Raw genomic sequence first — 57,671 nt, 5'->3', positions numbered from 1 at the left:
CTGATATAGCAACCAACATAGAAATAGGAATAAGTACTTTCTTGGAGACTACACCAGATCCAGTGACAGGAGAGGTGATCTGCCATGCCGAGCGGTTACGCAATGCAGTTGAAGAAATCGTACTAGCCGATCAGGTCGGGCTGGATGTCTATGGCATTGGAGAACACCATCGTGCCGATTACGCAGGCACCTCGCCTGCTGTTGTACTGGCAGCTGCGGCTGCCATGACTAAGCGGATAAGGCTCACGAGCGCTGTAACCGTGCTGTCCTCAGACGACCCGGTTCGCGTGTATCAAGCTTTCTCTACACTTGACGGCATCTCTAACGGCCGAGCCGAAATTATGGCGGGCCGGGGTTCGTTCATTGAATCCTTTCCGCTATTCGGATATAGTCTGGATCATTATGACGAATTGTTTGACGAAAAGCTGGAACTGCTGCTTGCAATCAGATCTTCCGAAAAAGTAACTTGGCGCGGCGGTCATCGTCCCGCCATCCATAACCTCGGTGTCTATCCCCGGTCCGTTCAGAGCCCATTGCCGGTGTGGATCGCAAGCGGCGGGAATGCACAATCCGCTGTTAGGGCAGGAATGCTGGGTCTTCCAATCGTATTCGCTATTATCGGCGGAATGCCCGAGAGCTTTGCTCCCTTAGTCGCACTCTACAAAGAGGCTGCTATGAAAGCTGGGCACGACCCTGACAAGCTGTCAATTGCGACTCACTCGCACGGATTTGTCGGAGAAACTACCGAGCAGGCTGCCGATTTATTCTTCCCTTCAACGCAGTCTCAAATGAACGTTATCGGGCGTGAGCGGGGTTGGGGGCAGAATTACAACCGCGGAACTTTTGATGCCGCACGCAGTATGCGGGGCGCTCTTTATGTCGGCGATCCTGAATACGTCGCAGAAAAGATCATTCTACTGCGCAAAAATTTGGGGATAAGTCGTTTCTTCCTGCATGTAAATGTCGGCACAATGCCACACCGTGAGGTCATGCGGTCCATCGAATTGCTCGGCACTAGGGTAGCGCCAATTGTACGACAGGAGCTTGCCAGAACCGAGGCAGAGGTAAATAAATAAGATGAGCCGTGGAGAGCCCCTCCCTCGCCTATTCCAACAGAGATTATGAGCCTATGTTTGTATCGTTGGACATAAAATAAATACAGCCCTACTTTTTTTTATCATAATCGATTTATCCGAAGTTGTTCTGTTGCTAACGGAAGGATCCGTAAAATTTTCTAGACCTATGGAGGTTATGGGTATGATCGTATCCGAAGAAATTTATCAGTCCTACGGCATGGATAAAGATTCCTTTATTGCGTTTATGAAAGAAAGAAGTCAGAACACCGCTATCCGTACGCTAGGCATTGAAATAGAAGAGCTAACTCCTGATCGCGTTGTGATGACAATGCCAGTCGGACCGGCTACTCACCAACCAGCAGGGATTTTACATGGAGGGGCTTCTGTCCTATTGGCGGAAACAGCAGCCTCTATCGCTTCAGAAATTAATATCGATAAAGAGAAATATGCAGCGGTAGGTCTTGAAATTAATGCCAACCACCTCAAAAGTAAGAGAGATGGTATCGTTACTGCTGTTGCAATCCCTTTGCACAAGGGCAGAAAAACAATGGTTTGGGAAATTAAAATTTCCGATGAGAATAATCAACTTATATGTATTTCTCGCTGTACGGTCGCTATTATTGACAAAAAATGATTTGCTTAATAATAATGAAGAGGCTGTCTCACTTTGACAGCCTCTTGTTTTGTCATAAAGCCTATCTCACAGTCATCTTCGGCGACTTTTTGCACAGCCACTTTTGCTGCAAAGATGTATTTCATCGTTAGATTCAAGTTGAGGCAGCATTGCGATTGCTGCATCGATGTTTTACATCGTTAAAAGATTGATTGAACGATGTTTTTCATTGTTGCAAGGGAGCTAAATCTTCGTTTCTATGCTGTAACGATACTTTTCATCATTGCGTCATAGGTCGGCAAACTCTGCGTGTACTGCCTATCTCTCAGACATCTTCGACTACTTTTTGGATAGCCATTTTCACATCAACATCTACGCACACTATATGCCATGCTCAGAACGACCCTCTAACCAATCTTCAAGAGTTGCAACTAGCTCCGGATATTTATAGCTTCTAGCCAAGAAGCCTGCTCCGTGCGCCACCATTGGATCTTGGTCTGTCGGCTGATAACGCAGATCCACGCTCCACCTTACTTCATCAGATCGGTTCGGTGTTGACATATGGAGACAGCGATCGTTGAATAGAATTGCGCTGCCAGCGGAAACAGGCAAAACAACAGTCTTTGTGTTCCCTAATTGACTTTCCTTCAATACCGTGTAACCAGTTCCAGTATCAGATTCTTGGTGCCATTTCAAAAGAGGTTTTCGGTGTGTTTTCGGTTTAATATGCAAACAGCCATTCACTTCGTTAGCGTCAACTAAAGGGATCCATACTGTAATCACAGGATTGGAATTAGCATCCGGCCAGTATGATTTATCTTGATGCCAAGGCACTGCCCCAGCCGCAACCCTCGGAATCTTCGGCCTTACATTATAAACTGGATTCGAAAAGAGCTCGCCGCCAATCAAAGATTCTACGGCATTAAGAATTTTATCATTGCTCATTAAATGGAAATAACCTGGTATCCGGTCACGCCAACTTCGTCCGTATTTCAAAAATTCATCAGCGGTTAAATGTTCAAAAAGTTCCGCTAGTCGATATTTAAACGGGCGGTCAACCAATTTATCCTCAATTAGTCCGTCACGATACAATTCATCGGCAATCATAGAAACCTTATACGTCATCGCTTCTTTTGCTGGCGCTAATTCCTCATTTGATAATAAACGATCAAGTACGATGTAACCTTCCTCATTATAAAATTCAATTTGCTTTTTAGTTAAATATCCGCTTTTATTTACTTCCTCCATCTCTCTCACCTTCCATTATTAAGTCTCCAAAGATAAAGAACCTTCAAGCCTACTGTAGGTTTGAAAGTTCTTTACTAACTCGTACGATCAGAGGCAACTACTTATTTTTTATACACTTTGTCGTAGGCATCCTGATAGATTTTGATGAATTGATCCATACCGGAATCTTTAAGGCCTTTCACGTAAGCGTCCCAATCTTTGTCGATGCTTTTGGCCCCCATGATGAACTGCAGCATGGACTGTTTGACGTAATCCGTAATAATCGGCTTCAACTGCTTCACTTGATTGGCCTGATCGTTCGTCAAGAAAATATCCGTCGGGAACTCTTCTTTCGGTTGATGTCCTTCGTACAATTCCTTGGTGGCCTTGTACAAGCGAGTTTCCAAGCCATCCATCGTATAGATTTCCTGACTGGCTGCATACGAAGTTTCGCGATATTCGGCCGAACGAAGGTTCGGTCCCATTTGATTCCAATGATCGTTCTGCACTTGACCTACCCCGTAAGACGTTTCCTTAACCTTGAACTTGGCTGCAGTTCCGCGCGTGTTTTTATCGTTCGCTTCCGCCTTCACCCAGTTACGGCCTTCTTCCCCAGAGTTGGACGTTGTCGTCCCCTCTTCGGAGTACAGATAATCAGCTAGACGAATCGCCGCTTCTGGATTTTTATTTTTATTCGTCACCGCAAACACCGAGTTCCCGATGCCGATGTAATGTGCCGTGAACGAGGCTCCATCCGGTCCTGTAAGCGGCGCTATTGGATCATAGTCTTTGTGGCGTGTTGCTGCCGGCGATGCATCCGTGAATTCGCCGAACCAACCTGCCGGAATAGCGCCGGCAATCGCCGTATCCGAGCTATTCCCTTTTTGGGTTAGCGCATCCGATTTTTGCGTAAATGCTTCCTTATCAATCAAGCCATCCGCATACAGTTTGTTCAAAAATTGCAAACCTTTTTTGAAGCCTGGTTGGTCGACCGATGTTGCCAGCTTGCCGCCGCTCATCATGAAATAATTGTTATCCGCATTGTAATAGACGAACGCGTTCATCACGAACGTCTCAACATCCGTATGCCAACCTGTCGGTGAACCCGTTAACGCAATTTCGTCTGCCTTGCCATTGCCATTTGGATCCTTCTCTTTAAACGCTTTGAGCATGTTATAGAAATCGTCAGTTGTCTTCGGCGCGCTAAGACCGAGCTTTTGCAACCATTTCGTGTTCACCCACATTTTAGCTGAAAACTGGCAGTGATAGCATTCATTTACGGAAGGGATCGCATAAATATTGCCATCCGGCGCAGTGATCGCCTTCTCCAAATATGAAATGTCTTTAAATGCTTTCTTAATGTTCGGTGCATATTGATCGATTAACTTGTTTAACGGGATCAAGACGCCTTGTTGACCGTACAGCAGTTGCTCCTCTTTCGTTAGATTCCCTTGCATGAAAATATCGGGATAGTCACCGCTTGCGAGCAGCAGCTGCTTCTTCTCATTCAATGCCGCTGATTCTCCCGGCACAAGCTGCCAGTTCAAATGAATATTTGTCTTTTCTTCCAAATATTTGGTAAACCAGTTCGTATTCAAATCTGCAATATTAGCCGATTGCGGCGCAAAAGCACTCATCGTAATTTTATTTTTGGCGATAGGAAAGCCTGTTGCATTAACGTTCGCTCCCCCGTTTGCGCTTCCACCCCCATCAGGGCTAGCGCTATCCTTCGGCTCATCGCTATTAGATGTACAGCCGATTACAAGCAAAGTGATGAATAAAATGAGGACCACCGATAACCATGTTTTTCTGGTTCCTTTACTTACCATATTCAAAACCCTCCTTGTTTTTTATAGCCAATTATTCCCATGGGGGCAAACCCGATCTGTTCGTGCCTCGCATCCCTCCTCTCCGTATGTTACTAGATTCAACCTTTCAGAGAACCAATCAATAACCCCTTCACAAAATGTCTTTGCACAAATGGATACAGAATAAGAACGGGTGCGCTTGCGACGACGATCAGCGAATATTTAAGCAGCTCCTTCAAGCCTTGTCTTTCCGCAAGTTCTCTGACATCTTTAATCATCGTAGGATCGATCGAATTGAGAATCAGAATGTTCCTTAAAATAAGCTGGAGCGGATACAAATTAGCCGATTTCAAGAATATTAAGGCTTCAAAATAGGAATTCCAATAGCCGATCGCGTACATGAGGACCAGAACGGCAATGATGGGCTTGGAAAGCGGGATAACGATCTGGAATAAAAACTTGAAGTCGCTGCAGCCATCCAAATGTGCGGCCTCCGTTAATTCCGAAGGAATCGATGTCTGGAAAAACGTTCTCGCCAGAATGACTTGCCATACCGAAATCGCGCCTGGAATAATCATCGCCCATCTCGTATCGAGCAAGCCCATCCCTTTCACGGTCAAATAATAGGGAATTAATCCCCCGCTGAACAGCATTGTAAAAACGAATAGTGCAGTAATGACGTTACGTCCATAAAAGTTTTTTCGAGAAAGCGGATATGCAGCTGTTATCGTCAACGAAACGCTGAGCAATGTCCCGAAGAAAAGATAGAACAAAGAGTTTCCGTATCCCGTCAAGATTTGCGGATTTTGAAACACGGCTTGGTAGCCACGAAGGGTAGGCTCAACAGGGAACAGCCAAACCTTGCCTGAAATAACAGCTGATGACGAGCTGAATGATGAACTAATAATGTAGATGAGCGGATAGGCTACAATAATCAAGCATATGATCAAAAACAAATAGACAAAGAACAAATACAATCTGTCCACACTGTTTTCAAGTATGCGGGTAGGTGACTTTCGCACTTTTAACGTCAATGTCTGTTCGGGATTAGCCATAATTTCTACCTCCTACCACAAACTCGTCTCAGAATTTTTTCTGGCCACATAGTTGACCACAATGAGCAGCAGCAAATTAACGATGGAATTAAACAGTCCGACTGCTGCGGAGAAGCTGAAATTCGCTCCTACCAAGCCCATTTTGTAAACATAGGTGGAAATAACCTCAGACGCCCCAACATTAATCGCATTTTGCATCAGGTACACCTTCTCGAATCCAACATTCATGATTTGCCCTGCATTTAGAATAAGCAAGATAACGGCTGTCGGCATAAGGCTTGGCAAATCGATATGAATCATCCGTTGAAACCTGGACGCACCATCCACCTTGGCTGCCTCATACAAATGCGGATCAACCCCTGCCAGAGCGGCAATGTAAATGACCGAGGCATATCCCGTAAACTGCCAAACGTCGGAAAGTACATACACGGTTTTGAAATATTCCGGCTTAGACATGATATTTTCCGCTGGAAATCCGAACTTATCAGCCAAGAGATGGACAAAGCCAAGCTGCGGGGAAAGGAACAGCATAATAATCGAAACCATGATGACTGTTGAAATGAAGTACGGCGCGAACGTGACCAGTTGTACGGTCCGCTTAAAAATCCCGTTTTTCAATTCGTTCAAGGCTAGGGCAAGAATAATCGGTGCTGGAAACCCGATAAGAAGCGAGTAAAGGCTAAGCAGCGACGTGTTTTTGATAACCCTCCAAAAAATGGGCAGATGGAAAAAGTCTACAAAATGCTTAAAACCAATCCAATCACTTCCCCATATCCCTCTGGTAACCATATAATTTTTAAAAGCGATCTGCACGCCTGCCATAGGTACGTATTTAAAAATAATCAAATATACGAGTGACGGCAAGATAATCAGATAGAGTTGCCAGTTTTTCTTTACCATTCTAAGTGCTATACTCATGATACTCCCCCTCACTGCATTTACGTTAAAGTTAATATTAAGCGCTTACAGAATCTATGATAAAGGAGCTAGAATTAAATTTATAGGGATCATTCTTAAGCAGTAGTGTCCGTTTATAAGGTGGTGTGATGAGTCATAACGAAGCCAACGATTAACTTTCAAAACTTGTCGATTGTGAAAAAAATGACGATAGGCTATATCGTCATCATCTTCATTCCGATTATTTCGTTCGGCCTATTTCTGTATAATCAGAATTACAACAGTTTTCTCGAAGAATATGCGCAAGGCAGGCAGAAAATAGTTAATCAGGTGCTTAACAACTTAAATGTTAGCACGGTGCAAATCGAATCCGCTTATCAATTGTTTCAAAATAACTCGAATACCATTGCTTATTTAAGTGGGAACTACCGGACCGATTTCGATCAGGTCTCTAATTTTTTAACCTATATCAGACCCCTATTCTCTTATATTTTGTCATCCAATCGACTAATCGACAGTATGACTATTTACATGGAGCAGCAGAACGGCATGGTTTTTCGGCCCGAAATGGCCAAGATGGACGAGTCCAAGCTGGACGAGAGCATCAAAAAACTCCCGCTTGGTGTTGGGAAATGGATTACGATAAACAACGGGTCGAGTACAGACATTAACCTACATTTTGTCCATAAAATTGGAAACCGGAATTTTGAACAGGATATCGGTCTCCTCGATATCAAAGTCACTTCGAAATTAATTAAACCTTTGTTAGAATCGCTAAATTTGAACAACAGAAGCAATTTATATGTGCTCGATCAGGATCATCAAGTCATCTCACTTGTAGAAAAAATCCCCTTATCTCAGGAATCAGAACAAGCCTTATTTGCCGATGTCTTCCAATCGAACGCAAAATACTCGTATCAACAGGTAAACGGAAATAAAATGCTTATTGAATCGTTTTATGCCGAAAGCCTTAAGCTGCAGTTTGTCATGATTGAGCAAGTCGATGACGTCTTTATTGGCATCAAAAAAAACAAATACGTACTTGTATTAACGGTGTCCATCCTTTTATTACTACTCTCCGGCATCTACTACCTGATCGCCAGTTCAATTACGAAGCGAATTTTGAAGCTTTCCAAACATATGCGTCAAGTTGACGAAAATCATTTTCCACTCTATCACGGGGAAATTAATAAGGATGAGGTCGGACATCTGACCTCCGCCTATAATGCGATGATTAGGCGCATGGATGAGTTGGTAAATACCGTACACCGCTCGGAAATGCTGCGAAAGGAATCAGCCTATCTCATGATGCAGGCGCAAATCAAACCTCATTTCCTGTACAATACCCTCGAATCGATTCGCATGATCGCGGAAGCGAACGATGACCCGGAAGCAGCTGAAATGTCTTATACGCTTGGCAAACTTTTTCGCTACAGCCTGTCGGGAACGAAAAGCGAGACTTCCCTGAGGGAAGAAGTAGAAAATGTAAAAGACTATATCAAAATCCAACAAATTCGACTGGGTGACCGGCTGCAAGTATCTTTCGATATAAACGCAGTTATCGATAACTTTATTTGTCCCCACTATATGCTGCAGCCAATTATTGAAAACAGCATCGTTCACGGGATTGCGAATGTAAGAAAACAAGGCTCACTTTCGATCCGCATTTGGGAAGATTCCGCGTTTATGTTCATTGCCGTTGAGGATTCTGGTGCAGGCATTGACGAAGAAAGACTAGGTCTCATTCAAGCCGTCTTAAACGGTAAAATGGATGTCCATCTTTTGCAGACGGGCGGCGGGGGTCTTGGTATTTTCAATGTAAACGAACGCGTAAAAATGTTTTTTGGCGAACGCTCTGGCATTCAAATGGAGAGTAAGCTTTACGAGGGGACGACATGTATACTCAAGTTAGCTAAGGGGGCAAAACAATGAAGCTGATGGTTGTCGATGATGAGCCTATCATTTTAAACGGGATTATCCGCATGATCCAGAAAGCGAATACATCGTTTATCGAGATCGTCGGCGCTGCCGACGGCGTTGATGCGCTCCAAAAGCTAACCTATTTTCAGCCCGACTTGATCCTTACGGATATTCATATGCCGGAAATGGACGGACTCGCTCTTATTAAAGAAATTCAAAATCTGAACGTTTGCAATCGTTTCGTTATTTTAACTGGTTATGGCGATTTCTCCTATGCAAGACAAGCTCTGCGCTATAAAGTCATCGATTATTTGTTGAAGCCCATTAATAAGGAAGAACTACTCACTGTACTCACGAAAGTTGAGCAATCGATTCGGGAGGAACAGCAGCAAACCATCGAGCATGACCTACTGCTTCTCAAAGAACATATCCTTTATAATACGCCAATTGAGGAAATGCCGCTCAAGCCTGAGCAGCTGCACACCCTACTACCCGATCCATATACGTCGATCATTGTATTTCAGGCATACGAGAGTGTTCCCCTTTTGACTGGCGATCGTCTGGAAGTTATTTGTGCCCTTCTGTCGCACATTTGCAAGAAAACTTACACCGTCCAGTCCCGTTTCTTAAGGCAAACTGTCCTCATTGTGAACGGTGTGCATGAACCGACACACGAAGAGTTTAAGCGTGCATGTGGCGAGTTGTTCGATACGAAGAGGATACAGGGCAGCGGATATTGCATAGGGGTCAGTATGAGGAAGAACGATAACGATAACTTGCGTGATCTGTATATTGAAGCGATGGCTGCGATGTTATTCAATCGGTACTTTTCAAATTGCAGTTTGACGATATATAGACCAGAGTCAGAGAACATACATAGTGACTATGATAATCTTGTTCAATATATTGAACATTCGCTAGCCCAACAGATTACTATCGAGCAGATCGAGAAGGATATCCAGTCCATACTCCCTCATTTCTCAGGCCATGCGGATTGCAATAACAAGCTGCGTGAGCAGTTTCTTGTTTGTGTTGGTGTCTACTTGCAAAGTGTTGGCCTAACGCCTGAGACCATTTGGGGTGAACATGCGGCAACCAAACTATTTTCACCCAGCAGCACCCCGCATGAGAATGCCAGTGTATCGGAGATTATCGCACAGCTAATTCGATATGCACGCAGCACCGATCGCCAACAGCCGCACACACAGGCAATCGATAAAATCATCGCTTTCGTGGAACAAAATTACAAGCGGGATTTATCACTAGATGCCGTTGCAGATCATGTGCAAATGCATCCCAATTACATCAGCATGTTGTTTCGAAAAGAGATGGGACTAACCTTTCTTCACTACTTGCATACGTTTCGACTTACCAAAGCCAAGCAAATCATGCACGAGAATCCGGAATGGCCGATCAATACCATTGCCGAGCTTGTAGGTTATGAAAATCCGCGGCATTTTTTCAAAGTGTTTAAAAAATTCGAAAACATCACTCCCGGACAATACCGGCTTGGACATTCTTCCACATGAATTTCCTAAGGCCTCTTCCATTTCGATATCCGGATTTGGAGACCTTCAGCTTAATGACGCCGCATCGAAAGTAAGTATCGTTTTCCGCTGTACAGCTTTACGGAACAAATAAACGGATAAACTGAGCTCGAACACGACGACGACGGAACTAGTGATCCCAGCGATCAGCCCATTAAGCCCAGGACTGTAGTCCACCAGTAGGAAAAGTAACGTCACTGATAAAATCACATTGCCGAATTTGCTGTAAGCGATCGTCTTATTTACGCCATGATACATAGCAAGTCCGTTCAAATAGTCGATCCAAGGATAGACCGCCGATCTAATGATGAGCACACCCAAGATGAGTGTACAGTTGCGAAGCAGTTCGCCGTGAATGCCGAGCCCTTTCTCGAGTACCATGTGACCCAGTGGCGTCCAGGCTAGAGAAGCGACAAGGGCCGTAGAAATTATCGAGAGCGCTGTTGTCAACACGAGTACATGACGTGGCTGCTGTTCATGGAAATTAAGCACAGCTTGATGTAAAAAGCTGGCGAATCCGGCAATCAGTCCCGCTAGATTGGATGCAACCGCAAAAGCGGCGATCGCCTGAATCGGATCAAGACTTTGGTTCATAGCCGCGTTAGTTGCTGGACCGATGACGATAGAAACGATCGATCCATACAGCAGTGGCATGTAAAACGGGAATATATCCGGCTTCCAGCGCTTGATCGGATGGGAAGGCAGCTTGTCAGGCAACCGTCTGGCAAGGGAATGACCTTCGAAACAAGCAACCGCGCTCTCGATGGCCATCCCTGCCAAGAACAACACCGCTCCGTACCTGCTGTCGTTAGTTAGATTCCAGGAGACCATTGCCCAAGACATGAGGCCCATGACGAATAAGCGTATCAGAATGCCGATAGTCATCCATTTGGTCAACAGATGCTGGATAATAATGCCTTGGTACAAGCTGCGGGCAGCGGAAAACACGTTCACGAACATCAAGATTTGATAAGCATGGACTGTGGCATCCAACAAGCCGTCTTGTGCCCCGAAAACATAGTGGAACAAGAGCCGGCCAAGCGGCGTCCATGCAATCAGAGCGTTAAATAAGGCAATGATGCCAACAATCGTAACGATCATACGCACCATCTCTCGAAACGAGTGTTGATCCTTCACGTATTTGGCACTGGTTTGCCGGAGTGGCGCGATAGCCTGTTCTAGGATAAATGACAAACTAAGCGCAATCGCATAACCGCTTATAGTGAGATCAGGGTGCGGCGAGCGGGCAAGTACCCCGCTGATGATGACGTGAGTAAGTGAGGCAAGCAAAGCAGAGGCTCCCATGGGCAGGTAAAATAAAATCAATCGAAGCAAAAGAGTTCCTCCTGATAGTCGGGTTAATGATTCCTTAAGAGATGTTCATTCGATACTACATAATGTGGTATTATGACGTTTATAGACTTTTATTTTTATTGTTTTGTGGAATCAAACACATTGCCCCCCACAAACCAACATGTGTCAAGGTTTTTAACGGATCGTTTCTCGTTTAGCTGGTTTATGTTTGCATAAAAAATACACCCCTTAGATTCATCGGAATCGATTTTCCAATGTCTATCCTAAGGGGTGCATTTCAAATTAGGAGTGAAACGGTTTTTTTCTTACCTTTTTACCAAGCATATGCCTGCGGAGCTGCTCCTCCTGGACCAGGGAAGATTTCATCTAGTTTCTGCAGCGTAGATTCATCCAGTACAATATCAACAACACGCAGTGTATTTTGAAATTGTTCAAGTGTACGCGGACCTATAATCGGTGCAGTCATAGCGGGGTGAGCTAACGTCCAAGCCAATGCTACATTCGCTTCACTCTCACCAAGTTCCTTACTTAATGCTGAGAAAGCTTCCAGCTGTGAACGAAACTTCTCTACCCTTTCAGGGTTACTCGCTCGTTTAGAGCCTTCAATTGGCTTCAGGGCGTTGCCGCCTAACAGACCGCCATCTAGCGGACTCCATGCTATTACACCAATTCCAAGTTCCTGAGCAGCTGGCAGTACTTCAAGTTCAGGCAGCCTGCAGAGCAGGCTGTATTTGTGCTGCTCGGACACAAGACCAATAAGATGACGAGCTTTGGCTTCATACTGCGCTTTCACCAAATCACGACCTGCAAAGTTACTAGAGCCTACATAGCCGATCTTTCCTTGGTACACGGGAACTTGAAAAGCTTCCCACAGCTCATCCCAAGAAACGTTGCGATCCACATGGTGCATTTGATAAAGCTCAATATGATCCGTTTGTAGGCGGCGTAATGACGCGTCCAAGTGACGACGAAGCTTGTAAGCGGATAGTCCGCCTTCGCGGTTAGGTCCGTCGTTCACATCATGCATGTCTCCATAGAACTTCGTAGCTAGGATCGTTTTTTCTCTACGTCCGCCGCCTTGTGCAAACCAGCGACCTATAATTTCCTCGGTACGCCCAGCGTTCTCTCCCCAACCATAAATATTTGCCGTATCAAAAAAATTGATTCCAGCATCCATTGCCGCATCCATGATTCGAAAAGCTTCTTTTTCCTCTGTATCGACACCAAAGTTCATAGTTCCCAGGCACAATTTACTGACTTTTAAGCCCGAACGTCCTAAGTACGTATATTTCATTATTATCTCCTCCAGTAGTTTTATAGAGCAACGCTCGTATCCATCTTGAAGTGACATTCACTTGTTCATCTCATCATCATTCATTATCATACCTGAATCTGGGTGGCTTCAGAAGTACGCACTTTTCCTTAACATAGTTGGCTTCGGGTGATCTACTTACCTAGAAGTTAGTACTATTTTGATAAGCATACATTTTTGTGAAATTTCAAGATACATCACGCTCGCGAGGCGGTGAAAAAATAAAAAAAAGCCGCGACTAGCGCGACTTTCAAGCTTATACCTTTTTAACAAATTCGGATTTTAATTTCATAGCACCGAAATCATCAATTTTGCAATCAATATCATGATCTCCATCAACCAAACGTATATTTTTAACTTTTGTACCTATTTTTATGACGGATGAACTTCCTTTTACTTTAAGATCCTTGATTACTGTAACCGAATCACCGTCATTTAAGACATTTCCATTGGCATCTTTAACAATTTTGTTATCGGCACGATCTTCCGTTTCCAATTCTAAAGTCCACTCATGTGCGCATTCTGGGCAAATCAATAGATTCCCATCTTCATACGTGTACGCTGAATGACATTTTGGGCAATTTGGCAATTCTAGCATTAATCTCATTTCCCCCATCCGTTATATGTTTATATACTGCCATAGTCTTCTCATATTAACAACCCTTTCCCCCCATCGGGACGCACAAATGTACAAGCACACTTGCAGCTTTTGCATTTACTATATTAATAAAGGAAGGAGAAGTGATAGGATGATTGCCAAGCCAGTTACATTATCAACTGGTATTTTGCGGAGGCCAAATAAAACGAAGTTTGCCCTTGTCGATGTCGTTAACTTTAATAGAGAGCGCTCCCGCAGGGTAACGGTACAAGTATTTGATTGGTCTACTGGTTCGCCGATTCCCTTGAAGGTAAGTCCTTGCAACACAAAACAATGTACGGTAACGGTTGCAGGGGGGAAATCGGTTTTCTTGTTTGCCGACGTGTCAAAGGTAAGGTTTAAATATGAGGTTCGCATTACACAGCATCATGATCGCAAGTTAGTAACGAATGTAACTGGTGTTACGAATGCGCCCTTTACACCTCAAGAAGGAGATACAGTACTTCAAAGCAGCTTAATAAGAATAAAATAGTTTAACCTATTTTAACTGAAATTAATTCTTCAACGAGCAGGCTGCCGCAGCATCTGCTCTTTTTATGTTTTGAGTTGTTTTACTTTTGATTATTGTACAATGTAAGATAAAGGAAACTACTAAGGAAATGGGTTGATTTCGCATGGAAAAAAAATTAAAAGTATTAGCTATTTCGGGAAGTCTTCGCCAAAAGTCTTCTAATACAGCCCTTATGCACGCTATTATAGGACTAGCCCGTGAAAATTTGATCTTTACTTTCTATAACGGTTTAGGTGATCTACCACATTTTAACCCCGATCTTGACGTCGATGACGGGCCTGAATCAGTTCTAGATCTGCGCATACGACTTAACGAAGCGGATGCCGTTCTTATATGCACACCAGAGTATGGGAATGGAGTACCAGGGGTTTTGAAAAATGCACTGGACTGGTTAGTATCTTCAGGTCAGTTTATGAATAAACCAACAGCAGTAGTCACAGCGTCTCCCACTCCAATGGGCGGCGACAAGGCGCATGATTCCATTCTGCTAACGCTGAACATGATCAATGCCAAAATTGTTGAGGGAGGAACCATGATGATCCCCCACATTAATTTAAAACTTAATAAAGAAGGCGTCATTACTGATGCTAAAACCGAGAATGGTTTAAGATCCCTGCTTGAAAATCTTGTAGAGGCTTGTTCATAATTAAGATTTGCCCTCCATCAAGATTGTTCTCATGAAAAATCAAAAGAGCTCCGATTTCTCGAAGCTCCCTGTGGTCACTTGAACCATCCCTTTTCTTTAAAACGCATGATAGCCTCAATACGATTGCTTACATTGAGTTTATCAAGGATTACAGAAATGTAGTTACGGACGGTTCCCGTTGTTATATACATTTGATCGGCGATTTCCTTCGTATTTTTACCGTCGGCGATAAGGATCAGTACTTCCTTCTCCCGCTCGGTCAATGGATTCTCTTCACCATATGCGTCATCTACTAACTCTGAGGCATAGATGCGGCGGCCGGCCATGATACTGCGAATTGAAGTAGCGAGCTCCTCACTGGGGCTATCTTTCAACAAATAACCGTTGGCACCAGCCTTCACAGCCCTTTCAAAATATCCGGAACGGGCAAACGTAGTCAGGATCATAACCTTGCAGCCAAACCCCTTTAGTTCCTCAGCCGCGTCTAATCCGCTTTTTACTGGCATCTCAATATCCATGATACATATATCTGGCTTATGAAGATGAACCAGTCTCACAGCATCCTCGCCATTGCTTGCTGTCCCAACGACCTGCATATCTTCTTCCAAATCCAGCAAGGAAGCAAGTGCGCCAAGCAGCATTCGTTGGTCCTCGGCAATTACAATTCGAATCATATCCCCGCCTCCCTTTCCGGTGGTTTGAAGACATTCGGCACTTTGATAACGATCGTCGTTCCATTGTTCGAAACAATTTCCATGCATCCGTTCACAAACTCAAGCCGCTCTTTCATGCCGCGCAGTCCATTTCCAAGTAAAACAACAGATTCTCTGGCCATGCCGACTCCATTGTCCCCCACCTTGATAACCAAATCGGTCTGTGATGGCTCAATGGCGATCGAACAGGTAGAAGCGCTGCTATGTTTAATAATATTAGTAATGGCTTCTTTTAAGCACATACTTACCACATTCTCATTCATCAGGGAGGTGTTCGTCAACTGAGGGTCCCCTTCCAAAATGAGGTCGATTTCAGCTGCCTTTAAAATCTGCTTAACGCGAAACATCTCATCCTCGAGTCTAGTCCCCCGCATCGAAGTAACCATTTCTCGAACTTCTTTTAATGCACTTCTAGCCGTCTGCCGAACATCATTGATTTCAATTTGTGCTTGAGTCGGGTTTTTGCTAATTAATTTCCCCGCCAAATCACTCTTTAAGCCAATTAATGAGAGCTTCTGACCTAGTGTATCGTGTAAGTCGCGAGCGATTCTTTGGCGTTCTTCCAGCTTTACCAGCTCGGAAATTCGTTTATTTGCGTCCTCTAGCTGTCCCTGCAGTTTATCACTCTTGTTTCGGTTGTAAGTAGTAACCGGAAGGAGAACAACACCAATCACACTAATAATGACGAACGGCAGCTGCGTAATATATACCGGGTTTTGGGATACGAGTCCATAGTTGATCGTTACAATGGTGCTTATTAGATGAATGCTGTATAACGTAATAAACCCGGCTCGATTTTGAATATTGCCAATAAAAAAGGCTAAAAACAGTGAGAAATATACATAGCTAAACAGTAAAGTCATAGTGATTGAAATCAGAATTTGTACACTCGACCAAAAGTACACGAGCCAGCCTTTTGAAATAAATGAAAGAACGTAGCAAATAAAGAATACAACAATCATAATGATGCCTAAGACAATTTGGTAAGTGGCAGAAGAACGAAATATGAAGTAAAAAGGGAGGATGTAAAAGACAACCCATACATACGGACTAAGACCTGTTTTTTTGTGAAAAATTTGATGCCACTTTTGCATGGTCTCTTAACCCTCTTTTTCTTCACCATTGATTTCATTCTATTTTAACATAAACATGAATAGTCAGGATTATTATCCTTAAATGACCGATTTACGGACTTTTATGTTGTTCCCCAAAGAAGTTTGCTTATCTTGATTAGGGAGCACCTGTTTTTTATTATAACCGACAAACGTTTTGTTTTGCTCGTCCCAAAGACGGAAACGTAATGATTGTAGACTCGTGCTGATTGTAATCGTCGTTGCTTTTTGCAGCGGAGGTGTTGCATTATGCGCCTTCTCCAAGTTATAATTTGGCACTTTCGGACTCAAATGATGCACATGATGAAACCCAATATTTCCGGTTATCCATTGCAAAAGCTTGGGCAGCTTGTAATAAGAGCTTCCATCTACCGCGGCTTTCACATAACTCCACTCATCTTCGTTCTCAAAGTAGGAATCCTCAAACTGATGCTGTACATAGAACAACCAAATCCCCAACAAGCCGGCTACGAAAACGAGCGGAGCTTGGATCATAACAAACGACTGCCATCCAATAGCCCAACACATAAATGCATATAGAATAATGATGGAAACATTAGTCAAGTAAGTACTGATTCTTTCCTTACGCTTCGCACCTTTTGTATTAAAACGGTTCGTAAATAGGAATAAAAAGATGGGGCCAAGGCCGAACATAATAAATGGATTCCGATATAATCGATAGGCAACTCGGCGCCATAATGAAGAAGCCGCATATTCCTCGACAGTAAGTACCCACATATCACCTGTGCCGCGTTTCTCAAGGTTACTGCTCGTTGCATGATGAATGGAATGACTGTTCTTCCATTGTTGATACGGAAAGAGCGTAAGGATACCCGTTATCGTACCGATGATTTCGTTAGCTCGGCGGCTTTTGAAGAATGATTGGTGACAACAATCATGGAAAATGATAAATGTCCGTATAACGAACCCGGAAGCAATGAACGTAATCGGTAATGTTATCCAATAAGAGACAGATAGGCTTAGATACGCAGCATACCACAGCAGCAATAAAGGTCCTAAGGTGTTGATTAGCTGCTTAACACTCGCCTTCGTACTTGATTTTTCATAAGGGGCAACCTGTTTTTTTAAATTGGATAGCGTAGATTGGGTCATCGAATAGTTCCTCCTCGGGTATGGTAAGCGAGTCATGTTGTAAACGTAAGTCGCAATATCCTATCTTCATTATAGATATCGCTTTCATTTCGTTGTAGTCATAAACGTCAAGTAGCGGGTATGACAAATGTCATGTCCAATATAAAAAAAGTGCCGCTACTTCGTAAATAACGAAATAGCAGCACCTGATCACAACATTCTAACTTTAGACGCAGTCCCGCGGATAGCTTCTCTACTGCTTTCTTAACACCTCTTCCATTCATTGAACAACCGTTATCGCGATATACTTAGCAAATTGTTATAACACATTAGTCATGGTCCTGATCCTCTAGTTTGCTCATCAAAAGTCTCACTTTCGAATCGGTATCCGAACCAGGAGAAGGTGTATACACACTGCATCTCAAATCGGTACGCCCTTGTACTTGAAGCGTTGTCAAATCGAACAGCATTTTCCCCACTTTAGCATGCCTGAATTCAATGAACACTTCAGGGGCTGAACTCACATCACTTTGGTTCCAAAAAGCTCTAAAATCCTGGCTCTGCTCACTGATCTGCTCGATGAACTCACTATACCAGTTATCTCCCACATATTGCCCATAATAAGATCGAAACATCGCCAAGAATCCCTTTACAAAATCATTCCAGTTTACAGCCAGTGCTTTCAATTCTTTACGTGTAAAAAGCAGCCATATCATATTTCTTTGTTCTACAGGGATAATCGCAAAATCTAGGAATATAGCCGCGGCAGCTTGATTCCATCCAACAATATTACATCGGCGATCTGAAATAATCGTAGGGCAATCGTGAAGTTCTGTCAGGATTCTGCTTAACGCTGGGCTGATCGTAGGTATCTTATCTACAAATGTGGTCGGTGCCGGCTGCTCCAGAGCCAGCATGAATAGATACTGGCGTTCATCCTCATTAAGCTGCAAAGCTAATGCGATACGGTCCAGTACTTGCACGGACATTTTGATATCTCTTCCCTGCTCTAACCAGGTATACCAGGTCGTGCTGACTCCTGCAATTGACGCCACTTCTTCTCTGCGTAAGCCTGGTGTTCGTCTACGACTCCCACCCAGTACTCCAGCTTCACTTGGTTGGATTCTAGCACGATGAGTAGTTAAAAACTCTGACAGCGCCTGCAACCGTTCCTTTGTATCCACGCCTTAATCCTCCTACCATTTATCATAGAAGCTATTATACCAGTATAAACCCTAACTTGTAATAGGATAAATAGTGTGACAATCTAATAGAAAGAAAACCATTAGGAGGAATAACAAATGAAACGTGTAGTTGTGACAGGGATGGGTGTCATTACACCCATTGGGAATCAAGTGGATACGTTTTGGGGGAATCTTACGGATGGTAAATCAGGTATTACCAAAATAGATCATATGGATCTAACGGATTATAAAACCAACTTTGCTGGAGTGGTTCGAAATTTCGATGCTGAAGCAGCTGTTGGTCGGCGAGATGTACGCCGGATGGACCGATACTGCCAATTTGCAGTTGCCGCGGCCAAGCAGGCTCTTGATGATGCAGCTTTAGTTATTGACTCCACGAATGAGGAACGTATAGGCGTCTATATTGGCTCTGGTATTGGCGGCATTCAGACGATTCTGGACAATTATCGTACGTTACTAACCCGCGGACCAAGCCGCGTGAGTCCGACCGTTGTACCCATGATGATCGCCAATATGGCGGCGGCACAGGTCAGTATCTTGTTCGGTGCCAAGGGCCCCTCCCTAGCTCCAGTGACCGCTTGCGCCACGGGAAATAACGCCATTGGCGAAGCTTTCAAGCTTATCCAGCGCGGAGGCGCAGACGCCGTCATTGCCGGTGGCGCCGAAGCGACGGTCACCGACCTCGCGCTGGCTGGCTTCGGCAATGCGACGGCGCTGTCGACGCGCTGTGACGCGCCGGAGCAGGCAAGCCGCCCGTTCGACGCGGAGCGGGACGGCTTCGTCACCGCCGAAGGCGCCGGCGTGCTCGTGCTGGAGTCGCTCGAGCATGCCGAGCGACGAGGGGCGCGGATCCATGCCGAGCTCGTCGGCTATGGATCAACCTCGGACGCCTACCACATCGTGGCGACCGATCCTGAAGGCTTGGGGGCTTACCGAGCCATGCGCGAAGCGATATTCGACGCCGGAATAGCGGCGGCGGAGATCGACACGATCAACGCACACGCGACGAGCACGATCGCTGGCGATCTCTCAGAGACGCTCGCCATCAAGCGGCTGCTTGGTCGCGGTGCGTATAACGTGCCAATCAGCGCAAACAAGTCCATGCTCGGCCATATGCTTGGCGCAGCCGGCGGTGTAGAAGCCGTCGCGCTGATCAAGACCTTGCAGGACGGCCTAATCCCGCCTACGATAAATCTGCATCATCCAGATCCTGGGTGCGATCTTGATTATGTTCCACACGTTGCAAGACGAGCTGAACTACGTTACGGTTTATCCAGCTCATTCGGATTTGGCGGGCATAACGCCGTCCTCATTTTCAAAAAACACGAATAATTAATCTCTTCCTTTTACTCGCTTACAAAATAAACCTAATCCGTTCAGCAAATGCTAAATGGATTAGGTTTATCCCATTAAATTTCTAATTCCAGAACCATCTCTCATAAATATAGTAGCTGCAAAATGAGATGAAAGCGAGGGCTATACTGAGCCACCCTGTAATAAGGGCACCTTTTTTTTCTTTGATCATATTAGCCTTCACATAGATTCGAACATCGAAACATAAAATGAGGATCCCAGAGATTAGTAATAACAAAACCGTGTAATAGTTAAAGGTAATCATTGTCTAACCCCTCCTCACCCGAGCCGCGGTCATAAAACTGATAGCATGAAACCATTCTTTAACGGATTATTTCGTTTTCGTGCCGATTCGTCGAATATTGATACTTAGTTTTACATCAACAGACATTTCACGATACATTTCTTGCCACTTCTGCTTACTTTTAATTGCCTTATTCCAATAGTAAGGATGTAAAGCACGCACGTCTTCCCCGAAACCGAAGATGTCGCAGCCGTCCTTTTGGGTCTGGTGAATTAATTTTAGGAACCCTATTTTCCCCTCCTTTTCTATGTTTTGCTCTAATTTTCGAATTGTTTCCTTCGTTAACGTCAAATTTTCATCTGATTTTTCCCGTAAATCTCCTTCTATTTGACTTACAACTGTGGCATGAATTTTACCGTTTATGATCTCCGTAGTAATTTTCGCTTTACGATGAGTAGATTGAAACATGACAAGGGTTTCTGATCCGGGTATCTGTGAGATGACGCTGTATCCTCCAGGATTGATTTGCTTCATTGCCATAAAGTGACCGATTTGTAGAGGCGTAGTGATTCCCTCCATTTTATCACCTTTAAAATAAGCCAATCCGGCAATTTCAATGTTAGATTCTTTCTTCAAATCCAGATAAGGGAGAGATCCTTCCTGTCCTTTAGCCGAACTAGCACTATAGAAAACGCCTAAGAAATTATTTGGCAGTTTACCCATTTCCTTAGCACGGTCTAGAGTGGCCACTAGATATAAAGTGGGAACACGCTCCAATTGCGGAGTCGCACTCATAATATCAGAAGCTTTCCCTTTGGACACAACCATCCAAACTGTTCTTCTTACCTGGGGCTGACGACGGAAGAAATCTTTCTCATTTTCGATCCCCCTTCTTGCCATTGCTTCTGACACCACGATTACACGTAAATGACCGAAAAACAAGCGATCCGCCAATTGCTGCTGCAGATTCATCAAAGAATCGTTGATGGTACTCCCAACGCTGCTCAGCACCCAGACAGGTTTTTGCCCGGCCGGAACACCTCCTGTACCTCCTGTCCCCAAAGGAATGCGTCCCGGAACGGCAATTTGTACGGTGATACGTATTAATCCTTTATTCGACTTCGGATCTTTAAGTATTTGCGTTGCATTGCTGCTTTCATTCGCATCTTGCGGTTTGGCCTCATCAATGGCAATGGCTAAAATAACGGCTCGATCTTCGATTTCTAAACGATCCCAGCATCCTGTAAGCATAGGTACGAGCAAAAGGAAAACAAAAATCAATTTAATCCGTTTTCGCCACACGCTGATCACCCCGACTCCCCTTCTTTTTCTTGCGAATGAGGGCTACGACCAATAAAACCAATGGATAGACAACCGTGATGACAAGTCCCCAACGACCAACAATTTGGATAATGCCATACATCTGCAGCAGGTTTTGGGGAACCATGGCAATGACATAGATGAAAGGAATGAGAAAAAATGAAAACAGCTTGTGATCACGCAAATGAAATAGTTGGCTTAAAAAGTGAATAGCCAAGTAATAGGTTGACAATAATGTCGTAAATACCGCTGTGACCCATACGGCGAGAAAGGCGCCATCCAACCTCTCCAGGATGTTAGCGGGCAGTGATGTGGTTTTGGCTAATTCCAAGGTAGGCCAAACTAAATTTTTGATTTCCTCTGCTCCAAATACGCCAACAGTAGCAACTACTATGAGCATGTAGAGTCCCCCCGAAATTAGCATGCCGACTAAGCTTGCCAACATCGCTCTATCCGGCTTACGCATAGCAGGAATTACGATGGTCATAACGAAAGATCCTTGAAATAAGGCAGCCATCGTAAGAATTCCTTTGGACATGCCACTCGGTTCATTCCCCCATATTGGCAATAAATTGACCAATTGCGCATTTTTTAGCGATAGAACGACAATCAATACAAGTGGGAATACAATAAGCGGGAAATAAAAATGATGGAAATAGGTAAAGGTCGTCATGTCAGCACGTGAGGAAACCGCAGCTAACAACAGCATCACAATAACAGTCACCTCAAGCGGCGTTTTCATTAAAACGGAAGTCACTACGACTTCACCAAATTCGCGCGATGCCAGTGCTGTAAGTACGGAAAAGAAAACGATGATTAAGACGCTAAATACCCGAGCCGTCCATTTGCCGATCAGAACTTCACTATATTGAATAATCGTTTGAGTTGGAAAGCGCATGCCGAGTACGGTAACGAGCCAAAGCCCCAGAGAGCCGATTAAGATACCTATAAAGGTTACTAGCGGCGCCCCTGAATCGGCAGCTCTCACAGCAAAAAGCGAGAGCGCCAAAACACCTACCCCGATAATCGTACTAATCAGAACGATTGCCGCCTGAATCATCGTTACTTGACGAGGATACTCCATCTTCTATGTCCCTCCTTGTATTCCCTACTTTCAATGGATCTAAGGTATTGCTTGGCGGATGCTTCAATTCCTTCGTTTTCAATCCTAGACGGCTATCATTCGGTGTATGCAAGAGTGCCGGTCTCTTTGGCATGGACCAGAGTGGCAGCCGAGCCAATGTATCCTTCATCCCTTGGAAATTTCCAGGAACAATCGGACTCAAGTAAGGTACCCCGAACGATTTTAATGAGAGCATATGGTTGGCGATCAGGATAAGCCCGATCATCACACCATACAAGCCAAACATACCGGCCAAAATCACAAGCGGAAAGCGCAGCATCCTTAACGCCAATGCCGCGTTGTATGCCGGTGTGGCAAAAGAACCAATCGTTGTTAAAGCGATGATTACGACCGTAATAGGACTGATGAATCCAGCAGCAACCGCTGCTTGTCCAACGACTAGCACACCGACAATCGATAGCGCTCCCCCAACTTGCTGCGGCAGCCGCAGAGTCGCCTCCCTCAGCACCTCCATGGAAACCTCCATGACCAGAACTTCAATTAGTGATGGAAAAGGCACCCCAGCTCTCCCACCGGCAACGGCCACGGCAAACTCTGTGGGTATGAGCTCCGGATTAAAAGAAATCAAGGCCACATATAACGAAGGGAAAATCAAAGAAAAAATAAGAGCTACCAGTCGCGCTAACCGTATAAAGCTAACCAGTAGAAATCGTTCCGAGTAATCTTCGACCGTTTGGTAAAACTGGCTGAACACAGTCGGTAATATGAGAGCAAAGGGGGAACCATCGACCAGCAGGATAACCCTGCCTTCCAGTAGATTGGCGACAGCCTTATCCGGGCGTTCCGTATTTTGAATTTGCGGGAACGGGGATAGATGATTATCTTCAATAAACTGTTCCAAGTAACCAACATCAAGAATGCCATCAATGTCTATCAACGCTAATCGTCTGAACACCTCTTCAACAAGTTGGGGATTGACAATCCCATCCAAGTAACAGATAGCTACTTTGGATTTGGTTACACGCCCTATCCGAAGTGTTTTTACTCGTAAATCCGGTGTCGGAAGGCGATAGCGAAGCAGAGAAAGGTTCGTACCCAACATTTCGATGAATCCTTCTCGTGCTCCGCGGATGACCTGCTCCGTTTCAGGTTGTGTGATCGAGCGCTTGTCCACATTTCGTGTACTGAAAAGCAGCGCTTCCTCCAACCCGTCCACTACAAGAACCGTTTCTCCTTGTACAATGGCTTGGATAACCTCAGATAAATGTCTTTCTTCTCTTCCTTCACAGGCATACAGCGTATCTGCAAATAATACATCCTTTAAAGGCCGGTTTACCTTCGCTTTCCCCTGCCTGTTAGTCGACGATAACATCAGCGGTTTTAAAATGTGCTCATTCAAATACTGCTTCTCAATTAAATCGGAGAAATACAAAAGCACAGCCGGGTACTGATCAAATATACGAAACCGGTGCATAACAAAATCGTCGTTTTCACCAAGTATTTTATCAACGAATGAAATCGTCTCTTCGAGAAGTAGAGGGATTTTCCCTTCTTCATTTTCCTCCAAAACCTGATGAACAGGCGGCTCCTTCGGCGGAATCATACGAGGTTGCTGGCTTTGAGATACTTTTATAGACCTTCGTTTATACCATTGCCACATAGCCACGCTAACACCGCCTCCTGAAAACAGTCCCAAGATGATCTATTCTTCCTGATTCCCTTTCATTTCCTTCTCCGTATTTTTATCCATTTTCCCAATAATATACATGAGAATAGGTAATCAGTCCTGAAGAGCCTTTCTTACCGTAACCCCAAAGAGGAAGTTTCCACAGATACATCGAATAACTGTATGGTAAATTATTTCCGGACTGGCGAGGGGGCCATTATGCTTTATATAAAAGATGTTTTGCTGCAATTACTGTTCGCCCTAACTCCCTTTGTTCTCTATAACATCTACTACCATGATAAAACCGCAAACTATTCAAAACGGTTTATCAATATTACGTGTATGATTTGCCTTTTTATGTCCATGACCTTTCATTCTAGCGTGCAGAACGGAATCATTTTTGATATCCGTTACGTGATCATGTTTTTCGGAATGGTATACGGCGGCATGACTACTGGACTTATTTTGCTTGTTGAGTTTGTATTGTACCGAGTACTAATTGGCGGACAAGGACTTTTTTCAGCGATGATTATTCTTGTGATTTCATTCAACTTATCTGTCCTGTTAGCCATCTTATATCGCAGACGCTCCGAGTACCGAAACCTAATAACTTTCCTAGCTGGGTTAAGCTTTTCCGTTATCCCTATTTGTGTAATGTATGTAACTGAACGTAAATATATAGTCGAGAACTTGACGTTTAATATCCTAGCTATGCCCGTACAAAATTTCTTGGGTATTTGGTTATTGATTTCCCTTTTCAATAAGGCTGTTTCGGATAAGCAGCTTTTCCAGAAATATCTTCAAAACGAAAAAGTTGAAACCATCGCTCACGTTGCCGCCTCCCTTGCCCATGAAGTGCGCAATCCACTTACAGCTGTAATGGGATTCTTGAAATTAATTCGTAATGATTCTATCTCAAAAGAGAAAACTAACTATTATATTGATATTTGTGTTGAAGAGACGAAGCGGACGGAAGTTATTCTTTCCGAATATCTATCCATAGCTAAACCTAGTACTCCTAATTATGAACAAATGGATCTTGTTCCGCAATTGAACTCCGTTATAGATATCATGACACCATACGCTAACATGAATAGCGTCACATTAGAGCTGCACAATGAGGGGCAAGAACTTTATATATCTGCGAATCCAAATGAAATCAAACAACTACTCATTAATTTTATAAAAAATGCCGTTGAGGCTTGCTCTTATATCTCAAGAGGAAAAGTCGTCATTCGTATGACCCCCGAATCCCAACTCTATGCAAAGATAACCATACATGATAACGGGGTCGGCATGAGCAGCGAGCAGCTTGAGCGGCTTGGCACCATTTATTTTTCAACTAAAAGCAAAGGTACAGGAGTAGGACTAACATTTTCTTATCAATTAATCCGTTCGATGAACGGTACTGTAAATGTTCGAAGTATACTAGGAAAAGGAACAGAATTCGTTATCTCTTTACCTTTAACCAACTGACTACTCTCTTTATTCGTCTTAAAGTTCGAGATAAACAAGAAAAAAGACACCCGGGGTGTCTTTTTTTCATTCCACAATATGGCTTCGTCTACTCAATCAATGGACCTGACTTAGGAACTAGTCCTAACCCCACTAGTCAAAAGAACGACGAGCTGGCCAAGACCCCTGCAGTTTGCGAATGAACATGATCTGTCCCGTGTGATAAGCGTCATGCATGATGAGGCTATTCACCCATCGGCCAACGGAGTGAGATCGATTGGGGAAAATGTGTTCGAATTCTTCCTCTTTCCAGCTTGCGATCCGATCACGAATTCCCTGATGAACGGATTGCAAACGGTCCAAGGTTTCTTGCCAATCCTCAGTCGACATTGACAGCACGGCAAAAGTATCGTCATTGGTCAGTTCCTCAGGATAATCGGATTCTTCACCCGTCATTCTTTTCAATAATCGTTCTTTATAAAAAATCAGATGATGGACATTTTCCCAGATCGTGTTGACATGTTCGCCCTTAGGCCGCCAATTGGCTTGCTCTGCGGTCAACTCTTTAAGCGCATCAGCAAGTGGCGGATACCAGTCTTCCTTCTCATAACAGCTATCCCATCCGTGAAGCAAAAGCTCGACTTTATTCATTTCATATCCTCCTTAAATTACGCATATGTAGTCATCTAAAACGGATTAACAAGTTACACTTGTAATTTACCATGGAATATTATGGAGGTCAAGTAACTAGTAAAATTGAGTTTAAGATGTTACAGTATTTCCAAAAAAAGAACGGGGTTTACCTTCTATGCTTTGGACGATTTCCTGAATAGCTTACATCATGATTTGCGAAGCACCAAATCTGATAGAGGCAGCGTCAAATTCCTCCATCTCTCGGGTACATCTTCACATTTATTGACGTAAACGGATTGCAAATACTTAGATACTCTGTTAACTTGGCCTTCAATTAATATCTCTCGTATTTCGGACGCCTTTGCAGGCACTAAGTTATTCAATACGATCTTGAATTCATCTAAAGGCAGAAACATATCCAAGCTCTTCTTGTAGAAACATCGAGTTGGAAATCGCGGCGAGCTCCCTGAATCGTATTTAGATAACTTCACATTGTAATAATGCTCGGATAACAATGCGTACGCGTCAAATTCCAAAACAGCAAACTCTTCATCCGGTTCTCTTCGTACATAGGTGTCCATCATTTTCTTACAATCCCTTAATGTGGGCCAAAAAAACACATGCCTGTCCAAACAAGCCCGGAATTGTTCCAGTGTGGTTGCCGCATCTATCATGCTGTTAGCTATCCTAAGATGAGCATTTAGTGTTATCGAATATTCATGATAACTCACTTTCTCAGGCTTTAATCGGCGGTCACCTGTGGAGATGGGATTTATTTTATTACTGGACAATAGCTGGTCGAGATGAGCAATAACCGGTAAGTTCTTTACTCTTGTAAAATGGAATAAGTGCTTTCTGCTTTTTGCTTTTGTTATTGTATTTACAACAGCATCACTCATCGTCTTGCTCCTCTAAATAGAATCGAGAAAAGCCGCAATTATTTTTGCGGCATCCCGGGTGCTTATTAATATTCGTAATTAGGTAAAGGAAACAATTAAGATAGTTAAGTGTTTTGAGGATTTAACTGAGAAATGGAGTAATAGGCACGCTCAGTTTGAAGCATCAGCCCATTTTCATTTTGAATCCCTTGAATGATACCGATAAATGGTATTTCATAAACATCTTCGGGAAGCTTTTGCATTTGACCCTCCTCCGTCTCAATGCTTCCATTACCACGTAGTACAATCGTCTGTGGCAATATATAGCTGTCAAAGGTTTCAGAGCTTCCCATTAAACCAACGTTATCTAGTGCAAATTCAATCTGATCAATATCTTGCTGTTCCTTCTTTTGAATCGTCAAGCTATTTCCTATTTGGCCTTCCAACCAATTGCAAACTTCTTGTGCTGTTATTTCCTCCATAGTGTTCTCCCCTACTTTTATGATTTAGAAGCCTTAACCGGCAAGCGGTCAAGGCTTCTTGTTATTTTTGCCGAGAATCAAAAGGTTCGTCCGTTATTTTGACCTTCCCTTCTGCAAGCTGGTGTATACCGTCACTCGTCCCCGCTGCATACACATCCGAAAGCTGTTCATGCGTAAGTGAACTGCCTTCTAATTTTTTGTCACGAGAATCCTTATCATTTTTCAATGCACTCACCTCCATTTACCTGCTATATCCAATATAGTTTGTACTTTCAGTCTGTTCTTATTCTCTAATATTTGCATATCTTATTTAAGTATTTCTGCTAAGTATGGAAAATCAATAAACGGATTCCGGTTCCCTTGCAATTCAAGGTTATTCATCATAAGCTCAGTAATTTAGCGACGAATTTGGGATTAAATACTTCGGATAGCTCGTCCATTACATTTAAATAGACAAGCCCATTGCCTTCAAGTTTTGGAGAATTCCCTAAGGGTACGGTTCGCTTTATTAATTGAGCATACAGCTCACGCTCTGTGAGATTTCGCTCGAAGCCTTCATTCACAAGTACTTTGATTAACGCCATTGCTCCGGCGACATGTGGAGTTGCCATAGAAGTTCCGCTTAATGTAGCATAGGCTCCGTTTAAATAGGTTGATAAAATTTTCTCCCCAGGGCCAACTAAATCGACTTCATTGTTCGAATTCGAAAAATTGGAAGAGCGTCTCTCCAAGTCAATTGCACCTACGCTAATGACTTCGTTATAACAACCTGGATAGTCAAACTCGTCTGTTGAATCAACCCCGTCACCTTGATTACCTGCCGCACAAATCACAACAATGTTGGCAGCTACGGCTTTTTGAATGGCTTCGTGTAACGCAGGAAGATTTTCTGGACCGCCTAGAGACATGGAAATAATATCCACTTTATGTTCGATCGCATAGTTAATGCCGTTAATTATCCAATCGTACTGACCAGAACCATTTTTATCAAGAACTTTAATAATAAGCAAATTAGCTTCAGGAGCTACTCCGACAACACCATTATTGTTTTTGGTCGCAGCGATGGTTCCGGCAACATGCGTGCCATGACCATTGTAATCCTTGTATACATCTATCTTGCCTTCATCGTCATTCGTAAAGTTAATTCCGCCGACTATTCGTTCTTTTAAGTCAGGGTGGGTGATATCACACCCGGTATCCAGTATGGCAACCGTTATTCCCTTCCCTCGTGTTTGATCCCAGATCTTTGGAGCCTGAATCATTTCCACTCCGGTTGGAATTTCATTGACCTGTTCAATCTTCTCAAGAACTTGAAACGGAATCACACGCACTTGTCGCTCCATTTTAATTACCTCCTAATTAGGATTAAAATAATAAAGCTTTGATTCATTCAAATTTGATGTTGATCGACGGGTTATCTCTATGCTATTATTTGGGAGAACATTTTTAACATATCGTTGTAATTTGCTAAAAAAAACAAGAGTGCTACCAACACTCCTGTTTTTTAGATACATTGGCTTTTGGGACCTCCTGGGGCTAATGGTTCATACACACCTACCTGATCGTTTTAGCGGCGAAGGGGTAGGTTTTTTAGTGTATTCTAACAATGATTAACGCTATAAAAGTTAACAATGCCAAGAGGAAACTCCCAAATTGTAGAATCAACTTTATCATTTCATCTGGTTTCACCTTTACCCTCCTCCTTCCTGACGAAAGGGAGATCCGGGTGGCCTAGTATCTAACAAAAGTTCTACAAAAAGAAAAGTGAGAAGATCGAAACCATCCTGCTAACAGTACCCAAGGATGTTTTTGGGACAGAAAAAGCCTACCCTCATGTGATAGCTGGCTGGCATAGTTTCCCTTAGCCCCTCTAGCTTTGCGTCACCGCCTTTAAACGGTTTTGCCATTATCGTGGGTAGACTTCTATATACTGTAAATCTATTATATGCCTAATTATTATATAAGAATATAGGGAGTTAGACACATTATAGATTGTAAGTGCATACAACAAATTTGTCGAACTTAATCAGGAAATACACCGGATCATAGAAAATCGTCATTCAACTAGTTCGAAAGCAATGTATTCTACTTCTCCGCCCTTAAATTCTCAGTAACCTGCTGTCTTGTGAACTCATAGAAAGTAAAGGCTTCCTCCCAGGTCTGGAACCCCGCCTGCGCGATGATATCGCTACCTCCGCCTTTCCCATTGTATTTCCCTACATATTCTTTGAAGAAAGCACCGCACGAAAGTGGAGAACTACTGTTGTTAGCAAGAATAACTTTGTTCTCCGCAACTGTAGCGAGCAATACGGGAGTATCACTTTCTGAAGCTAGCTTCACCGCCAGACTTTGCAAATCTTTAAGTGTCTTGTCCTCAAACACACTTGCTATCAAGTTGCCTTCGCGGCTTGATAACAGCTCCTGCGCTACATAAGCATTGTTTCTTTCTTTGAGAGCAACCAGTTCAGCCTGAAGCTGCTTCTGTTCAATTTCCCACTTCTCAATCCGGTCGATAATCTCGTCTTTACCGGTGTTGAATTTGGATGACAAGACACCCAAAATCCGCTGGCTTTCATTAAACTCTTTCAAGGCGCGGTATCCGCACAAGAAGTAAATCCGAGTGTTTCCCTTTTGTTTTTCTGCTTTCAGCAGCTTAATCATGCCAATTTCGCCCGTTGATGAGACATGTGTCCCACCGCAAGCGTTGTATTCTACGCCTTTTATCTCGACAATTCGAATATGATCCGTCACTTTGGGCTGTTTAACTAACTGCAGTTGAGCTACTTCTTCTTCGGTTATAAAATAACTAACAATGCTGTTGTTCAGGTAAATTTGCCGGTTTACTTCATTCTCAATTGAAGCAAGCTGGTTCAACGTCAGTTCTGGCTGCTCCACATCGATCGTGGCATAATCGTTACCCAAATGAAAGCTTACCGTCATGGCCTGATAGAGTTCGCGGCACACCGCAGAGAGCAGGTGCTGGCCACTATGCTGCTGCATATGGTCAAATCTTCTTTCCCAATCGATCTGGCAAGTCACCTTGCTCTCATCGGGCAGTCGTGCCAGCTTGTGCAGCACTTCATCGTCTTCATTGATCACATCAAGCACAGGAATCCCGTTAATATGCCCAACATCGCAGGGCTGTCCGCCCCCATGTGGGTAGAAAGCTGTCTCCTTCAGGATGACATAATACCCATTTTCTCTTTCAAGCGTTTGGTGTATCTCTGTTTGCCATTCGGTTACATAAGCAGAATTGTAATATAGTTTTATAGACATGACGATTTCCTTTCTACTTGCTTGCCATTACGAAAAGGCATTTATCATTTAGTACTAGCACTTAACCAACGTGCGCTGTTGAGCACTAGACGCCTGTAAGCTTCCGGTTTAAATGAAGGGGCATGATGTCCGGGTTGTAAATAGATCACTTTCCCAAGACCGTAGGCTTGTTCCCAGGCTGCTGGATACCTGTTCCCATCAAATTCGTACTCTAGAAAAACGGTTTTCTTGGTGAAAGGGTCAAAATCGAACATATACGGCTCTTCCTCCATGCTGAAGTCCTCTACACCCTCGAGTAATGGATGATTCTCCACAGATCCGTAATAATCCAGAGTCTGGTAGGGGGGATGGCCAGTAAATTTTGCGCCGATCATCTGGATCAGCTCGTAGCTTCGTTGAACCGAAATGCCATTATGGATGACAAGCAAGCCGCCTCCACCTGCCACAAATTGAATTATACCTGAAGTTCGTTCCGGTGACAGATCTCGGTTCCAGCAATCCGTATAGGATATGCAAAGCGAAAATTGTTTCCGATCCAATTTCGTGAAACTGTTGTAGTCCTCCGTACTCGTAATCAGAAAATCTTCGCCAAGAATCCTGGTAAGCTCCTGCTTCGCAGGTTCCAATGGATGCCATGGGGCATCTGTATGGTCACCAACCAAAAGTACATTCGTTTTGTCACTCATGCGATCTTCTCCCCCACCTTTCGTTTTACCAAGGCAATTCTTTTCCGGTGTCTGCTTCAAGATAAACCGGCATTTCGCGCAGCGTATCTTTATATTCCTTCATACGTTTCAAAATATTGGCTGCCGCTTGTTCCGCTGTATAAGTACCCGCATCGTTCCATGTACCGCTCATATACGTTTTGACCCAACCAGGATGTAGAATAAGGATACGTCCGCCTTCTTTTCGAATCTGGTTATGGATGATCGTGGCGCGTTGTTGATTAGGATATCCAGTTTAGAGGTTTTGCTCTTAATGAGACTAGCAGCATTCATCACGCTTTCATCTGATCCCACATCCAAAACAAATGCTTGCAGCTGATTAGGGAATTGCTCAGCCAATAGGTCCATTTCTGCGTTGTGCTCCAAGATACCCCCTGCATAAACCATATACCCTTCTCGCAACAATGACTTCGTAATTGCTAGACCTATCCCTCTATCCGTTCCGGTTACACAAGCCGTTTTATTATTCGACATTTGATCGTCCTCCTGTGTATGGGTTGATCGCGATTTACTAAACCTCTCCCCAATATATCTCGGTTTCATAGTCGAAGAACACTTTTCCATCCTGCTCATGCCGTTCAAATATATGCTGCAGTTCCGTCATCATCGGCTTAAAATTGGGGTGCTCAGGTACGGGAATATAGGAAGATGACATCAACCTCCCCTTTAAACCTTCAAAATCGAGAACCTGAGTAATAGCGAATCGTTCTAGCTGCATACTATCGTTCTTGAAGAAAGACGCCAGCGTTTCCTGCGAAATATTTTTATGAGTAACTTTTTCATAATCGCTTCCAAATGTACGAAGCAATAAGTCGTACTCTTCTCTGAATGCATTGCCATGTTCTAGACGCGAATTCCAGATCAATAGTACCTTCCCGCCAGGCTTCAGAATCCGATGGAATTCGGCTTGTGCGGCCGTGCGATCAAACCAGTGAAACGCTTGGGCACAAACGATAAAGTCAACAGACTCATTCGGTAGACCAGTCGCTTCAGCAGAGCCCGGTACGGTACGAAAATTCACATCTCCGCTCAACATTTGCTCAGCGGCTTCCCGCATCGCTTGATTCGGTTCAACAGCGATTACTTGACTTCCTCTTTGTAAGAGCAGCTTTGAAAAGATACCTGTCCCTGCGCCGATGTCTGCAATGATGGCATTTGCGCGCAAACCAACGACGTCGTACAAGTAATCAATAGCCTCTTTCGGATAACTCGGGCGGAATTTCACATAGGTATCAACGCGATTTGAAAAACGTTCTTTATGATTATTCATCTCATACCTCTCCCATCTGAAAAAATATCCTTCTACAAACAAAGCGGCCAACTGTTATTGAGTGAAACGACTACTCTTGTTTCACTGAATGAAACAACGTTTCACAATATACATCTCTATCATATTCAATTATTTGGCAAAAGTCCATAACAAATACATAGCTTTAAAAAGCAAAAAACGGCCGCAAAATTCGCGACCTTTCAACCCTTTTTTCAACTTCAACCCTTCTCGAATTCGGTAGGATAGCTAGCTCCAATTGGCGCATCCGGTCTTGTAAATTGTCCCATTAAATAACGTCGTGTAGCTGTTGTGCGCTCTAAGAATTCTTGATTATTTTCGAAACGATCTGAGCATCGAACCCATGGCGGACTATAAATATAGTGCATCGTATATCGGTCATAATCACCATCATGAGCGAAAGTCCGATGCCAGACGGCATTATGAAAAAATAATACCGATCCCGCCGGTGCAAGATGACATGACCGATCGGAACATCATCCTTGGCTGTTCTAATCGCACCCGGAAGCTGATCTTGGCTTCTATGGCTTCCTGGGATCATCTCCATATTCCCCTTTCTAGGCATGGATTGGTCCGTCAATAAGAAAGAAGCTCGAAGCTGAATCAGCGGAATCGGATAGCCGAGTTTATTAAATTCGTAAGCACCTGACCCATCCTGATGCCACCCCCCGACTCCGCCGAAAGCAGGCTGTTTGGTACACCATGCGGACTGTTAAATGAAGCGATCTCCGTAAAGCGCCCTGACTTTAGGCAATACAGCGGGATGATCAATCAATCGCTCCAAGGCGGATTCCGTTTCATAGCCTTTTCCCACCTGTGCCCAACCTTTTGCGTCGGCTGACTCGTGTAAGCGGATGGATGCTTCCAGGCATTCCTTCACTTCATCTCCGGAGAGTACATTAGAAATAATCAGATAGCCCCATGCTTCAAACATGAACCGATCGAGCTCCGTAAATTCTCCTGGATTAGAAATAGGATTCATAGTAAAGCTCCTCCTTTTATAAACAAATGATTATTTCTTAACCAATAGTTCTCCAGTGGATTCTCCTAACACCAAGGCCGATTTTACGATCACTTTAGTGGGCCCTCTCACACTCTCCTGGTTATTCAGCAGTTTAAGCAGAAGTTCAGCCGATTTAGCGCCGATTTCCTGCTCATGCTGGTCTATATGCGTGAATGTAGGGTTTCCGTCTAGTTCTGATGAAGGATTATCGTACGTTATAATTGAGAGGTCGCGAGGTACATGCATTCCCAATTTTTTAACGATACTGGCTACAGTCAAGCCCAGCTTCAAATTTAATGTAAGGTATGCGGTTGCTTTGCGATTTTTGAGATCATGATATAACGGGTGATTTTCTGATGGGATCGTATCCGTCACTTGAAAATCTGTCACAATTAAAGCCGGGTTAATCATCGAGCCTTTTTGTTTCAGTGCTTCCATATACCCGCGAATCCGTTCGTCGACGGTCACTGTACTGATCGGAATATCAGAGCAAATAGCGATGTCCCGATGTCCTATCTCCCACAGATGGTTAACCGCCAGTTGCGCGCTCATCCAATTATCCGAACAGACACAATGGGTATCAAAGCCTGGCAAGTAGCGATCAATGAGCACGAAAGGAAATTTCCGCAGTTTCAATACCAGGATTTCTTCGTTGTATGTTTCCGCATCAATTGGAAAAATAATAAGTCCGACAGCCCCATTCTTAATCAGCTCCTGAATGGCTTCCTTCTCCCGCTCCTTGCTATTGTGAGTAAGCACAATCGACACATAATAATCGGTGTTCTCGAGAACGGAGTTGATTCCCTTTAATAGTCGAATAGCAAAGAAATCCTCAAGTAAGGGTAGAACGAAGCCGATCATTTTGCGGTAGGAAGCACGCTCATCTTGCTCCTTCACATCCATAGTGTCAAGTTGCTTATTCTCCACGCTCTTATTTACTTGTGTGCGGGATTCTGGACTAACGAAGCTTCCTCTCCCCGGAATCCGGTAAATCCATCCGTCTTTCGCCAGCTGTGTAAGCGCATTGGAAACCGTCATTCGACTGACACCGAATTGTTCCATCAGCTGCTTTTCCGTTGGAAATTTGTCATTTTCCTCCAAAGCGCCTAATTGGATCAACTGTTTAAAATGCTCTTGAATCTGCAAGTATAGCGGTTGTCGTTCATCCGTCCTGGCTGATACCCGCATTCTGTTCATATATCTCCCCCTCAGAAGGGCTCAGTGTGACACATCGCCATGCTTCTTCCATATCCCGGATTAAATCATCCGGATCTTCGGAACCTATATAGAGTCGAACAAGCGAACCTTTTTGCTGATCATTATTATTTAAGGCATTGACATTGATTAAACTTTCGAAACCACCCCAGCTGGCTCCAATCCGAAAATAGTGCAGATGGTCCGCCCAAGCTCTTAATTTGACAACCGGCTCATTGGATTCGAACGAAAACAAACTGCTGTACCCCGACATTTGCGTACGGGCCAGCTCATGCAGAGGGGAATTTGTTAACCCCGGATGGTTAACGTTCCGGACATAATGTTGCCTGCCTAAATATTCCGCAACCTTTAACCCGCTCGTTTCATGCCGTTGCATCCGCATTGGGAGCGTACGCAGCCCCCGCGTAACCAAACCCGCTGTCTGTGGCGTCATGATGCCGCCGAACAACATATACTCCGTCGACATCAGCGAGTCCATCAATCGATGGGAGCCGACCACAACACCTCCCACGCAATCGCTATGACCGGAAATGTACTTCGTGATCGAATGGACGACGAGGCTAACCCCCATTGTTAGCGGATTTTGATGACAAGGCGTCGCCCACGAGTTATCGAGGATCGTTTCCGCTCCTATACTTTGAGCCAATGCCGCACAACTTCGTATATCTTGCAGCTGGAACATCATGCTAGTCGGGCTCTCCAAATAAAGCAGTTTGGTATTCGGCCGAACTGCACATTTCCAGTTGTCCAGTGAGCTGCCATCGACAAAGGTCGTTTCGACCCCAAACTTTCGCAGGTAGACGCCTAGAAATTCTCGTGTCGGTCCGTACGCCTGATGTGTGCAAATGACGTGGTCATCCTGCTTGACTATGGACATAATTGCTGCCGAAATCGCCGCCATTCCGGATGCAAAGCACTTGGCTCTTTCCCCTTGCTCCAATTGAGCGAGTTTGTCCTCTAGGTACCTCACCGTAGGATTATTGCCTCTGGAATACACGAAGTTTTCTTGCTCATCGAGTCTTGCCAAGTTGAATTGCTCGTACGTATCAAACGAAAATAAACTCGTCTGATAAATGGGTACACTGATGGCGCCATGATGACGATCATCGTGTGCATCATGCGCCACGATGGAATAAAGCTTCTCCTTTGCGTTCACTACCCTTTCACCGCCCCTTGGGTTAATCCTTCTACAATAAATCGCTGTGCTAGGGCAAACAAAAGTATCGTTGGGAGGATGGACAGCACAGTTCCGGCGGACATAGAACCCCAATCCACATTAAATTTGAGGATAAAAGAATTCATCGCTACCGGCAGTGTTTTTAACGATTCGTTATCGATAAACATAACGGCCAAGAAAAGCTCATTCCAGTTCTGGACGAAAGCAAAGATGAACATCGAGGAAATGCCCGGCATCATGATCGGGATAATGACTCGAATGAGGGCAGACAGCTGGGAACAGCCGTCGATCATCGCTGCTTCCTCCAAGTTGGCAGGAATTCGCTGGAAAAAGCCTCGCAGCATAATCGTTGAGAACGGGATCAAGATGACCGTATACATGAGGATCAATGAAATTCGCTGATTAAGCAGATGCAAGTTTGACATCATCATGTAAAGCGGAGCCAGAGCAATGAAGCCTGGGAGCATCTGCGTTACGAAGAAGGCAAGCATAATTTGCTTGTGGCCTCGAAACCGAAATCGTGCGAGCACATAAGCGCTGCATATGGCGATCACGATTACGATCAGAGCAGAAGAAATCGACACGAAAAGGCTGTTGGCCATATATACGTTAAACTTAGATACTTTGAAAATGTTCACGTAATTTTGCAGTGTGAACTGCTCGGGCCAGTAATGGACGGGATAACTGAATATTTCCTTTTGCGGCTTTAACGAGGTGATGACGATCCAGTATAACGGAAACACCATAATAACTAAGTACACGGAAAGAAAAGCAACTTTGATGAACCGATACCCGTAATTTCGTTTCATTTAGAAGTCACCTACTTTCTCCGACTTAGTTACCATCAAATAAAACAAAGTGTACAAAAACAACATGACGATCATAATGACCCCGACTGCCGATGCAGCCCCATAGTCTCCGTCATAAATAATTTTATTGAGCATCAAAGAGGACAAGATGTGGGTTGCCCCTCCCGGTCCGCCATTCGTCATGCCGTAAATGAGCGTAGGATCATTGAAGATCCAAATAACCCGCAGCAGCGTTGTGGCGATGATGGTCGGCATAATGTACGGAATCGTCACATAAAGCAGCTTTCGATAACCGTTCGCTCCATCGATACTCGCTGCTTCGTACAGCTCCGAAGGTATGGATTGCAGAGCAGCCAGCAGCATGATGGTAAAAAAGGCTATCCCGTACCACACGTTGGCGACAATAACGGAAGACATGGCCCAGTTCGGATCCGACAAGAACCCGATCCGATCTTCAATAATACCAAGACGCAACAAGAGATCATTGATGACACCAATTTGAGAGTTAAACAGCCATTTCCAAATAAGGCCAATCAGAAATCCCGATAAAGCCCATGGATAAAAAATAAAGGCTTGGTACACCCCTCGTCCCCAAAATTTCTTATTCAGAAACAGCGCCAGGATAAACCCTAATAGAAATTGCAAAATTAAGGAGAAAAACACCCAGTAGGCACTGTTTTTCATTGCTGCAAGAAATTGCTGATCTCGAAACGCTTCGACGAAGTTTTGTATGCCGACAAAATGCACCTGCTTCAGATTGAACAACTTGTAATTTTGAAAAGCCATCACCACACCCTTGAAGAAGGGATAGTATGTAAAAATCATTACAAGCAGCAGTGCGGGCAGCAAGCTGGAAAGAATGAATTTTTGCCGAGAACTCACATGAACACCCCCCGGTAAGAAAAAGCGGCAGGCAATGACCGCCGCCGCTTCCAACTACTTCCTTTATTTTTTCATTCCCGCTTTCTGATCTAACCAAAATTTATCCCATTCCTTCAGAGTATCGTCCGTCGACTTCTTGTCGAGCAAATACGATTGCTGCCCCTTCATGCTCAGCTCACCCCAGCTCCCGTTGCCAGGATATTTGAACGGCGGTGTAAAGTTGACGAAAATATCTGCTTTTGAAGTCATATCGAGCAGTGTCTTGTAAGGGCCCGTTTGGAAGAACGTATCGGCTGTCGCCGATGTATGAATCGGTATTGTGCCAATTTGCTTAGAAAACTCCGTATTTTCTTTCGGGCTCGAGAGATAAGATATCAATTTCCAAGCTTCGTTCTTACTTTTGGAATTCGCTGTAACGCCCCATCCAGCAGCTCCTGTACTAACTAGTGATTTACCGTTAGGTCCGAGGGGCATCGCTGCCGTTTCTAATGTTTTGGGGTCCATTTTATCCTGTAGCACCTTAATTACGTCTGGATCCTGGAGTAAAATGCCGGTTACCCCAGATGTAAAAGCTTGAACCTGATCTTGGAATCCCCAGTTGATCGAATCCGGCGGCGACGCCTCTTTATAAAGCTTCTTGTACAGCTCTAATGCCTGCTTAGCTTCAGGTGTGCTGTACACCGTCTTGCCGTCCTTCGTAAACGGCGCATCGTCGATATTCATCACTTTGTCGTTATAATCGTAAATCATATGGTCGAAGTTGCCGTTAGCTCCCGGACCTCCGCGGAATGAGAAACCGTACCGATTTTGCTTCGGATCAGTCAGCTTCTTGGCAGAATCGACCAGCTCTTCCCATGTCTTCGGTGCAGCAAGACCCTTGGCGTCGAACCAATCTTTCCGGTAAAACATTTGTCTTTGATAAAGAGCGTTCGCGATAAAGTAAAGTTTGCCGTTATTCGAGCCTACAACTTTGGATGTACCAGAGAGCGTTTTACTATCCGCCCAACTCGATGCGTAGGTATCCAATGGTTCCAAATAACCATTATTGACGTACTCAGCAATGTTCAGATCCCGTACCTCGAGAATGTCGAGTTCTTGCTTGGCGGCAAGCATGGTTCTGATTTTATTGTCCGCTTGATCGAATGGCGGTGATATGAGCTCCACTTTGATGTTTGGATTGTCCTTTTGAAACCGAGCAATGGCATCTTGAAGCAATTTAGTGCGTTCCGGACTCGTTAAACTTTCAATCATTTGAAGCGTTATTTGTTTGGCTGGTGGCTCAGTACTCTTCACGTTCTCATTGGGCGCTGCCGTATTTCCGCTTGGAGTTGCCGTAATCTCGGAGCTTCCACTCCCACTACATCCTGCTAAGGTACCCAATAACATAACGCCGGCAAACAAAGTTGTCCATCCTTTGACCACAGCTGCCCCCATATCTTACGCCCCCCTCAATTTAGTCATATTCAACTATATTGTCTTAATTAAATAGATATGTCTTATTGCTGCTCTGTTTATTAAATGAAAAAAACGCTAATGACACGTCAATGTCATCAGCGTTTTATTTTCTTTTATATCCCTTCATTAACAACATGGTTTTGTTTATGCTCAACAACTAAAGCTGCTCGCATGAGCTCTCTCATGACATCGGATTGCAGTTGTGGATTTAAATAGAGGGTTTTGATATACAGCTGGCCTTTTTCACTCGACGTATATTTGGGAGGTATACGATTTAAAACTAAAGCAAGAATATCCTCTTTGCAATGCTGACAACCGCATTTGACATCATAGCTTTTCTGAAACTCTTCATACAAATTACTAACGATTGCTTCTACTGCATTAACTACTCCCATACTTCTTCAAACTCCTCTATACCAGCATTTATCTCTCTACTATTCAATCATGAATATGTTTAGTAAGTGTTAGGCTATAGCTTATTCAATTTTCCAATCATACTGATAGACGAAATGAGTGATTATTGATCATTGTTTACTTTTTGGTTACTTAGAAGACATGCCATAATACGGCTCTCTCTGTTTATTCTTATCCTCAAGAACTTGATCCCATTAAACAGAAAAAAACCGCGGTTTCAGCGGCTGCCCCTTTTGTGCGCAGATTCAAAGCTTATTACTTTTTTGATGTTATACGGTTTCCGTGCTGTTTATGAATGCTTTCAAACGCTCTAACTGAAGAAGATGATGCCGATAATGCATCTCAATGAGTGCAAACCATTCTTTCGCGTTTAGCGCGCCTAATCTTGGATGCAAAGAGGTACATTTCGTAGATATGTCCTCAAGCAAAGGCTCGATTTCTTTCATTCGTTGGAGCACCGTATGCATGCCATCGATGATCTGCTGCTTACTAACTGGCTGCTCGGGCGTATATTGAGGAGAAGCTGGAACCCTAATACGTTCAGGTGGAAAACCGCCTAGCTTAAAGACTGCTTCTCCCGCTTCCGTTTTTTCTCCTACAGCATCGACTGCATCTGAGCTCTGACTTCGGCATTTCTCAATATTGCCAATCTGCATGAAGAGTGCTGTTTTGATAAGATGAAGGTACAGCTGTCCAAGCGACCATTCATTCTCATTTGACTGAATTTTCAGTTGCTCTATGCTCAGAGGATGTAATTCATCTAGGTATTGGTGCGTGAGTTCCTCAATTCGTTTCAAAGTTTCGGCTGTTTGTATCATATTATTAGCTCCTCTCGAATCTTGTACCTTAAGTATACAAAACACTACTGACAGCTGTATGTCAGTAGTGTTTTTGCGTTTTATGACTTTCGTATCATATAAATTCCTTGAGGAATGACTAGCCAGAAGCCCGATATCGGCATTATTATAGCCCCTACAACAGAGAGTATGAGGATATGCCAGCCCACAAAGCGAGGAATTGCAAGACCTTTCTCTTTGGTCATCCAGCGCATCATTCGTCCAATAATCCACAACAAAATACCAAAAAATAAAAACCAGAAAGCTGCCGACCTGTCGAAGGATTGATCAACGGAATTCCATATCCCCGATTTCACCATCTCGCTGAGCGGTTTCCAAAATAGGATCAAACCGACGACATTATGAATATAAGAAGTCCACTCCATCATCCATCCGCTGTGCTTCTGAATGGCCATGCCGCACCTCCTTAGAGTTCCGTTGTATTAAAATATCTAACGTAAACAGAGCTTTAATCCTCAACAGGAATCTGTTTCAAATTGTTTCTGTCGTTCACTGGTTTCTCAGAATCATTCTCTTCCAACCGGACAATAGCCGCATCAAGTAGAGACTTGACTCCTAATAATGTTTCTTTTTCTGCTTGACGAAAATGAGCTCTTGCTGCCTCTGGAACGAGTCTTGCCACAGCGATGTTTTTAATATCCTCGAAGAGGAGCGCAATATTTTCTAAATCCTGCATGTTTGTGCGGATGCTCATGAACCATCTCTTCCTTCCTATTTACGATTCTTCGTTCGGACCGAAATGTATGGTTAGTATGCCGTCTGCAAGACGTGCAGCCTCCACCTGTCGGCCCAGCAAGACCCTCGGCAGTGCAACAATCCGTCTGTAGCTGCCCACCTGCAGTGTCAATTCATCGCCTTTTTGATTTAATTGGAGCTGCTTCTTTTCGGTAAAAGGTAGTGAGATGCGGAGTTCATATCCTCCTTCTGTTTTCTTCACTTCCTCTATGATGCCTTTGTGTAGAATCGCTCCGCATTCCCGTTCGTGGAAAGCTGCTGCTGCAACGCGCTCAAGCATCTCTTTCCCAACAACCTCAAGAGGCATTAGAGGTACTTTCAAGATCGGCAGAGGACTAAAGCATTGGACAATTTCTTCTTCGTACTTGTTCTGAATTTGTTTCCACTGTGCAAAATAACCTTCGGATGCTTCTTCGGAAAGCACTTTATTAACAATGACGGCATCGGTGTGAAACCCGTATAAATTGAGGTTAGTGAAAGCTCTCCGCGCTTCGGAAATAACCATTTTCTCCGGATTAACAACAAGGCGTATGCTAGTAATTTCGGGATCGGCGATCACCTGCTGCAGCTTTTCCAATTGATCGACTACTTGGCTGAAGCTGTCCATAACATCGTCGTTGGGCAGTTCCAAGCCCTTGGTCACTTTCAGGATCGGGCGTGCCAGCTTGAGAATTTTACGCTCGTAAGGAAATATATTCCGCACCCACCATCGAAGTAGCTGAGGATAGCTCAGCAATCGAAGTGTTTCTCACCGGTCGGTGCGCAATCCACAATGATTGCATCATACAGTCCACTTTCGGCATGCTCTTTAATTCTCAAGAGGCTAAATAATTCTTCAAACCCTGGAAACACCATTAGCTCTTCAGATCCGATATCATCCAAGTTGGCCCACTGCATAAAGTTCGAGAACCAATTGCGAACACTCCCCCAATACCGCTGTGTTTCCTTTAAGCTATCGATTTCTTGCGCCCATAAACGCTCATGAATTAATAGGGGTTCGTGCTGCAGCGGAATACCAAGCGAATCCGATAAGCTATGGGCAGCATCCGTACTTATAACAATCGTTCGCTTTCCTTCGGCAGCCATTCGGTAAGCCGTTGCTGCGGCGATACTGGTTTTTCCCACTCCGCCTTTACCTGTGTAAATAATAATCCGCATGCTTAGCACCTCCAATAGTACGATTTCGTAGTAATAGCATAAAAAAATTAATCGATTTCAATCGTTCTCGTCTGCGTCGATTTCGAAGGTCCGGCAGGATCTGCATTTTGCTGCAAAGCTTTGGCCACTTTCAACGAGAGATGAATGAATTGCTGAAGCTCCTCGGCAGTTAGAGCACGTTCAATACGCCCAAACATGACATTCATCGTACCTAGCGCCTCTTCAGCTATCAGTTCTCCGTCTTCCGTCAATCGATTAACAATGATTCGCTGGTCTTGCTGCGATTTCTCTCTATAGATATAGCCTTTTCGCACAAGCCGCTTGGCAATACTGGTCGCCGTACTAAGAGGCGCACCCAAGTGTTCAGCCATTTGGGACATCGTCAGCTGCCCATGAAATTTCAGCAACAGCAATGTGGAAAAATCAGAATTCGTGAGCTGCAATTCCAGGTAGGTAGTATCAGGAAACATACTGAGTGGTCGAAGACCATTTTTGAAAATAAGCTCAAACAGCTGCTGCATGAACATTCCTTTCTTCTTTCCATAAACTACGATATCGTAATTAATTCCTACTCTTAAATTACTACGTAATCGTAGCAATGTCAACTGTGTAATTCATCATTTAATCGGAATTGAATTCAGGAAAATAAGGATAAATACGATTGGAATCATCTCATTACTTTTCCAACAAAGTTTTTTCTTATGTTTGACATACTCGGCATAATACATACTAAAAAAAACCACTTAATTCCTGTTAAAGAAATTAAGCGGTTCCTGATTTTATTTATATCTTCTCTTATCTGTTTTCCTAGCTTTCCTAAGAAAGTTAATTAACAGTTATTATAACTGCACGATTCCAAAAATCAATGCATTATTCAATCACAGCTATTGCATCAATCTGAACCATAAAACCCATATTTGCTGGCCCTATTGTTCGAGCTGGATATGGTTTTGAGAAGTACTCTTTGTAAATCAAATTAAATTCATCGAAGCCTACTCCTTCTCCAAGGAAGACAGTTACTTTTACCACATCTTTCAATGCAGCACCTGATTCTTCTAAAATTGCTTTAAGGTTTTCTAATGCCCTTCTCGCTTGTTCTTCTAAAGTATTTCCTACTAATCTACCTGTTTCGGGATCAAAAGGTCCTTGTCCAGCAACGTAAACCGTATTACCTACTTTAATTGCTTGAGAATATGGCATTCCCTCTGGGTTTTGTGCTTTCGATGTAAAAATAACTTCTTTCATGGTATACCTCCAGTTTCGTATTTCAGAACAAGGATCTTATGTGATTCGCCGCGGAGCACAAGTGTTATAGGATTTTAGGATGCAGCTGCCATCTTCTTATTTAACTCATCAGTTATGGTTTGATAGCTTTCCATATATATTTGTCTTCTCTAACACCTATATTGCCATTAATTATATGTTCTTTGACCTTTTGTTGAAGCTCGTTGCTCATTGTTGGAGTTGTATAATCCGGGTTACCTGGTGTGTCTGTTAAAAACTTAGCGAATTCCCTCTCGTTGGGAAAATAATAGATGGCGTCCTGAAATTCTTCAATCTCAATATTTATAAATCCATTAGCGAGTAATCGCTCTTTTACTTTCTCTAGCGCACCGGAATGGATACCGAATATGGTGCCTTTGCTTGTTAAGATTCTGCTATGATTTAGTATTGAAGTTGGGCCTCTTCTATTGTAAATCAGATTAAATTGATCATTATTAAAAGGCAGTTCCCCCTTGGTTGAACAATAAACAAATTTAACGTTATCGCAATTAGCCTCCTCTAAACTAGATTTAGCAATGTTTATCATTTCTAATGAGTTGTCAAAGCCAGTAATATCAGTTCCCATTCTCCCCATCTTCTTAGTAAATTCCCCGTGACCGCATCCTGCATCTAAGACGGACATAAACTCTGGCAACATGCTAGTTAATCTCTGTTCAAAAATCTCTTCGGCTGAAACTCCTTCAACTGTATATATGGCAGTGCTTTTATACCCACCATTTTTCCTGGCGATTATGTCATACCACTCAATTCCCATGCATGTACCTCCATCCTCAAGACCGAATAATTGCTTTATCTTTCAGCCACCTTTAGACAAATTCAATAAATCCCAAAAAACCCCTGCATTTCTCATAACTTGTGCTCATGCCGCTTTCTATCTTCAAAAAATTGAAGGAGCCAGCATGAACGCTACAAAATAGCAGCTCATGCCGGCTTATCTAATATTGATAATATTATAAAGGCGTTTGGTCCGAATCAAAGTAACTATTGATTCTCATAATACTTGACTAATTCAATAACCATAGCCCCCATCCGTTCGTTTTCAGGAACGATGACGTGGTCCAATCCTTCTTCTCTCAATGCCTCTTCCGTTACTTTGCCGACCGCTACTGCATTCACTCGAGTCTTGAACGATTCTCGAACGATCTCATCGATGCCTTGACGTTTCGCATATTCAAACAGATATCGCACCTGCACCGCGGTAGTAAAACAAACAGCGTCTATCGAATTCGTTGAGAGCTCATGACACAATGTATCCAAAGTGGATGATTCCGGTTCTACATGCCGATAAGGCAGCAGTTGAATAACATTCGCCCCCCGATTCTCTAAGAATTGGATCAAATTGGGCTGAGGTTCACCATGTAACTGGACAACTACTGTTTTGCCCGCGAAATCGCAAAGGTCCATACTTCGAATTAATCCTAGTGTCGTTCCATCTTCATCGACAATTTCAGGTTTTATATCCAATTTCTTAAGATGTGCATACGTCTTATATCCACGTGCCGCTACCTTCGCTTCTTTCATTTTTTGAATCAAAGTTGAATGAATTCCTAACCGTTCTGCAGCACCCAGCAGTCTATCTGTTCCAGTGCCTGTCGTAAGAACAAACCAATCCATCTTATTATTCACGCAAAATAATAATTCTTGTTCAATTGCCGACTCATCAAAATATAAAAGGCCTTGCAAAGGACGAATGACAGGTATACCTCCCTGCTTCTCAATTAATAGACTCATTTCCTCTGTTTTTCTAGAACCCGCAATGACGATTTTCTTGTTGTTCAGCTTTTTCATTTTCTATAAATCCCCCTCTGAATGCCGTCCCTTTAATAGTACTTGTTTTCAAGTAATTTTAAAATGACCACGCTTCGCATTGTGTAGCGAAGGCGTGGTCATTTTTATTCGATCGAATAACGAATATACGCTAGCAAGGCTAACAATCCTGCAGCAATTGAAATCACATAGAAAGATGTAAGCCGAACCCATTTTACTTCTGTTTTTTGGAAATAGGATTGATCGCCTTCACGATTCTTACGAGAAAAACCAATCATAAAGGTAACGACTAGACCAAATAATAATATGATTGAAAATATCCCATAATAGATATACATATTCATATAATAACCACCTTTTCTTTGTAAAATTGGTCCTTCGGTGAAATTATATAGGAAGTTGTTCTGAAATTCATCAACCACTTTCGCGCTATTTATACCATCCAATTAGAAGTTCAACCATCCGTTTTCAATCAAAAAGAACTCCTTCCGGAGTTCTTTTCAGCGGTGAATTAATGAATGCTACATAACTTATTTTAATCCTTTTTCTTTAAGAAACGCTTGCCATTGTTTCGTAGTTTCAACTTCAATCTTATCTTGGCCAGCAGCTTTTAACTTGTCAATGTATTTAGGCAGTATGTCGTTGGGATCCACCGCCCCTGTTTCAAGAGCGACTTGGAACTCGTTGTTCACAGCAGTAGTATTCGCTTCCTCTGATTTAATTGAATCCTTATTAATGCCAAATCCGTACGAAGCAGGTACCATCGCGCTATCATTTAGTTTGATTGTTTTCTCCCATACGTCAGGGGTTTGTTTCCCTTTTAAGTAAGCATTGAATTGATTGCCAAATACCCAGTCAACATTCGGAGCATAGCCGGAATCTTTAATGGGTTCAATATATTTGTCATCCTTTTTGATGTAGTGCTTACCTTCAATCCCGTTTGCAATCAGATTATATAACATTTTGTCTGTATTGAGAAGATTGATTAACATAAGCGCTCGTTCCGGATTTTTGGATGTTTTACTTATTACTTGCATAGCGCGGCGCTAGCAATTCCGGTAAAGTACGAATCCGAAATTGGCACGTAGACAACCTCGTTCCCTCCGTTGTTGTTCATTTCATCGGCTTCACCGCCGGGTTTCGTTGTAAACTCAATACCAACCGCAACTTTGCCTTTCTTCTTCAGATCCGTAATATTTTTGAGAAGAGGAGCATCCTCGTTGATATAACCTGCCTGGTACCATTTGTGCATAGTAGTGTAGTATTCTTTCTTATTCTGAAGTTGTTCGATTTTAGTCAAGCTTTTATAGTCTTTATCATCCTTTTTGAAAACCACAGCAAGACCGTCCGCCCCTACTAAACCTGGGTCCGTATAAAGTCCCCATGAGTTCTGTGCCATTCCAAAAGGTATGACGTCCTGCTCGTTTTCCTTCAAGGTTTTTAAGAACGGCTCTATGTCCTTATAGGTTTTGATCGAGTTGATATCCAATTTGTATTTGTCGACGTACTGTTTTTGAATCACAAGACTTTTCGTCTTGGCTGCGATTTGGTAAACCGGGAACCCGTATACTTTGCCGTCGGCCGCTTTCATATCCGGCCAGAATTTATCTGGTATGTTTTTACGAGCTTCAGGCGCAAATTTTTTGATCATATCATCCGTTATTTCCAGAAGGGCACCTTTATCGATGTTCGGCTGATAACCTAATAGCCAATATTTCGAACCCCATGCGAGGTCGAATGCTTCCCCGGAAGCCATGATCGTATTCAATTTAGGATCGTATTCATCAAATGAGAGCGGCTTTAAATCTACCGTTGCATTTATTTTGCTTTTTAAATATTTATTGATTTCATCATTAACCAGCTGTTGATCTTTTCCCGGAGGATTGCTTGGGTAATAAAAAGTCAGCTTTACATCGGGTAGTTTGCTTGTTGTTGGAGTTACAGCCGGTGCTGCAGATTCGGTTGGTGAAGCGTTTGGTGTCGTAGATTCAATTACCGTATTGGTCTTTGTACAACCGATGACAAGACTGAAACAAAGGAGGAAAAAAGCAAGCAGTGTTTGTTTTGATTTTCTACCATTTTTCAAAATAGACACCTCCATTTTTGTGTACCCCAGGAAAGTAACAGGCGGCGAACCTTACTTACCTTTCACCTCCTCTCCTAACTCTTTAAAGATCCCACCGTGATCCCTTTCACAAAATACTTTTGGAAGAACGGAAAGATGATCAGCATGGGACCGCCCGCCAGAATAGCCATTGCCATCCTCACCGATAAAGTCGGGAAGTTCGTGAATTGTAACTTGCTTGCCGCCTCAGCTAACGGAGAGTTTGCTAAAAACTCAATTTGAGATAAGATTCTTACCAGCAGCAGCTGAAGAGGGACATACTTTTCATTGTCGATGAACAACAAGGCATTAAACCAATCATTCCAATAAGCAAAAGAAATGAATAATCCGAGTGTCGCGAGCGCTGGCGTTGAAAGAGGCAAGACGATGCGAAAGAAAATACGGAGCTCACCAGAACCGTCAATTTTAGCGGACTCAATGATTTCAATCGAAATTTTATCCAAATAGCCTTTCATGATCATGATGTTAAAAGGATTCAGCATCAAGGGAATAATTAATGCCATTAAGGTATTTTTCAAATGTAGATATTGGGTCATCAAGATATAAAAAGGGATAATTCCCCCATTAAAAAGCATTGTAAAAAAAATATAAAAAGTTAGAGGCCGATTATAGCGGAAATCCCTACGTGAGATAGGGTACGCCGACATTGCCGTCAATAGGAGTGAAAGGATCGTACCGATCACAGTGATCACAATCGTCACGCCATAACCCTTAAGTAGAAGTTCAGGCGTTTTCAATACAATCCGAAAGGCTTCCAAGCTCAGTTCTTTCGGAATAAAGCGATAGCCATTATGAAGTAAGCTGTTTTCCGAAGTCACGGATACGGCAATCACCAGGAAGAAAGGCACCGCCATCAATAGACAAACGATGATGAAAAATCCGTTAATCACCCAATTCGATTGTTGATTTCTATTCGCTTTTTCCATAGTGCTCCTCCATCTAAAATAACGCGTTATCTTTATCAACTCGGCGTACGATGAAATTTGCAGTTAGTATGGTTATTAAACCAACTACGGATTGAAGGAATCCCACTGCTGCTCCGGAATTAATGTCACCCAGCTTTGAAAGTGCTCGATACACATAAGTGTCAATGATATCTGTCGTAGCCAAATTCGCGCCTACATTATTAGGTACAAAATAGTGCAGGCCGAAATCGCCTCTGAAGATATTACCAAGCCCTAATATAAACACAATGATAATTAAAGGTTTCAACAGCGGCAGCGTAATACGAGCCATCATCTGTATCCGTGAAGCTCCATCCAATTTTGCAGCTTCATAGTAATCGCTATGGATACCTATTATCCCGGCGTAATAAATTAAAGTCGAGAATCCGACCCCCTTCCATAAAGCAACCAGTGGTAAAATAAACATCCATGGTGTCGTCTCGAAGTACCATTTATGCGGCTCAAAGCCAAACCATTTAAATAAAACATTGAGATACCCGTTCTTATGATCCAAGAAGGCATACGTAATGTAACCAACAAGTACGAGCGATATGAAGTAAGGGAGAAACATGGTTGTCTGGTAAATCTTGACCAGTCGGCCGCTCACCTCGTTAAGTAGAAGCGCGAAGAGCAGAGCTACAATCGTTCCAAGTAGGATATAGGTGATGTTATATAATAACGTGTTTCGTATGATTCTCCAGGCATCTTGCGATTTAAATATAAATTCGAAATTTTTGAATCCTACCCATTGGCTGCCAAAAATGCCCTTATCATACCTGAAATATTTGAATGCTAAAATTAAACCAACCATAGGCACATAGGCAATGATGAGTTCGAACAAAATACCAGGTGTCGCAAGCAGCAGCAGCTCCAGATTTTTACGTAGATGTAGAAATTCTTGGATGAACCATCGTTTCTTGACCTTGTGTGTTTTATTCATCGCGATCCTCCCTCCTAAGGCTTATCATGGCAGATTTACTTGTGAACATATAGAATACGATGTTCGAAAAGTTGTACGATTCATGTGTAAAATGTTTGAATTCATGAACTTTTTACTTGGGAAGATGAAAAAACCGCCATCCGTTCACCTATTGGTGTAAGAAGTGGCGGTTCTGCATAATCATGAAATAGATTTTTTCATACGATATTCCTTCGGTGTGCTGCCAAATTTGGCCTTGAACAAACGGAAAAAGTAACTTGGATTTGAATAACCGCATTCTTCCATAATTTCTAGAACGGTATGATTGCCGCTTTCCAACAGAAGCTGTGCATGCCTCAAACGGACCTCATTGATATACTCCGTGATGGTCATCTTGAAGCTTTCCTTGAACAGTTTGCCAATATAGGCGGAGGATAGTTTGACAGTCAATGCGATCGATTGCTGGCCAAGGTTCACGTCCGAATACTTTTGATGGATCAATTCTTTTATTGTGTCAAGAATAAGGTCATTACGCTCCGTAGCCCCCGGTCTCTGGCTTTCACATATTTTCGCACATAAAGACAATAAGGTGAGATACATTTCCTCCAATGTTTCTTTTTCCTGCGTAATGTGGTGTATGTAATCCATGTTCATTGCAAATTTGGAGACACGATTGTCCATTATTTCTAATGCTGTATTTTTGATCACCCAAGCTAAATTAGTTACTGCCCGATGTATATCGTCATAATTGAATTTAGTAACGAGTGAGAAGGCTTTTTCCAACTCGATTCCCGCTTCCGTCATTTGCCCTTTTTTCAATGCTTCTGACAACTTTCTCTCGATGGTATCGGGTATGGATACGAGCGAATTAGTTACATTTTCTTTAATGTCCTCAGTTGTAATGATCGACCTGTAACCAAAAATAATTTTGTACAAACTGTTAGTCAAAGCCTGTGTGTAGCCTGCCGACAAATGAGGCAGCTGTGAGATCCTGTCACTTATGCCGCAGGAGAGAGATAAACCGTAAAAATGATGTATAGTTAACTGAATTTCCCTAATAAGGTGAACGATTTGCTCGCAAACCGCATCGGTTGAGCTGCCACACATAGATACAATGAGGACAACGTGATCCCCCCAAACTTCCACTGCCTCGCTAGGATAAACCTTTGACATGATTTCTTGTGCGATATTCACGATGGCGAAACTATACATTTTCTTGGAGGAAGCTGTTGTGTTTCTGTCATAAGTCAGAAAATGATCGATGCGAAACACACACACCTGAATTTCGTACTTAACTGAAATGTATAGATCATGTTTCTTAATCAGGTTCAAGATATCGTTATGGGAGAACATCTGACTATCCGTTAAAAACTTACGAATATAATATTTTTTGACGATTTGCTCCGAGCTGATTTCATGAAGCTTCTCAGATAATTTCAAATAACGTTCGCTCATGACATCGAACTCGTCGCCTTCGAGTAACCCGGGCAGCCTATCCCCTGCTCCATGAACTCGTATTCGTTTGAGCATATCTTCAATTGGGTGATACAGCTTATACGACAACCAGATGGATAACCCTATCGCTATGAGGAGAAACACACCTGAAAAACCTAACGATTTCACTCGCGTCTGCGTGACGTCCTCCATCAATTTCTCATAGGACTGGATATAAAGGATTGTCCAATCAGGAATAGGATCCTCCATATAGGTGATCATGCTTTTTTCACCTGAAATGTCACCGATAACAAACCCCGATGGACTCTTCGATTCTCTCTTGCTGCTTGTAATCATTTGTTGAATACTCAATCTGTTATATTCGTTGGAATAGATATTATTCGTATTCGATGAGTATAGTCGTCCTTCTCTATCCGCTATCAGAAGATCGCCCTGATCACGATTACTCCTGACATTCATCTTCTTCAAGCTATCAAATACCCAGTCTGATTTTATATAGAAAATAATAGCTGATTCATTGCTAGAGAAAGGTTTGAACGAATCGGTGACGATGAAGGCAAACGTATCGATCTGACCATCATCTTTCTCTAAGCTGACAGGAATGAGCCTTGATGTTAGATGCGGATGCGATGGATCGAGCAGCCAATCCCGGATCTTTTTTTTCGTAACGCCTCCATCCAGCAAAAAATGGCTTGTTGTTCCGTAAATTTCATTCTGGGTGTGATTATAGATGGCCATGGAATGCAAAAAGGATGAGCTTTCCATTATGTTCGTCATTCTTTGGTAACCGCGAATCAAATCCATTTTGGGCAGCATATCATCAAACATAAGCGGAATTAGAAGATTGTCCTTAATGACGAAATACGATAAATGGGTAATGACTTCGTTCATATAGGAAAAGTTGTATTGAAATTGCGTGAGCACTTTTAGATTCGATTCTTCCTGTATGCTTTTAACCGATTTCTCTAAGATATACGTATTGGCAAGCGTCGAGGCCATCAGCACAATAACCATTGACAGCATGATAGAGATCAGAACTCGCTGCAAATATTTTTTGGATTTGTAAAACCCAAATATTTTCAAACGCACCAAGCCCCCTATGATGCTGCGATTTTACTGTGGTCCTATTTTCCCGTAGTCAATGTTCACCCAACCTAACCTATACGCAGGCGAATTCGGTTGGAGCCTATAATCACCTTCAGCAGCATGGATGAATAGTGGATCCGTGATTAACGTGTGCCCGTCAAATTTACCATTCAATAACGATCGCCAAGCCTCCCAATCATATTCACTTCTACCGAGGCGATCTTGTCCGCATGGATCTAACGGCAATTTACCAGCAACCTTGCATGGCCCCTCATCTTTCCAATACAAATTACGGTCAGCAGCAGCAAACTTATCCTTACGCCAATTTACGAAATAATACAAGTACCCGGAGTTATAAACGATGTTTCCATCAACCACGATCTCCTTATTTTCTTCCCCCGCCATCTCCTGAGTCCCAATGGCAGCAATTGCATGCGGGTTAGAGACAAGCAAGTTACCTTGAATCCGGTTACCGATTCCTTTTGAGAAAATCAGCATCCAGAGTTTTCCTTCTCCTGTGCTATACAGATGACTGAGTACATTATTGGTTACTGTAAAATAGTCAGACGCATCGTCCAAGTAAATACCAAATCCGTAGGAAAAATGAATGCCACTATGATGTAAGTGATTGCTGTGAATGACATTCCCTGTGCCCACGCCCCAAGATTCAAGTAATCCGCCATCCTGGCTATCTGTCATCACATTGGATATATCATTATAGGCAATGTGATTATTTCTTGTATGAAGAAAATCCCAGTGATTCTCCCATGTGACCGGAATCCCATAGAGGGTAGCGGTCATGACTTTGTGTCTTAATCCTTTAAGAGAAATCCCGTAGCGCGGCATATGAGCAATGGTGTTATGGGAGATATCATTATCCCCGCTTTGGTATAACAAGATCCCACAGCCATGCCCCACCAACTCGCCTCCATGTTTGATATAGTTATTGGTAATCCTATGTCCTTTGTTCGTATAAGAGGCTTCTGCTGTTGTAAAAGATCCTTGAATAGGGGAAAAGCCAGAAGCACAAATCCCGATATAACCAAGATGCTCGATATGATTGCCAGCCATGGTGATGTTTTGTGCGTAGTGATCCATAAAAATTCCACAGCTTCCCGAATTCCCTATCTGGCAATGGGAAATTTCGATATCCGCAGCGTAATTGATATAGATTAAGCCTTCTCTGTGCTCATCTCTTTCAACATTGTTTAATCCAGGCTCTTCTTGAATCATTTTATATTCACCGAAAAAGTCCGTACATGATAAATTCAAGCCCGAAAACGTGAGATGCTGTACCTGGCATTCATGATCGCTTCCTTTCAGCTCTATAAGCCTTGTGACGGTCGGTGCAATAATCTTTTGATGTAAAGGCTTTCCACTCTTGGGACGGTAATAGAGCCATCCCTCCGTTTCATCCAGATGAAATTGCCCAGGTGACTGTAGGAAATGGAGTGAGCCCTGTATGTAATAGCGTGAACCAACACCAATATCCCAGATAGAAGGATATTTGAATCTCACAAAACGCTGATCATAGTCAATCGAATCAATCTCTCTCATCTCCGAGAACCAATTCCATTCTCCTCTTCCTGGCCAAATAAATACCTGCGAATTCGTGAGATCGCTTCCAAAAGGAATTTCGTTTGAATGGAACTTGAACCCTTCAAGGTAGGATTCACCCGATTGTCCTTCTACTTGAAAATAACCGTTGGCTGGAAGTCTAGCTTTTGGGATACGATCTCCATCTGCATAAAGCGTATGAAAGCTCCAACCTTGTCCGACCTTTGTTTTCCAAATGCTATCCTTATAAGGCTCCCAATGGGAAATCTGTTTTCCCCCAACTAATCGCGGTACTTCACCTGGGAAATTTCGATAAGAAACACGAAATCCATCTCTACCGGAATCGCGGTCGTCAAATTGCAAGGTTGCGTCTACAAAGTATGTTCCACCACGAAGATAAACAGTTACATCCTGAGACATGCCGTCTTTAATACGTTCACGCACCACATTCTGAGCTTTATTAATGGTTAAGAATGGAGCCTCCTTACTGCCAGAATGATTGTCATCACCATTCGGAGCTACAACTAATATCGCTGTATGGAACATAGGAATCTCCTTTATACACATGATAACCTTATTTATGACTGCCCCCCCCTATTTATGCCACCCTGAAGTCATGTTTTTTGCCCAATAATCGCAAAAAGCCGCAGTCAATAAAAGACTGCGGCTTAATTGCCTAGTTTAGGCTCGTTTTATGACTTTAATCCGCTCACAAGAACTTCAACCGCCTCGCTTAGTGGTGTAACCGGGCGACCAAGAAGTGTCTGAAGATCGTTGCTCTCTATGTCTAGAACGCCATCTCTAATCGCACTTTGGATGGCAACAAGAATGGGAACAACTTGTTCAGGAACCCCTGCACCGGCCATGATTTTACCATAAGTCTCATCGTCAACTTGCTGAATAGGAACTTCGCGGTCAAGGACCTCAGCCAGAACCGCTGCGAGATCCTCATGCGTGATCGGTGTGCCTGAGAGCTCATAAACGGTATTCTCATGTCCGTTACCTGCAAGCACAGCTGCTGCCGCTTGTGCATAATCGCCGCGAGAAGCCCACCCTACTTTGCCAGCCCCTGCCGAGGTCACGAGCGGTGCACCCGCCAATACGCCTTGTATCGTTCCAATCTCGTTTTCGATGTACCAGTTATTACGTAGAATTGAGTACGGGATTCCCGTTTTGCGAATCGCTTCCTCTGTCGCACGATGCACGGGCACGAGAAAGAGAGAGCTTTCCTCTGCGTTTGTAGCACTAGTGTACGCGATGAAACCAACTCCAGCGCGTTCAGCCGCAGATACAGCAGCTAAATGTTGACGAATTCGAGTTTCGTTATCCCCTTGCGTCGAAACGATAAGCAGGCGGTCAACGCCAGCGAAAGCTTTATCAAGAGATGCTGGATCATCAAAATCACCATGGCGCACTTCAACTCCCCGAGAACGTAAATCGCTTGCCTTCTCCGTGTCTCTTACGCTGACAGCTAATCTTTCAGCTGGTACGGATGCAAGTAAAGCCTCCACCACTTTTGATCCCAATTGTCCTGTTGCACCTGTTACTAGAATTTTCATTTGTAAATACCTCCATCAGATTATTTAATAATGAGTTAGAATCACCGAAGTTATAACCACATCGGTTACAACTAAGTTATAAAAATTAGCTCACTTAAGAGCTATTTTTATTTAAAATTAGATATGAGTTGTTGCAAGGAAACGTTAGACAATCTTTGTTCCATCGCGGATTGAGCGTCCCGCATTTCTGCACGGAGGGCAGATTCAATATTTCTTCCTACCGTACAGTTGGGGTTGGGATGGTTATGGAAATTGAACAACTCCCCATTCTCGATCACTTCCACTGCCCGGTATACATCAAGTAATGTAATTTGGTCTGTATCCTTACACAGCGAAGTTCCGCCAACTCCAGCACGTACTTCAACGAGTCCTGCCTTCTTCAACATCCCAATAATTTTGCGAATAATGACAGGATTCGTATTCACGCTGCCAGCAATGAAATCACCTGTACACTCCGTTGGAATAGTCGCAATTAACGACAGGATATGAACAGCTATCGAAAAGCGACTGCTAATCTGTTTCATTCATCATCACCCACTCGTTGTAACCAGTATAGTTCTAACAGATATCTGAGTCAAGCTGATCTTTCAGCTAAATCGTTTTTTTCGTTAAATGTTCCAAAATACGTTCTTTGATTTCCAATGGATTCTCAGTTTGAAAAACAACTTTTCCAAATTTATGATTCTTTAATTCAAGTATGATGACATCCTTATGATTCTCATAGGAAATGAAACACCATCTATCTCCGATCAGGAAACGTCCTTCTCTAATGTCAGCTATTGAAGTACCAACTCTAAATTGAAACATGGATAACTTAAAGTCATCTATTGAAACATTCCCTATATCCGAATACGGAATTTCAACATGTTGTTTTAACGCAGCAGCTCTAGTCAATCCCGATAGATGAAGAATAAGCGCATCCTTCGTAAATTCAATTGTTCTAGCCATTTTAACTACCTCCGCTTTGTATAGTTTGGATTTTCTTGTGGAAACACCTATAGTACGACTGAGTATGAGAAATCGTTCAACCATTTTAAATAATTCACTAAAAAAAGCTGCCCCTAAGGTCATTGACCTTGGGAGACAGCCCTAAACTTAATCTTCATTGCATGTTTACTCATTAATCTTTGAATCCTTAATAAGATCTTTCTTCCAAAAATCGATGACAATATGGTCTGCTAAACGCAATTAGTAAGAATCGTTGTTACGTAACAGCAGTAAGGTCCAATCTCCAATCGTTGCACCGCATGAAGCTCCCCGGAGGGTATTCGAAGCTGCACTCGGCGATGAATTTGAAACCGAGTTTCCGGCAAATGGCATTCGATGCGGGGTTATCGACTGACGGGAATGCGTGAATGTACCTGATCTTCGGTTCCGTCCTGGCGCTGGCAACAGCCGCCGCGGTTGCGGCGCTTGCAATGCCTCTGCCTTGGAAAGTCGGCAGAACGCCCCAACCGATCTCGTACACGGTCTCTTCCTTCCAGACACGTTCCCAGTACCCGATGTTGCCGACCGCTTCTAGTTCTGGAAGCAGAACGATGCTGAACATACGGCCATTCCCCTTGCCGCCAATCTCGACGTAGCGTTTGTGGCGCGCCAGGATCTGCTCCTCCGTTTCCGGACCACCCAAGTGTTCCAGCATCTCTGGTGCATTCATGCGATACAACAGTGCAAGATTAGCCTCTGCCCATGGCTCGATCCTTACCTGCTGCTCGTTCGTTTGAGTTAGCATCTTTCACACTCCTACTAAGGAATTCATGTCATAATAAGTACAATTTCATTTTACTTCTGAACCATTACCATCATCAAGTTCAAGCCTCCCCTCTTGTGCTTACAATTCTTGAAAAGTCGACCGAAAGACAGGAAAAAAGCCGGAGTCCTCTAATGGAGGCCCTACGGCTATCAAACTAACCAATTACGTATTCACGAAATCAGAAGTAGCTCGCCCCAAAGATTTCACAGCTGATTTGTTTAATTTATTTGCCCAAATGCAATAGCCCATCCCCACATAAGTCAATCCCCAGAAGAACGCGAACCATTTATTATCTGCGACTGGAATGACGATGGAGAGAATCATAAGCAAGAACAGTCCGGGAACCCAGCGCGGAAATACTTTAGCACGGAAGGTCAAGATCACGAATATCAAAGTGCCTCCCATGA

Annotated in this window: 63 protein-coding genes, 1 pseudogene and 1 riboswitch (1 of these 65 running past the window's edge); of the genes and pseudogenes, 8 read left to right on the top strand and 56 right to left on the bottom strand. The window is 43.3% G+C overall.

Annotated features, from left to right (window positions below):
• Window positions 1-17 precede the first annotated feature (17 nt).
• Window positions 18-1,076 (top strand): LLM class flavin-dependent oxidoreductase, encoded by a 1,059-nt coding sequence (locus QFZ78_RS03500; RefSeq protein ID WP_307555460.1) that lies wholly within the window; start codon window positions 18-20, stop codon window positions 1,074-1,076.
• Between the two features lie 244 nt (window positions 1,077-1,320).
• A complete protein-coding gene (locus tag QFZ78_RS03495; RefSeq protein WP_307555458.1) occupies window positions 1,321-1,710 on the top strand; it encodes a PaaI family thioesterase in 390 nt (129 codons plus the stop codon).
• A 360-nt stretch (window positions 1,711-2,070) separates the two neighbouring features.
• Here QFZ78_RS03495 and QFZ78_RS03490 read toward each other — a convergent pair whose 3' ends face one another.
• The 4 genes from QFZ78_RS03490 to QFZ78_RS03475 all read right to left on the bottom strand — a co-directional run bounded on the left by QFZ78_RS03490 (window position 2,071) and on the right by QFZ78_RS03475 (window position 6,697).
• Window positions 2,071-2,937, bottom strand: coding sequence for a phytanoyl-CoA dioxygenase family protein (locus QFZ78_RS03490; protein WP_307545399.1), 867 nt, complete (start codon window positions 2,935-2,937; stop codon window positions 2,071-2,073).
• A gap of 101 nt (window positions 2,938-3,038) precedes the next feature.
• Window positions 3,039-4,745 (bottom strand): ABC transporter substrate-binding protein, encoded by a 1,707-nt coding sequence (locus tag QFZ78_RS03485; RefSeq protein ID WP_307545397.1) that lies wholly within the window; start codon window positions 4,743-4,745, stop codon window positions 3,039-3,041.
• A 98-nt stretch (window positions 4,746-4,843) separates the two neighbouring features.
• On the bottom strand, window positions 4,844-5,779 hold the full coding sequence (locus tag QFZ78_RS03480) for a carbohydrate ABC transporter permease (RefSeq protein WP_307545396.1): 936 nt from the start codon (window positions 5,777-5,779) through the stop codon (window positions 4,844-4,846).
• Window positions 5,780-5,791: 12 nt separating this feature from the next.
• A complete protein-coding gene (locus QFZ78_RS03475; RefSeq protein WP_307545394.1) occupies window positions 5,792-6,697 on the bottom strand; it encodes an ABC transporter permease in 906 nt (301 codons plus the stop codon).
• 183 nt (window positions 6,698-6,880) lie between these two features.
• On the opposite strand from QFZ78_RS03475, the gene QFZ78_RS03470 reads away from it, so the two are divergent.
• Together QFZ78_RS03470 and QFZ78_RS03465 are read left to right on the top strand one after the other, a co-directional pair.
• Window positions 6,881-8,608 carry a sensor histidine kinase gene (locus QFZ78_RS03470; RefSeq protein WP_307545391.1) on the top strand — a complete coding sequence of 576 codons (1,728 nt, stop codon included), beginning with the start codon at window positions 6,881-6,883 and terminating at the stop codon, window positions 8,606-8,608.
• On the top strand, window positions 8,605-10,125 hold the full coding sequence (locus tag QFZ78_RS03465) for a response regulator (protein ID WP_307545389.1): 1,521 nt from the start codon (window positions 8,605-8,607) through the stop codon (window positions 10,123-10,125). Before QFZ78_RS03470 ends, QFZ78_RS03465 begins: the two co-directional genes overlap by 4 nt.
• A gap of 45 nt (window positions 10,126-10,170) precedes the next feature.
• Here QFZ78_RS03465 and QFZ78_RS03460 read toward each other — a convergent pair whose 3' ends face one another.
• The 3 genes from QFZ78_RS03460 to QFZ78_RS03450 form a co-directional block, all read right to left on the bottom strand.
• Entirely contained in the window at window positions 10,171-11,478 is a 1,308-nt protein-coding gene (locus tag QFZ78_RS03460; RefSeq protein ID WP_307545387.1) for a hypothetical protein, read from the bottom strand.
• A gap of 292 nt (window positions 11,479-11,770) precedes the next feature.
• The gene (locus tag QFZ78_RS03455) at window positions 11,771-12,751 is read right to left on the bottom strand and encodes an aldo/keto reductase (protein ID WP_307545385.1); all 981 of its coding nucleotides are present in this window, start codon (window positions 12,749-12,751) and stop codon (window positions 11,771-11,773) included.
• A gap of 274 nt (window positions 12,752-13,025) precedes the next feature.
• Entirely contained in the window at window positions 13,026-13,367 is a 342-nt protein-coding gene (locus QFZ78_RS03450; protein ID WP_307555456.1) for a zinc ribbon domain-containing protein YjdM, read from the bottom strand.
• Between the two features lie 151 nt (window positions 13,368-13,518).
• Between QFZ78_RS03450 and QFZ78_RS03445 the strand changes: the two genes are divergently transcribed.
• A complete protein-coding gene (locus QFZ78_RS03445) occupies window positions 13,519-13,899 on the top strand; it encodes a hypothetical protein (RefSeq protein ID WP_307545382.1) in 381 nt (126 codons plus the stop codon).
• A 142-nt stretch (window positions 13,900-14,041) separates the two neighbouring features.
• Window positions 14,042-14,584, top strand: coding sequence for an NADPH-dependent FMN reductase (locus QFZ78_RS03440; protein ID WP_307545380.1), 543 nt, complete (start codon window positions 14,042-14,044; stop codon window positions 14,582-14,584).
• 74 nt (window positions 14,585-14,658) lie between these two features.
• Here QFZ78_RS03440 and QFZ78_RS03435 read toward each other — a convergent pair whose 3' ends face one another.
• The 4 genes from QFZ78_RS03435 to QFZ78_RS03420 form a co-directional block, all read right to left on the bottom strand.
• Complete coding sequence (locus QFZ78_RS03435) at window positions 14,659-15,258, bottom strand: response regulator transcription factor (protein WP_029197103.1); 600 nt, start codon at window positions 15,256-15,258, stop codon at window positions 14,659-14,661.
• Entirely contained in the window at window positions 15,255-16,391 is a 1,137-nt protein-coding gene (locus QFZ78_RS03430) for a sensor histidine kinase (protein ID WP_307545378.1), read from the bottom strand. Before QFZ78_RS03430 ends, QFZ78_RS03435 begins: the two co-directional genes overlap by 4 nt.
• 78 nt (window positions 16,392-16,469) lie before the next feature.
• A complete protein-coding gene (gene desA, locus QFZ78_RS03425) occupies window positions 16,470-17,522 on the bottom strand; it encodes a Delta(5) desaturase DesA (protein WP_307545376.1) in 1,053 nt (350 codons plus the stop codon).
• Between the two features lie 308 nt (window positions 17,523-17,830).
• Window positions 17,831-18,685, bottom strand: a complete 855-nt coding sequence (locus tag QFZ78_RS03420; protein WP_307545374.1) for a helix-turn-helix transcriptional regulator — start codon at window positions 18,683-18,685, stop codon at window positions 17,831-17,833.
• Window positions 18,686-18,802: 117 nt separating this feature from the next.
• Here QFZ78_RS03420 and fabF point away from each other — a divergent pair, with 117 nt between their 5' ends.
• Window positions 18,803-20,038, top strand: a complete 1,236-nt coding sequence (gene fabF / locus QFZ78_RS03415; RefSeq protein ID WP_307545372.1) for a beta-ketoacyl-ACP synthase II — start codon at window positions 18,803-18,805, stop codon at window positions 20,036-20,038.
• Window positions 20,039-20,123: 85 nt separating this feature from the next.
• On the opposite strand, the gene QFZ78_RS03410 is transcribed toward fabF, so the two are convergent.
• The 4 genes from QFZ78_RS03410 to QFZ78_RS03395 all read right to left on the bottom strand — a co-directional run bounded on the left by QFZ78_RS03410 (window position 20,124) and on the right by QFZ78_RS03395 (window position 24,367).
• The gene (locus QFZ78_RS03410) at window positions 20,124-20,324 is read right to left on the bottom strand and encodes a CLC_0170 family protein (protein WP_307545370.1); all 201 of its coding nucleotides are present in this window, start codon (window positions 20,322-20,324) and stop codon (window positions 20,124-20,126) included.
• A 66-nt stretch (window positions 20,325-20,390) separates the two neighbouring features.
• Window positions 20,391-21,614 (bottom strand): Ger(x)C family spore germination protein, encoded by a 1,224-nt coding sequence (locus QFZ78_RS03405; protein WP_307545368.1) that lies wholly within the window; start codon window positions 21,612-21,614, stop codon window positions 20,391-20,393.
• Window positions 21,586-22,707, bottom strand: coding sequence for a GerAB/ArcD/ProY family transporter (locus QFZ78_RS03400; RefSeq protein WP_307545366.1), 1,122 nt, complete (start codon window positions 22,705-22,707; stop codon window positions 21,586-21,588). Before QFZ78_RS03400 ends, QFZ78_RS03405 begins: the two co-directional genes overlap by 29 nt.
• A complete protein-coding gene (locus tag QFZ78_RS03395; protein WP_307555454.1) occupies window positions 22,655-24,367 on the bottom strand; it encodes a spore germination protein in 1,713 nt (570 codons plus the stop codon). The genes QFZ78_RS03400 and QFZ78_RS03395 overlap by 53 nt, the downstream gene beginning before the upstream one ends.
• A gap of 225 nt (window positions 24,368-24,592) precedes the next feature.
• On the opposite strand from QFZ78_RS03395, the gene QFZ78_RS03390 reads away from it, so the two are divergent.
• Window positions 24,593-25,849, top strand: a complete 1,257-nt coding sequence (locus QFZ78_RS03390) for a sensor histidine kinase (RefSeq protein WP_307545364.1) — start codon at window positions 24,593-24,595, stop codon at window positions 25,847-25,849.
• A gap of 132 nt (window positions 25,850-25,981) precedes the next feature.
• Here QFZ78_RS03390 and QFZ78_RS03385 read toward each other — a convergent pair whose 3' ends face one another.
• From QFZ78_RS03385 to QFZ78_RS03190, 41 genes and pseudogenes are all read right to left on the bottom strand, one after another.
• Window positions 25,982-26,479 carry a DinB family protein gene (locus QFZ78_RS03385; protein WP_307545362.1) on the bottom strand — a complete coding sequence of 166 codons (498 nt, stop codon included), beginning with the start codon at window positions 26,477-26,479 and terminating at the stop codon, window positions 25,982-25,984.
• Between the two features lie 188 nt (window positions 26,480-26,667).
• Window positions 26,668-27,360: a DUF7002 family protein gene (locus tag QFZ78_RS03380; protein ID WP_307545360.1), complete on the bottom strand. Its 693-nt coding sequence runs from the start codon at window positions 27,358-27,360 to the stop codon at window positions 26,668-26,670.
• Between the two features lie 104 nt (window positions 27,361-27,464).
• Window positions 27,465-27,821, bottom strand: a complete 357-nt coding sequence (ymzB, locus tag QFZ78_RS03375; RefSeq protein WP_307545358.1) for a protein YmzB — start codon at window positions 27,819-27,821, stop codon at window positions 27,465-27,467.
• A 61-nt stretch (window positions 27,822-27,882) separates the two neighbouring features.
• On the bottom strand, window positions 27,883-28,047 hold the full coding sequence (locus tag QFZ78_RS03370) for a YozQ family protein (RefSeq protein WP_307545356.1): 165 nt from the start codon (window positions 28,045-28,047) through the stop codon (window positions 27,883-27,885).
• Window positions 28,048-28,201: 154 nt separating this feature from the next.
• Entirely contained in the window at window positions 28,202-29,164 is a 963-nt protein-coding gene (locus QFZ78_RS03365; RefSeq protein WP_307545353.1) for a S8 family peptidase, read from the bottom strand.
• Between the two features lie 247 nt (window positions 29,165-29,411).
• Window positions 29,412-29,495, bottom strand: coding sequence for a putative holin-like toxin (locus tag QFZ78_RS38350; RefSeq protein ID WP_367618672.1), 84 nt, complete (start codon window positions 29,493-29,495; stop codon window positions 29,412-29,414).
• A gap of 160 nt (window positions 29,496-29,655) precedes the next feature.
• A riboswitch (cyclic di-GMP riboswitch) is annotated at window positions 29,656-29,736 on the bottom strand.
• Between the two features lie 170 nt (window positions 29,737-29,906).
• The gene (locus tag QFZ78_RS03360) at window positions 29,907-31,097 is read right to left on the bottom strand and encodes an alanyl-tRNA editing protein (RefSeq protein ID WP_307545351.1); all 1,191 of its coding nucleotides are present in this window, start codon (window positions 31,095-31,097) and stop codon (window positions 29,907-29,909) included.
• Between the two features lie 44 nt (window positions 31,098-31,141).
• Window positions 31,142-31,783: a ThuA domain-containing protein gene (locus tag QFZ78_RS03355; protein WP_307545349.1), complete on the bottom strand. Its 642-nt coding sequence runs from the start codon at window positions 31,781-31,783 to the stop codon at window positions 31,142-31,144.
• A gap of 25 nt (window positions 31,784-31,808) precedes the next feature.
• Window positions 31,809-31,955, bottom strand: a complete 147-nt coding sequence (locus QFZ78_RS03350; protein WP_307545347.1) for a hypothetical protein — start codon at window positions 31,953-31,955, stop codon at window positions 31,809-31,811.
• On the bottom strand, window positions 31,952-32,296 hold the full coding sequence (locus QFZ78_RS03345) for an SDR family NAD(P)-dependent oxidoreductase (protein ID WP_307545345.1): 345 nt from the start codon (window positions 32,294-32,296) through the stop codon (window positions 31,952-31,954). The genes QFZ78_RS03350 and QFZ78_RS03345 overlap by 4 nt, the downstream gene beginning before the upstream one ends.
• 37 nt (window positions 32,297-32,333) lie before the next feature.
• On the bottom strand, window positions 32,334-33,092 hold the full coding sequence (locus QFZ78_RS03340) for a class I SAM-dependent methyltransferase (protein WP_307545343.1): 759 nt from the start codon (window positions 33,090-33,092) through the stop codon (window positions 32,334-32,336).
• A gap of 316 nt (window positions 33,093-33,408) precedes the next feature.
• Entirely contained in the window at window positions 33,409-33,651 is a 243-nt protein-coding gene (locus QFZ78_RS03335) for a hypothetical protein (protein WP_307545341.1), read from the bottom strand.
• Between the two features lie 27 nt (window positions 33,652-33,678).
• A pseudogene (locus QFZ78_RS03330) lies at window positions 33,679-33,759 on the bottom strand (phytanoyl-CoA dioxygenase family protein); the annotation flags it as partial.
• Between the two features lie 63 nt (window positions 33,760-33,822).
• Entirely contained in the window at window positions 33,823-34,092 is a 270-nt protein-coding gene (locus QFZ78_RS03325; RefSeq protein WP_307545339.1) for a phytanoyl-CoA dioxygenase family protein, read from the bottom strand.
• A 30-nt stretch (window positions 34,093-34,122) separates the two neighbouring features.
• Window positions 34,123-35,310 carry a GntR family transcriptional regulator gene (locus QFZ78_RS03320; protein ID WP_307545336.1) on the bottom strand — a complete coding sequence of 396 codons (1,188 nt, stop codon included), beginning with the start codon at window positions 35,308-35,310 and terminating at the stop codon, window positions 34,123-34,125.
• On the bottom strand, window positions 35,276-36,484 hold the full coding sequence (locus tag QFZ78_RS03315; protein WP_307545334.1) for a trans-sulfuration enzyme family protein: 1,209 nt from the start codon (window positions 36,482-36,484) through the stop codon (window positions 35,276-35,278). Before QFZ78_RS03315 ends, QFZ78_RS03320 begins: the two co-directional genes overlap by 35 nt.
• Window positions 36,484-37,314 (bottom strand): carbohydrate ABC transporter permease, encoded by an 831-nt coding sequence (locus tag QFZ78_RS03310; protein ID WP_307545332.1) that lies wholly within the window; start codon window positions 37,312-37,314, stop codon window positions 36,484-36,486. The genes QFZ78_RS03315 and QFZ78_RS03310 overlap by 1 nt, the downstream gene beginning before the upstream one ends.
• The gene (locus tag QFZ78_RS03305; protein ID WP_307545330.1) at window positions 37,315-38,196 is read right to left on the bottom strand and encodes a carbohydrate ABC transporter permease; all 882 of its coding nucleotides are present in this window, start codon (window positions 38,194-38,196) and stop codon (window positions 37,315-37,317) included.
• A 63-nt stretch (window positions 38,197-38,259) separates the two neighbouring features.
• Window positions 38,260-39,630, bottom strand: coding sequence for an ABC transporter substrate-binding protein (locus tag QFZ78_RS03300; RefSeq protein ID WP_307545328.1), 1,371 nt, complete (start codon window positions 39,628-39,630; stop codon window positions 38,260-38,262).
• Window positions 39,631-39,764: 134 nt separating this feature from the next.
• Window positions 39,765-40,046, bottom strand: a complete 282-nt coding sequence (locus QFZ78_RS03295; protein ID WP_307545326.1) for a late competence development ComFB family protein — start codon at window positions 40,044-40,046, stop codon at window positions 39,765-39,767.
• A gap of 288 nt (window positions 40,047-40,334) precedes the next feature.
• Entirely contained in the window at window positions 40,335-40,880 is a 546-nt protein-coding gene (locus tag QFZ78_RS03290) for a DinB family protein (RefSeq protein ID WP_307555452.1), read from the bottom strand.
• A gap of 83 nt (window positions 40,881-40,963) precedes the next feature.
• Window positions 40,964-41,317 (bottom strand): DUF6463 family protein, encoded by a 354-nt coding sequence (locus QFZ78_RS03285; RefSeq protein ID WP_307545324.1) that lies wholly within the window; start codon window positions 41,315-41,317, stop codon window positions 40,964-40,966.
• Between the two features lie 53 nt (window positions 41,318-41,370).
• Window positions 41,371-41,616, bottom strand: coding sequence for a hypothetical protein (locus QFZ78_RS03280; RefSeq protein ID WP_307545321.1), 246 nt, complete (start codon window positions 41,614-41,616; stop codon window positions 41,371-41,373).
• A gap of 21 nt (window positions 41,617-41,637) precedes the next feature.
• Complete coding sequence (locus QFZ78_RS03275; RefSeq protein ID WP_307545319.1) at window positions 41,638-42,393, bottom strand: ArsA family ATPase; 756 nt, start codon at window positions 42,391-42,393, stop codon at window positions 41,638-41,640.
• Window positions 42,387-42,815 (bottom strand): ArsA family ATPase, encoded by a 429-nt coding sequence (locus tag QFZ78_RS03270; RefSeq protein WP_307545317.1) that lies wholly within the window; start codon window positions 42,813-42,815, stop codon window positions 42,387-42,389. Before QFZ78_RS03270 ends, QFZ78_RS03275 begins: the two co-directional genes overlap by 7 nt.
• A gap of 47 nt (window positions 42,816-42,862) precedes the next feature.
• Window positions 42,863-43,336, bottom strand: a complete 474-nt coding sequence (locus tag QFZ78_RS03265; protein ID WP_307545315.1) for a MarR family winged helix-turn-helix transcriptional regulator — start codon at window positions 43,334-43,336, stop codon at window positions 42,863-42,865.
• Between the two features lie 349 nt (window positions 43,337-43,685).
• On the bottom strand, window positions 43,686-44,060 hold the full coding sequence (locus tag QFZ78_RS03260; protein WP_307545313.1) for a Rid family detoxifying hydrolase: 375 nt from the start codon (window positions 44,058-44,060) through the stop codon (window positions 43,686-43,688).
• A 112-nt stretch (window positions 44,061-44,172) separates the two neighbouring features.
• The gene (locus QFZ78_RS03255) at window positions 44,173-44,853 is read right to left on the bottom strand and encodes a class I SAM-dependent methyltransferase (protein ID WP_307545311.1); all 681 of its coding nucleotides are present in this window, start codon (window positions 44,851-44,853) and stop codon (window positions 44,173-44,175) included.
• 227 nt (window positions 44,854-45,080) lie between these two features.
• On the bottom strand, window positions 45,081-45,887 hold the full coding sequence (locus QFZ78_RS03250; RefSeq protein WP_307545309.1) for a uroporphyrinogen-III synthase: 807 nt from the start codon (window positions 45,885-45,887) through the stop codon (window positions 45,081-45,083).
• A 104-nt stretch (window positions 45,888-45,991) separates the two neighbouring features.
• Window positions 45,992-46,210 (bottom strand): hypothetical protein, encoded by a 219-nt coding sequence (locus tag QFZ78_RS03245; protein ID WP_307545306.1) that lies wholly within the window; start codon window positions 46,208-46,210, stop codon window positions 45,992-45,994.
• A gap of 186 nt (window positions 46,211-46,396) precedes the next feature.
• Window positions 46,397-46,858: a DUF3502 domain-containing protein gene (locus QFZ78_RS03240; RefSeq protein WP_307545304.1), complete on the bottom strand. Its 462-nt coding sequence runs from the start codon at window positions 46,856-46,858 to the stop codon at window positions 46,397-46,399.
• A 35-nt stretch (window positions 46,859-46,893) separates the two neighbouring features.
• On the bottom strand, window positions 46,894-47,952 hold the full coding sequence (locus QFZ78_RS03235; RefSeq protein WP_307545302.1) for an ABC transporter substrate-binding protein: 1,059 nt from the start codon (window positions 47,950-47,952) through the stop codon (window positions 46,894-46,896).
• 74 nt (window positions 47,953-48,026) lie between these two features.
• Complete coding sequence (locus QFZ78_RS03230) at window positions 48,027-48,917, bottom strand: carbohydrate ABC transporter permease (RefSeq protein WP_307545300.1); 891 nt, start codon at window positions 48,915-48,917, stop codon at window positions 48,027-48,029.
• A gap of 13 nt (window positions 48,918-48,930) precedes the next feature.
• Window positions 48,931-49,875 (bottom strand): ABC transporter permease, encoded by a 945-nt coding sequence (locus QFZ78_RS03225; RefSeq protein ID WP_307545298.1) that lies wholly within the window; start codon window positions 49,873-49,875, stop codon window positions 48,931-48,933.
• A 180-nt stretch (window positions 49,876-50,055) separates the two neighbouring features.
• Window positions 50,056-52,392 carry a helix-turn-helix domain-containing protein gene (locus tag QFZ78_RS03220; protein ID WP_307545296.1) on the bottom strand — a complete coding sequence of 779 codons (2,337 nt, stop codon included), beginning with the start codon at window positions 52,390-52,392 and terminating at the stop codon, window positions 50,056-50,058.
• 30 nt (window positions 52,393-52,422) lie between these two features.
• A complete protein-coding gene (locus QFZ78_RS03215; RefSeq protein ID WP_307545294.1) occupies window positions 52,423-54,498 on the bottom strand; it encodes a right-handed parallel beta-helix repeat-containing protein in 2,076 nt (691 codons plus the stop codon).
• A gap of 146 nt (window positions 54,499-54,644) precedes the next feature.
• Entirely contained in the window at window positions 54,645-55,511 is an 867-nt protein-coding gene (locus QFZ78_RS03210) for an SDR family oxidoreductase (protein WP_307545292.1), read from the bottom strand.
• Between the two features lie 107 nt (window positions 55,512-55,618).
• The gene (locus QFZ78_RS03205; RefSeq protein ID WP_307545289.1) at window positions 55,619-56,035 is read right to left on the bottom strand and encodes an Rrf2 family transcriptional regulator; all 417 of its coding nucleotides are present in this window, start codon (window positions 56,033-56,035) and stop codon (window positions 55,619-55,621) included.
• Window positions 56,036-56,102: 67 nt separating this feature from the next.
• Window positions 56,103-56,459, bottom strand: a complete 357-nt coding sequence (locus QFZ78_RS03200) for a hypothetical protein (RefSeq protein WP_307545287.1) — start codon at window positions 56,457-56,459, stop codon at window positions 56,103-56,105.
• Between the two features lie 256 nt (window positions 56,460-56,715).
• On the bottom strand, window positions 56,716-57,243 hold the full coding sequence (locus QFZ78_RS03195; RefSeq protein ID WP_307545285.1) for a GNAT family N-acetyltransferase: 528 nt from the start codon (window positions 57,241-57,243) through the stop codon (window positions 56,716-56,718).
• A gap of 183 nt (window positions 57,244-57,426) precedes the next feature.
• Window positions 57,427-57,671, bottom strand: partial view of a hypothetical protein gene (locus tag QFZ78_RS03190; protein WP_307545283.1) — the end only. 346 nt of this gene lie beyond the right edge of the window; 245 of the gene's 591 nt are visible here — the last part of the coding sequence; its start codon lies beyond the right edge, outside the window — the gene reads right to left on this strand; it ends in the stop codon at window positions 57,427-57,429.

Source organism: Paenibacillus sp. V4I5, assembly GCF_030817255.1.
Taxonomy (GTDB): Bacteria; Bacillota; Bacilli; order Paenibacillales; family NBRC-103111; genus Paenibacillus_E.
This window is presented reverse-complemented; position numbering and strand designations above follow the sequence as displayed.

Bases quoted from the DNA above. Each gene is read 5' to 3' on its own strand.
- QFZ78_RS03495 (WP_307555458.1), top strand. From the start codon at position 1,321: ATGAAAGAAAGAAGTCAGAACACCGCTATCCGTACGCTAGGCATTGAA.
- QFZ78_RS03490 (WP_307545399.1), bottom strand. From the start codon at position 2,937: ATGGAGGAAGTAAATAAAAGCGGATATTTAACTAAAAAGCAAATTGAA.
- QFZ78_RS03485 (WP_307545397.1), bottom strand. From the start codon at position 4,745: ATGGTAAGTAAAGGAACCAGAAAAACATGGTTATCGGTGGTCCTCATT.
- QFZ78_RS03480 (WP_307545396.1), bottom strand. From the start codon at position 5,779: ATGGCTAATCCCGAACAGACATTGACGTTAAAAGTGCGAAAGTCACCT.
- QFZ78_RS03475 (WP_307545394.1), bottom strand. From the start codon at position 6,697: ATGAGTATAGCACTTAGAATGGTAAAGAAAAACTGGCAACTCTATCTG.
- QFZ78_RS03470 (WP_307545391.1), top strand. From the start codon at position 6,881: ATGACGATAGGCTATATCGTCATCATCTTCATTCCGATTATTTCGTTC.
- QFZ78_RS03465 (WP_307545389.1), top strand. From the start codon at position 8,605: ATGAAGCTGATGGTTGTCGATGATGAGCCTATCATTTTAAACGGGATT.
- QFZ78_RS03455 (WP_307545385.1), bottom strand. From the start codon at position 12,751: ATGAAATATACGTACTTAGGACGTTCGGGCTTAAAAGTCAGTAAATTG.
- QFZ78_RS03450 (WP_307555456.1), bottom strand. From the start codon at position 13,367: ATGCTAGAATTGCCAAATTGCCCAAAATGTCATTCAGCGTACACGTAT.
- QFZ78_RS03445 (WP_307545382.1), top strand. From the start codon at position 13,519: ATGATTGCCAAGCCAGTTACATTATCAACTGGTATTTTGCGGAGGCCA.
- QFZ78_RS03440 (WP_307545380.1), top strand. From the start codon at position 14,042: ATGGAAAAAAAATTAAAAGTATTAGCTATTTCGGGAAGTCTTCGCCAA.
- QFZ78_RS03435 (WP_029197103.1), bottom strand. From the start codon at position 15,258: ATGATTCGAATTGTAATTGCCGAGGACCAACGAATGCTGCTTGGCGCA.
- QFZ78_RS03430 (WP_307545378.1), bottom strand. From the start codon at position 16,391: ATGCAAAAGTGGCATCAAATTTTTCACAAAAAAACAGGTCTTAGTCCG.
- desA (WP_307545376.1), bottom strand. From the start codon at position 17,522: ATGACCCAATCTACGCTATCCAATTTAAAAAAACAGGTTGCCCCTTAT.
- fabF (WP_307545372.1), top strand. From the start codon at position 18,803: ATGAAACGTGTAGTTGTGACAGGGATGGGTGTCATTACACCCATTGGG.
- QFZ78_RS03410 (WP_307545370.1), bottom strand. From the start codon at position 20,324: ATGATTACCTTTAACTATTACACGGTTTTGTTATTACTAATCTCTGGG.
- QFZ78_RS03400 (WP_307545366.1), bottom strand. From the start codon at position 22,707: ATGGAGTATCCTCGTCAAGTAACGATGATTCAGGCGGCAATCGTTCTG.
- QFZ78_RS03395 (WP_307555454.1), bottom strand. From the start codon at position 24,367: ATGTGGCAATGGTATAAACGAAGGTCTATAAAAGTATCTCAAAGCCAG.
- QFZ78_RS03390 (WP_307545364.1), top strand. From the start codon at position 24,593: ATGCTTTATATAAAAGATGTTTTGCTGCAATTACTGTTCGCCCTAACT.
- QFZ78_RS03385 (WP_307545362.1), bottom strand. From the start codon at position 26,479: ATGAATAAAGTCGAGCTTTTGCTTCACGGATGGGATAGCTGTTATGAG.
- QFZ78_RS03380 (WP_307545360.1), bottom strand. From the start codon at position 27,360: ATGAGTGATGCTGTTGTAAATACAATAACAAAAGCAAAAAGCAGAAAG.
- ymzB (WP_307545358.1), bottom strand. From the start codon at position 27,821: ATGGAGGAAATAACAGCACAAGAAGTTTGCAATTGGTTGGAAGGCCAA.
- QFZ78_RS03365 (WP_307545353.1), bottom strand. From the start codon at position 29,164: ATGGAGCGACAAGTGCGTGTGATTCCGTTTCAAGTTCTTGAGAAGATT.
- QFZ78_RS38350 (WP_367618672.1), bottom strand. From the start codon at position 29,495: ATGATAAAGTTGATTCTACAATTTGGGAGTTTCCTCTTGGCATTGTTA.
- QFZ78_RS03360 (WP_307545351.1), bottom strand. From the start codon at position 31,097: ATGTCTATAAAACTATATTACAATTCTGCTTATGTAACCGAATGGCAA.
- QFZ78_RS03355 (WP_307545349.1), bottom strand. From the start codon at position 31,783: ATGAGTGACAAAACGAATGTACTTTTGGTTGGTGACCATACAGATGCC.
- QFZ78_RS03350 (WP_307545347.1), bottom strand. From the start codon at position 31,955: ATGAGCGGTACATGGAACGATGCGGGTACTTATACAGCGGAACAAGCG.
- QFZ78_RS03345 (WP_307545345.1), bottom strand. From the start codon at position 32,296: ATGTCGAATAATAAAACGGCTTGTGTAACCGGAACGGATAGAGGGATA.
- QFZ78_RS03340 (WP_307545343.1), bottom strand. From the start codon at position 33,092: ATGAATAATCATAAAGAACGTTTTTCAAATCGCGTTGATACCTATGTG.
- QFZ78_RS03335 (WP_307545341.1), bottom strand. From the start codon at position 33,651: ATGATCCCAGGAAGCCATAGAAGCCAAGATCAGCTTCCGGGTGCGATT.
- QFZ78_RS03325 (WP_307545339.1), bottom strand. From the start codon at position 34,092: ATGAATCCTATTTCTAATCCAGGAGAATTTACGGAGCTCGATCGGTTC.
- QFZ78_RS03320 (WP_307545336.1), bottom strand. From the start codon at position 35,310: ATGAACAGAATGCGGGTATCAGCCAGGACGGATGAACGACAACCGCTA.
- QFZ78_RS03310 (WP_307545332.1), bottom strand. From the start codon at position 37,314: ATGAAACGAAATTACGGGTATCGGTTCATCAAAGTTGCTTTTCTTTCC.
- QFZ78_RS03300 (WP_307545328.1), bottom strand. From the start codon at position 39,630: ATGGGGGCAGCTGTGGTCAAAGGATGGACAACTTTGTTTGCCGGCGTT.
- QFZ78_RS03295 (WP_307545326.1), bottom strand. From the start codon at position 40,046: ATGGGAGTAGTTAATGCAGTAGAAGCAATCGTTAGTAATTTGTATGAA.
- QFZ78_RS03285 (WP_307545324.1), bottom strand. From the start codon at position 41,317: ATGGCCATTCAGAAGCACAGCGGATGGATGATGGAGTGGACTTCTTAT.
- QFZ78_RS03280 (WP_307545321.1), bottom strand. From the start codon at position 41,616: ATGAGCATCCGCACAAACATGCAGGATTTAGAAAATATTGCGCTCCTC.
- QFZ78_RS03270 (WP_307545317.1), bottom strand. From the start codon at position 42,815: ATGCGGATTATTATTTACACAGGTAAAGGCGGAGTGGGAAAAACCAGT.
- QFZ78_RS03265 (WP_307545315.1), bottom strand. From the start codon at position 43,336: ATGCAGCAGCTGTTTGAGCTTATTTTCAAAAATGGTCTTCGACCACTC.
- QFZ78_RS03260 (WP_307545313.1), bottom strand. From the start codon at position 44,060: ATGAAAGAAGTTATTTTTACATCGAAAGCACAAAACCCAGAGGGAATG.
- QFZ78_RS03255 (WP_307545311.1), bottom strand. From the start codon at position 44,853: ATGGGAATTGAGTGGTATGACATAATCGCCAGGAAAAATGGTGGGTAT.
- QFZ78_RS03250 (WP_307545309.1), bottom strand. From the start codon at position 45,887: ATGAAAAAGCTGAACAACAAGAAAATCGTCATTGCGGGTTCTAGAAAA.
- QFZ78_RS03245 (WP_307545306.1), bottom strand. From the start codon at position 46,210: ATGAATATGTATATCTATTATGGGATATTTTCAATCATATTATTATTT.
- QFZ78_RS03240 (WP_307545304.1), bottom strand. From the start codon at position 46,858: ATGTTAATCAATCTTCTCAATACAGACAAAATGTTATATAATCTGATT.
- QFZ78_RS03230 (WP_307545300.1), bottom strand. From the start codon at position 48,917: ATGGAAAAAGCGAATAGAAATCAACAATCGAATTGGGTGATTAACGGA.
- QFZ78_RS03225 (WP_307545298.1), bottom strand. From the start codon at position 49,875: ATGAATAAAACACACAAGGTCAAGAAACGATGGTTCATCCAAGAATTT.
- QFZ78_RS03215 (WP_307545294.1), bottom strand. From the start codon at position 54,498: ATGTTCCATACAGCGATATTAGTTGTAGCTCCGAATGGTGATGACAAT.
- QFZ78_RS03210 (WP_307545292.1), bottom strand. From the start codon at position 55,511: ATGAAAATTCTAGTAACAGGTGCAACAGGACAATTGGGATCAAAAGTG.
- QFZ78_RS03205 (WP_307545289.1), bottom strand. From the start codon at position 56,035: ATGAAACAGATTAGCAGTCGCTTTTCGATAGCTGTTCATATCCTGTCG.
- QFZ78_RS03200 (WP_307545287.1), bottom strand. From the start codon at position 56,459: ATGGCTAGAACAATTGAATTTACGAAGGATGCGCTTATTCTTCATCTA.
- QFZ78_RS03195 (WP_307545285.1), bottom strand. From the start codon at position 57,243: ATGCTAACTCAAACGAACGAGCAGCAGGTAAGGATCGAGCCATGGGCA.